Origin of the sequence: Bacillus infantis (genome assembly GCF_020171945.1) — a bacterium.
GTDB classification, from domain to species: domain Bacteria; phylum Bacillota; class Bacilli; order Bacillales; family Cytobacillaceae; genus Bacillus_AB; species Bacillus_AB infantis_A.
In genome coordinates, this window is the sequence record NZ_JAIVAP010000025.1 from 1 (window position 1) to 57671 (window position 57671).

A 57671-nucleotide genomic window follows, 5' to 3' on the forward strand; every position below is an offset into this window, starting at 1 on the left:
GACTTCAGGGAGCAAGCTCCCATCCGTCCGCTCGACTTGCATGTATTAGGCACGCCGCCAGCGTTCGTCCTGAGCCAGGATCAAACTCTCCATATAAGAGTAAGATTTAGCTCTGATAAAAAATTAAGATTAACGTTGACGTTTTTGTTCGTTCAGTTTTCAAAGAACAATCTCCATCGCCCTGAAGCGACTTAACTATAATAACATTTTAACCAGTTGCCGTCAACACTTTTTAAAAGTGTTTTTTCAGCATGCCATCAAATGTGATTTGCTGACTTGATTGATTATAGCAGGATATCAGGTCCTTTACAAGGACTTTTTTGATTTCTATCAATCTTAATTTCCCGGACCCTTTTTATCATTTTCAGTTCAGCCGTTCATTTTCTATCTAAAAACAAAAGCCGGCATATGCCGGCAGCTATAAAATTTCCTCAATATATAGATGTCTGCTGCTTTCCAGGCGGAGGATTTCATCCGTTGCAATGATTTTAATCATCGGCCGCGTCGGATGCTGTTCTTCAATAAAGAGTATTTCAGCTCTTCTTCCATCTGAAAGCCTGACCCTGCTTCCGATAGAGAAGGTGATGAGTCCTGATCCCAATGCATGGATGGCCTGGAGGTCATATTTCCCGAAATCATCCTGCATCATCATTTCAAGCACTTTAAAGGGTGAACGCTTGAGGCGGTACTGCCTTTCAGAGGTCATGGCATGAAAGGTGTCGGCAACTGCGATGATTTTGGCAATCGGGTGAATTTTATCTGATTCCCCGAATGGATATCCGCTGCCATCCAGCCGTTCATGATGCTGGAAGACGGCAACCTTGGTGCTCTCCCTTAAGAGCGGCAGGTTTTGGATCATCTTATAGCTGTAAGCACAGTGATTTTTGATTTCATTGAATTCGCTTTGGGTCAATGAAGTCCTTTTATTGATGATAGCAGGGCTTATTTTTGCCATCCCGCAGTCAGCAAGGCAGCCGGCCAGTGCAATCTGGACAATGTCCCCCTTGCTGTAGTTGAGTTTTTTTCCGATAAAAGCACTTAAAAGTCCCACAGCAATCGGATGCTGATAAAGGTAGTCGGCTTTGGTGGAAAAGTGATAAAGCGAAAACAGCTCTGCCGGATTGGCTTCTGTAGCTTCAATAAGCGGAATCAGGATGCTTCGGATTTTCGAAATGTCTATCTGCATGCCTGACTGCCAGGCAGTGAATTCCTTTTTAAAGCCCTGAACAGACCTTAGGAACAAGTCAGCACCCTTGAGAGAGGTGTTCATCTGGCTCGATGGGCTGCTGTCCTTTTCCTCATCCGCCCCCATTCCATAAGGCTGAAACGGCATGCCATCAGAGAGAGTCTTCTCCACTGCGGCATCATCGATGAAAAATGCCTTCATTACTTCAAGCAATTCTGCTGTCAGGACTGTTTTCTTTTTGATGATCGGACGGTTTGTCAGGCTGAAGATATCCTCAGCCAGTATGCATCCTTCTTGCAGGTCATTTAGATTTACACGCACAAGCTGCACCCCAATTAAGTCTTTTTTACTATTTTACTTTATTTTGCCAAAAAAGAGGAACACAAAATTTGTGTTCCCCTCAATTCTTGCTTATTCAGTTTCATCTTCGGATGGAGCTTCTGCAGTTTCTTCTGCATTTTCTTCTGCATTTTCTGCAGGAGTTTCAGATTCCAGATTTTCTTCTTCTTCAGCCAGGGCCTCTTCAAGCTTTTCTTCTTCTTTTTCGACCTTGGCAACTGTTGCGACATATTCGCCTTCATTGTCATTGATGCGGATCAGCCTTACACCTTGTGTATTCCGGCCCATCGTAGAAATATCTCCGACTGCCATGCGGATGAGCACGCCGCCTGTTGTAATCAGCATGATGTCTTCTTCGCCTGTGACCACTTTGACAGCCACTATTGTTCCGTTCTTATCCGTGATATTGCCTGTCTTGATTCCTTTTCCGCCTCTGCCCTGGACACGGTATTCCATCTCAGGGGTCCTCTTTCCATAGCCTTTCTTTGTGACCATGAGGATCTCTGAGTTTTCCTCGAGCACTTCCATTCCGACCACTTCATCATCGCTGTCCAGGGAGATTCCTTTGACGCCTGTGGCGGTACGGCCCATTGATCTGACATCCGTTTCAGGGAAACGGATCAGCTGGCCGTTTTTCGTGCCTATGATGATTTCCTTGCTGCCATCTGTGAGGCGGACGGAAATCAGTTCATCTCCTTCACGCAGGTTCAATGCGATCAGGCCGTTGTTGCGGATATTGCCGAATGACGTAAGCGGGGAACGCTTGGAGATCCCTTCTTTCGTTGTGAAGAAAAGGAACCATTCGTCCACAAACTCTTCTACCGGAATAACGGCATTTACCCACTCATCTTTATTGATGCCAAGCAGGTTGATGATCGGGATTCCTTTGGCCGTACGGCTGAATTCAGGAATCTCGTATCCTTTGGCACGGTATACCTTCCCTTTGTTCGTGAAGAAAAGGAGGGTATTATGGGTGGATGTTGTGATCAGGTGCTCCACAAAATCATCCTCATTGGTTCCCATGCCCTGGATTCCGCGGCCTCCGCGCTTTTGGGCCCGGTAGGTCGATACAGGCAGGCGCTTGACATACCCGTTATGCGTGAGTGTGATGACGATGTTTTCACGCGGGATCAGGTCTTCGTCCTCTATCTGCTCGATACCCCCGGATACGATTTCAGTGCGGCGCTCATCATTAAAGCGCTCCTTGATTTCTGTAAGCTCTTCGCGGATGATTTCAAGCACCTTTTCCTCGTCAGCAAGGATTGCCTCAAGCTCGGCAATCAATTTAACAAGGCTTTGATACTCATCTTCGATCTTCTCGCGCTCCAGGCCTGTCAGGCGCTGAAGCCGCATATCGAGGATGGCCTGTGCCTGCTTATCGGACAATTCGAATTGAGTCATGAGCCCTTCTCTGGCAATCTCAGTTGTCTGAGAACTGCGGATCAGGCTGATGACCTCATCCAGATGGTCAAGCGCGATGCGCAGGCCTTCAAGGATATGGGCCCTTGCCTGGGCTTTTCTCAGCTCAAATTCTGTCCTGCGGCGGATGACTACCTGCTGGTGGTCCAGATAATATTTCAGGCATTGCTTCAGGTTCAGAACCTTCGGCTGGCCGTCGACAAGTGCGAGCATATTGATGCCGAAGCTCGTCTGGAGGGCAGTCAGCTTATATAAATTGTTAAGGATGACACTTGCATTTGCATCCTTCCTGACCTCAATGACGATCCTCATCCCGTTCCGGTCGGACTCATCCCTTAAGTCAGTGATGCCGTCGACCTTTTTGTCGCGGACAAGCTCGGCGATTTTTTCGATGAGCCTTGCTTTATTGACCTGATAAGGAATTTCATGGACGATGATCGTCTCTTTGCCGTTCGATTTCGTCTCGATATCCACCTTTGCCCGAAGCGTGATGGAGCCGCGGCCTGTTTCGTAAGCCTTGCGGATCCCGCTGCGGCCAAGGATCATACCTGCTGTAGGGAAGTCGGGGCCCGGGATGATTTCCATCAGCTCCTGGATGGTGATATCAGGCTCCTGGCTTAATGCCAGTACGCCGTCAATAATTTCCCCGAGCTGATGCGGAGGGATGTTGGTTGCCATTCCTACGGCAATCCCGGTGGTTCCGTTCACAAGCAGGTTAGGGAACCTGGCAGGAAGCACAACCGGCTCTCTTTCTTCGCCGTCATAGTTATCCTGATAATCGATCGTATCTTTATTGATGTCACGTAGAAGCTCCATGGAAATCTTGGACATCCGGGATTCTGTATAACGCATCGCCGCTGCAGCATCGCCATCGACTGAACCGAAGTTGCCGTGTCCATCGACGAGCATATAGCGGTAGTTGAAGTCCTGCGCCATCCGGACCATTGTTTCGTATACGGCAGAGTCGCCGTGCGGATGGTATTTACCTATAACATCGCCGACGATCCTGGCAGATTTTTTATAAGGCTTGTCTGAGTGCATGCCAAGGTCGTGCATCGCGTATAAAATACGGCGGTGCACCGGCTTCAATCCATCACGGACATCCGGCAGCGCCCTTGAGACAATTACACTCATGGCATAGTCAAGAAACGAAGACCTCATTTCCTGGCTTATATTTATTTCTGTTACACGGGAACTAGGCGTCTCAGCCATAGAAGGTACCTCCTTATAGGAACATCGCAAGGCGTTTCAGCTCAATAGAGCCGACGGCGCCTGGTGCCATAACTTTTATCGAAGTTCATATGCGGCCGCAGATCCCGAAGGAGGACTGGGCTGCATCTTTGGAAAAAAGGACTCCCCGGCATATATCATAATCTGCCGGAAAAAGAGCCAGTATATAAAAAGCAGGATAGAGGGCGTCATTCTATCCTGTACTGAAAACTAGATGTCGAGGTTTTTAACGTAAACCGCGTTGTCCTCGATGAACTGCCTGCGCGGTTCAACTTTGTCGCCCATAAGGATTTCAAATGTTTCATCGGCTTCGATCGCATCTTCAAGGCTGACCTGAAGGAGCGTCCTTGTGCCCGGGTCCATGGTTGTTTCCCACAGCTGCTCAGGATTCATTTCCCCAAGACCTTTGTATCGCTGGATATTCGGTTTCGGAGCTTTCGGAAGCTCTTCGAAGATCTGATCAAGCTGTTTGTCATTATAGGCATATTCCACCCGCTTGCCCTGCTGGACCTTATAGAGCGGCGGCTGGGCAATATAGATATAGCCTGCTTCGATGATCTGCCTCATATAGCGGTAGAAGAACGTCAGCAGCAGTGTGCGGATATGGGCACCGTCGACGTCTGCATCGGTCATGATGACAATTTTATGATAGCGTGCCTTGGAAATTTCAAAGTCATCGCCAATCCCTGTGCCGGCAGCCGTTATGATGGCCCGGACCTCGTTATTGGAGAGGATCTTGTCCAGACGGGCTTTTTCAACATTGAGGATTTTCCCTCTCAAAGGAAGGATGGCCTGGAAGTGGCGGTCACGGCCCTGCTTGGCGGAACCGCCGGCAGAGTCACCCTCAACGATATACAGTTCACTGATGGAAGGGTCCTTTGAAGAGCAGTCTGCCAATTTACCCGGCAGGCTTGATACCTCCAGTGCACTCTTTCTTCTCGTCAGCTCGCGGGCTTTTTTCGCAGCAAGCCTCGCCCTTGCAGCCATCAGCCCTTTTTCTACAACCTTCCGGGCAACCTGCGGGTTTTCCATCAGGAATTTTTCAAAATGGTCTGAGAAGAACGTGTCAGTGACCGTCCTTACTTCAGAGTTGCCAAGCTTCGTTTTTGTCTGTCCCTCGAACTGGGGATCCGGATGCTTGATCGAGACGATGGCGGTAAGCCCTTCACGGACATCCTCGCCGGACAGATTGGCGTCGCTGTCTTTGAAGATGCCATTTTTCCTGGCATAATCATTGATCACCCTGGTCAGGGCCGTCTTGAAGCCTGACTCGTGGGTTCCGCCTTCGTATGTGTGGATGTTGTTGGCATAAGAATAAATATTGCCCGTAAAGCCGTCATTATACTGGATGGCAACCTCGACGGTGATGCCTTCCTTTTCGCCTTCAATATAGATCGGCTCTTCATGGAGGACTTCCTTTGTCCTGTTGAGATGTTCAACATAGGACTTGATGCCGCCCTCATAGAAGTACTCGCTCTTCTTATTTTCTGCGCGCTTGTCTTCAATCGTGATTTTCAGTCCGCGGTTCAGGAAGGCCAGCTCCCGGATCCGGTTTGCCAGTATCTCAAATTCATATTCAAGCGTTTCGGTGAAGATTTCGCCATCCGGCTTGAAGTGGATTGTTGTCCCGGTTTCTTCAGCTTCCCCGATGACTTTCAGATCGGCAGCAGGGACACCGCGTTCGAACTTCTGATAGTGGAGCTTGCCGTCACGGCGGACAAATACCTCAAGCTCTGTTGACAGGGCATTCACGACAGAGGCGCCAACACCGTGCAGACCGCCGGAAACTTTGTATCCGCCGCCGCCGAATTTACCGCCGGCGTGCAGGACGGTCATGATGACCTCGACTGCCGGGCGGCCCATCTTCTCATGGATGCCGACCGGAATTCCGCGCCCGTCATCCACTACCGTGATGCTGTTATCTTTTTCAATGATGACATTGATTTCTGAACAATATCCGGCCAGGGCTTCATCTATACTGTTATCAACGATTTCCCAGACTAGATGGTGCAACCCTTTGCTGCTTGTTGAACCGATATACATCCCCGGACGCTTCCGGACTGCTTCGAGCCCTTCCAGAACCTGTATCTGATTCTCATCATACGATTGCTCCTGAATAGCCTTTTCCTCCATTGACACATCGATCACCTACACTTTCCATTTGCATTACTCGCTTTACAGTGAAAAATTTATAAGAAAACCTGAAATAGCTGCCAGGCACAGTGCCCCGCTTCCAAGTTGATATTTTTAAAATTCCTGAACAGTCAATTTATAAGAGCGTTTCTTCAATGTTCCGGAGGCTAGGGGGGAATAATAGACTTTATCGCCAGTGACTACGATAGACTTGAAGGATCCTTTGGAGAGGTTGACGACCTGGTCATGCTGCTGAAGGAACTCTTCAATGTATTTGGATGAGCTGACGCTTTGTTTGTCAATGATGGCGATAATATCCCTTGTTCTGACAAGAATGTCTTCTCCTATATGGACGTACACACGATCACCTCACTGGATTTTTTTCAGCGTACCTGCCTCTACCTCGAATGCAGCTGCCTCTTTCAGGGTCTGATGGTCGATCCCATCGACGCTTGTTGTCGTCACAAAGGTCTGCACCTTGCCCTGGATCGTGTTCAGCAGATGGGACTGCCTGTAATCATCCAGCTCTGACAGTACATCATCAAGCAGAAGAATAGGGTATTCGCCGATTTCAGAGTGGATCAGCTCGATCTCCGCCAGTTTCAGCGAAAGGGCGGTCGTCCGCTGCTGGCCCTGGGAGCCGAATGTCTGAACATCCCTGCCGTTTACATAAAAAGCAAGATCATCCCGATGTGGGCCAAACATGGTGACTCCCCGGTCGATTTCACGGCCTCTGACTTTTTCAAATTTTTCCTGGTATACCTCTATCATTTTCGACAATTCCATGCCATCTGATACATCGGCAGACGGCTTATACTCAATCTTCAGGGTCTCAAGGCCCCTGGATATGCCTTCATGGATCGGCATTGCCCATTTTTGGAGGAGCTTAAGGAATTCGAAGCGCTTTGCCACGATCCTTGCCGCCATCTCAATGAACTGCTCAGTCAGAATTTCCAGCATCGCCTGATCGGTCTGCTTCCTTGTCTGCAGAAGCTTCAGATAGTGGTTCCGCTGCTGGAGGATTTTATTGTATTGGCCGACATCGTGCAAATAAACCGGCGATACCTGGCCGATTTCCATATCAATAAAGCGGCGTCTGACCTGGGGGCTCCCTTTGACAAGGTGGAGATCCTCAGGGGCAAACATCACTACATTCATATTGCCGACATATTGGCTCAGTCTCTGCTGCTCAATATGATTGCACTTCGCCTTTTTCCCTTTTTTGGAAATGACGAGCTGCATCGGCAAAGGTCCATGATTTTTGCGGACCCTTCCTTCTATTTTAGCATAATCCTCATCCCACCGTATAAGTTCTTTATCATTTGATGTCCGGTGGGACTTCGCCATTGCCAGCACATAGATGGACTCCATGACATTCGTCTTGCCCTGGGCATTCTGGCCGATTATGACATTCACTTTATCTTCAAACTGAACCTCGAGCGATTCATAGTTCCGGTAATTCCTTAAGAGCAACTGCTCAATAAACATAGGCCATACATCCTTTTAGCATCTGCTACTCTGTAACCCGGAAGGCGCCGATGCCCGGTATTTCCACCTTGTCGCCGGAACGGAGCTTCCTTCCCCGCCTTTGATCCTGTTCATCATTAACAAACACTTCATATTCACCCAGGAACCATTTCGCCATTCCGCCGGTCTGGATAAGATCGGCCACCTGGAGGAACTGGCCCAGCGTGATATATTCCGTTGAAATTTGGATATCCGTCATTTGATCCACTCTTTCATTTTTCCAGCCATGCTCCTAAAAGAAGTCCGGAAATTATTTTAAAGCGTGATCCCGGACATAGAGTTCCGGAGAATTCTGAAGGGAAGAATGCCAGTCTGTCCGATTCTTTCCCAATACTTTATTTTACTAAAAAATCGCACCATTTACAAAGAAAAGAGGAAATTTTTATGTGCCAGTTACTGGTGCCCGATTCTCTGCCAAAGCAAAAAAACCGCCGTCAAGGCAGTTTTTTCGCGGGTGCTATGCAGGAAGCGCCGGCTTTAATAGGTTCTTACCGGCAGGATCAGCTGGAGGATTGATTCATCATTCATCGGGCGGATGACGAACGGCCTCATCGCTCCTGTGAAGCTGACCTTGATTTCAGTTCCTTCGAGGGCCTTCAAGGCATCCATCATATATTTCGCACTGAAGGAAATCTTCAAGTCTTCTCCCTCTATGAACTGGCTTTGCACTTCTTCCACTACTTTCCCGATCTCCGGCGTGTTGGAGGAAATTTCAACCACGCCATCCTCGATGGTAGAGAATTTCACGACATTGTTTCTCCCTTCCCTTGCCAGCAGGGATGCACGGTCAATTGCCTGCAGGAATTCCTTCGTCTGCACGCCAATCTCCGTTTTGCTTTCGTTCGGGATCAGTCTTGTAGTGTCAGGATAGTTCCCTTCAAGCAGCCTTGAGAAGAATAAAAGATTTTCAGCTTTGAAGAGCACCTGATTTTCCGTAATAACGATATCGATCAGGTCATTATTGTCATCGAGGATCTTGCTCAGCTCGCTCAGGCTTTTGCCCGGAATGACTACATTATAGGATTCGTTTGCTTCTGTTTCGACCTTCGCTTTCCTTAGAGCAAGCCTGTGGCTGTCTGTTGCAATACAGGTCAGCTCGGCATCTTCCACCTTCCAGTTTACACCTGTCAAGATAGGGCGTGTTTCTGAGGTGGACACTGCGAAGACTGTCTGGCGGACCATCGCCTTCAAGAGGTCGGTCGGGATGCGGAAGATCTTCTCTTCAGACAGCTGCGGCAGATGCGGATATTCCTCAGCATCCAGGCCGTTCAGGTTAAATTCAGATTTGCCCGAGCGGATTACGGTCTGCAGGTGGTTTTGCACATCAATCTCGACCTTGTCTGTCGGCAGCTTTTTTACGATTTCACTGAAAAACTTTGCCTGCAGTACGATGGAGCCGGTTCTTGAGATTTCTACAATTTCATTGCCATCGGATTCTTTCGGGATGAAAGATTCAATGGATATATCGGAGTCGCTCCCTGTTAAGGTAACCCCTTCCTCTGAGGCGACAATTTTTATTCCTGTTAGGATCGGGATCGTCGTTCTGCTTGTCACGGCTTTCATGACATCCTGGACACTTTGGACTAATGAATCGCGCTGAATTTGAAATTTCATTTTTATCCTCCGGATTGGCATATTTTTTTACTGGCTGAATATATATATATTTTGTTTTAAAAGATAGTAATAGTACTAGTAGGGCCTGTTAGTATGTGGATAACCCCATTTTTGAAAGGAAACACAGCCTATCCACATGTGGACAGACTGTGTGCAAAGTATAAAAAGTTATTCACATTTCTTCTAAACTTTCAACAGCTCATTCAATTCCTTCAGCTGCTTCTGGAGCTGCGGATCTGTCTGGAGAAGCTTTGAAATCTTCTCGTGGGCATGGATCACGGTTGTATGGTCGCGCCCGCCGAATTCCTCGCCAATTTTAGGCAGGGAGAAATCAGTCAGCTCCCTGGAGAGGTACATCGCAATCTGCCGCGGGAAAGCCACAGACTTTGTCCTCTTCTTTGCCTTGAAATCCTCAAGTTTTACACTGTAATGCTCCCCGACCGTTTTCTGGATCTCATGAATTGTGATGACCTTCGGCTTGGAGCTTGGGATGATGTCCCTCAATGCTTCTGCTGCCAGATCTGCGTTGATATCCTTATTGATTAAAGAAGAATAAGCTACTACGCGTATAAGTGCACCTTCGAGTTCCCGGATATTTGAATCGATTTGATTGGCAATATAAAGCATGACTTCATTCGGGATATCAAGCCCTTCAGCTTTTGCTTTCTTTCGCAGGATGGCGATCCTTGTTTCCAGATCCGGCGGTGTGATATCCGTGATGAGCCCCCACTCAAACCGGGAGCGGAGACGGTCTTCAAGCGTCGGAATCTCTTTTGGAGGCCGGTCACTGGAAATGACAATCTGCTTGCTTTCTTCATGAAGTGTATTGAATGTATGGAAAAATTCTTCCTGGGTCTGTTCTTTTCCGGCCAGGAACTGAATATCGTCAATTAAGAGAACATCGACATTTCGATATTTATTGCGGAAATCGACAGCTTTGTTATCGCGGATGCTGTTGATGAACTCATTTGTAAATTTCTCGGAAGACAAATAAACCACTTTAGCAGCTGGATTATGATCTTGTACATAATGGCCGATCGCATGCATAAGGTGGGTTTTTCCCAGTCCGACTCCCCCGTAGATGAACAATGGGTTATAAGCTTTGGCGGGCGCTTCGGCTACTGCCAGTGAAGCGGCGTGGGCAAAGCGGTTGCCGGAGCCGATGACAAAGGTATCAAAGGTGTATTTGGGATTGAGCATATTTAAGGGAAGTTCAGGCTGGTCATCATCCTTTTTCCCTTTTTTCGGCGGGACCGGAAGATCAACCTCTTCTTCGCCCTGGTTCTGCGGAATAATGAATTTAACCCCCAGTTCCTCTCCCGTTATATCGTAGAGAATCCCGGAAATCAGCTGCGAATAGCGTTCTTCCAGCCAATCGCGCGCAAACTCATTCGGTGCCGTGATGATGAGCAGGTCTCCCTGGAGAGAATGTGCCTTGGTCGATTTCAGCCATGTGTCAAAGCTTGGCTTGCTGATTTTTTTTTCAATATTGGCCAGAGCATTATTCCAAAGATCCGCAATGTTTTCCAACAGGTATCCCTCCTTTTCTGTTAGTTTCGTCCAGCAGAACGATGGGTTATACAAGTTGTACAACCCTTATGTGATCTATATACGAAACTGTTTGTGTGGATAAATATATAATAAGGAAACAATTCGGGATTTCGACATTTTCCCCGGATTGTGGACAAAGTTCATCAAAGCCCCTGAATAACCTGTCCACATGTTATCCACAATCTGTGGATAAGAAAGTTATGCACAATATTTATTAAGTGTGAAAACACAACTATAATATCAAATAATAGTAAGCCATGCAATGGTTTTTAATGCTTTATCCACAAAGCGGGATTCCTGTGCATATTAATTGTCCACAAGCAGTTAGTCTGTTAAAAACTTGTCATATCCCCTGTGGATAGTGAAAATCTTGTCGAAAATTTATCCACAACAGAAGTTAAAGCAGGTAGAAGGAAAAATTAACAGCAGCCAATTTGAAAAAGGGTCGTGACATTCAGGCAGAAAAAAGGTAAAATTTCAAAGGTAGCAAAATGGACGTCCGGATCTTCTGGGCGGACAATCAAACAGACGATTTGCAGACTTAATGATATAAATGATGCCGGAAGGCTTTTTCGATCATGGAAAACGGAATGAAGAGTTGACAATTATTCGGGTATCTTTGTATAATCAATAAGACTGTCTTTTACTGTTATCCTCAGGGAGGTGTAATATAATGAAAAGAACGTTCCAACCGAACAAGAGAAAAAGAAGCAAAGTTCATGGTTTCCGCTCTCGTATGAGCAGTGCAAACGGACGCAAAGTTTTAGCGCGCCGCCGTCAAAAGGGAAGAAAAGTATTATCTGCTTAGGCCACTGAAACGTCAGTGGTCTTTTTTCCTTTTTGAAAAGATAATGGAGCCGGCTTCTTATAGAAGGGGCCGGTTCTGGTTATAAAGGTAAAGGGATCCTTTTTGGATTGCGGCAGGCTGCCGATCGGCTGCCTGCCCGCTCTTTCCTTAAAGGTTGAATGATAGAGCTTTCTAAGATTGAGGAGTAAATGGCATGAAAAAAGAGTTCAGAGTCAAAAAGAATAAAGAATTTCAGGAAGCCTTTAAAAAAGGAAAGTCATTTGCTAACCGTCAATTTGTTATATATGCATTGAAGAAAACGGGGCAGGAGCACTTTCGCATCGGCCTTTCCGTCAGCAAAAAGATCGGCAATGCAGTGGTCCGGAACCAAATCAAACGATATGTCCGCCAGGCATTCCATGAGCTGGATGCTTCCATACATAATGAGTATGACTATGTAATCATCGCCAGGAAGCCTGTGGCCGATATGGGATTCCATGAGATTAAAAACAGTCTCACCCACGTCCTGAAAGTAGGCAAGGTCCTAGGCCGGCCCGGGCACCAGCGGGACCGGCAAAAGCCTGAATAAAGTTTCGTGAATTTTAAAGCGCTTGCGCCTGAAAAATGGTAGAATATCACCGTAGTGCCTTTATTGTCCTGAAGCCGGGACGGACAGGCCTACAGAGAAAGAAGCATACAGGCAGCCAGGGTTTGGTTCTGCCGCCTAAGGCCGGGAGTAACACCTGGTACTTCTTATAATAAATATGAAAAGCAGCAAGGGAGGATAAACGTTGAAGAAGCGAATATTTCTTGTATTCGGATTGATTTTCCTAATGGCTCTTTTGACGGGATGTACTGAAGTCAATAAGCCGATTACCTCTGAAAGTGAAGGCTTTTGGAATGAGTATATTGTTTACCCGCTTTCTATGTTCATCGTAAAAGTAGCTGAAACGCTCGGCGGCAGCTACGGGCTTGCCATCATCGTGGTGACCCTGATCATCCGCCTTTTGATTCTGCCGCTGATGATCAAGCAGACAAAAAGCTCGAAGGCCATGCAGGCCCTTCAGCCTGAAATGCAGAAGCTGAGAGAGAAATACAGCTCAAAAGACCAGAAGACACAGCAAAAGCTGCAGCAGGAAACCATGGCGCTTTTCCAGCAGCATGGCGTTAATCCGCTGGCAGGCTGTTTCCCGCTCATCATTCAGATGCCGATCCTGATCGGTTTCTATCACGCCATTTCCCGTACGCGCGAAATTGCGAACCATGACTTCCTGTGGTTTGATCTCGGTTCACCGGATCCGATTTACCTGCTTCCGCTGATTGCCGGTGCAACGACTTTCATCCAGCAGAAGATCATGATGGCGGGGACTGCCAACCAGAATCCGCAGATGGCCATGATGCTCTGGATCATGCCGGTCATGATCATCGTGTTTGCGATCAATTTCCCTGCAGCCCTGTCATTATACTGGGTTGTCGGTAACATCTTTATGATTGTCCAGACGTATTTCATCAAAGGTCCGGATCTGAAAAAAGCAGCTGCCGGAAATGCGGGAGGAGCAAAGAAGTGAAAGAAGTGACTGCTACAGGACAATCCGTCGAAGCAGCAGTAGAATCCGCTTTAGCTCAATTGCAGACAACAAGAGACCGCACGGAAATCAGTATCCTTGAAGAAGGAAAGAAAGGTTTGTTCGGGATTTTCGGTTCAAAGCCTGCCGTTGTAAGGGCAGTCCTGAAGCCGGATCCGATTGAAGAAGCCGTCCAATTTTTAAAAAATATCGGCGACAAAATGGGAGCACCCGTTGAAGTGGAAGTGCGCAAGGAAGGGAAAGAGGCAGAGCTTATCCTGTCCGGCGAGAAAATTGCCCTTTTCATCGGCAAGAGGGGCCAGACCCTGAACTCGCTCCAGTATTTGACCCAGCTTGTTGTCAACAAGTCTTCCGATTCTTACCTGAATGTGGTCCTTGATGCCGAGGACTACCGTAAGCGCCGGAATGATACGCTCGTCCAGCTTGCCCAGCGGCTTGCCCAAAAGGCAATCAAAACTGGCAAGGATGTTGCGCTTGAGCCGATGCCTTCCTATGAAAGAAAAGTCATCCATGCGGCACTGGCCGGTACGAGGAAAGTCAAAACGTACTCAAGCGGGGCCGATCCCAACCGCCATATCGTCATATCACCGGTGAAATAGCCGATAGAGCCTTATCCAATTGGATAGGGCTTTTTTTATGGGAAAAAAGAAGATCCGCAAAGTAATGGGATTCTGCAGATTTGGCATTCTTCAAGAGGAACAGCTTCTGCCGCTCCTCTTTTTTGTCCAGGTCCGGGGCTGGAGCCTCGAGCCATAAGCCGCTCCTGGATTAAAGGCAAAGAACAGGTGACGCTCTTCGGAAATTCGTGCTGTGGATAACATGTACGGCGATATTTGCGTCTGGTTTTATTGTTATTCACATGTGGATAAGTTAAAATAGAGCATAATACTGTGTAGAGAATCGGAGAGCTTGTGGATAAGCAGAATTGGCTTGAGCAAATAATCTTTTTAATCAAAGGCTCTTGTGCTATTCTAGTTATTTGGGGCTTAAAATATTTCGTTTTAATTATATAGATAGAAAACAGGAAATGAGGTGGCAGCAGGGTGGAGCTAGATACAATTGCAGCGATATCCACTCCGATGGGGGAAGGCGCAATCGCCATTGTACGGCTGAGCGGCGATGAGGCATTCTCCATTGCAGACAAGCTATACAGGGGAGTTGGAGGGAAACGCATAAGTGATGCCGCTTCCCATACGATCCATTACGGCCATATCATCGATCCGAAAACCAGTGAAGTGGCAGAGGAAGTGATGGTATCAGTGATGAAGGGGCCAAAAACCTTCACAAAGGAAGATGTGGTAGAGATCAACTGCCATGGCGGGATTGTGTCGGTCAACCGGGTGCTGCAGCTCGTGCTGAATCATGGCGCCCGCCTCGCCGAGCCTGGTGAATTCACAAAGAGGGCGTTCCTGAACGGACGGATCGACCTTTCCCAGGCAGAAGCGGTAATGGATTTGATCCGCGCCAAAACAGACCGGGCGATGAATGTGGCGCTGGGCCAGATGGAAGGACGCCTTTCCAATCTGGTAAAAAGGCTGCGGCAGGAAATCCTTGAAACATTAGCCCATATCGAGGTTAATATCGATTATCCGGAGTATGATGATGTCGAAGAAATGACCCATCAGCTTCTGCTCGAGAAGGCCGGCTTCGTCAAAGGAGAGATTGAGAAGCTCCTGAAGACTTCCCAGCAGGGGAAAATTCTTCGTGAAGGACTGTCGACGGTGATCGTCGGGAGGCCAAATGTAGGGAAATCTTCCCTGCTCAATAGCCTTGTGCATGAAAACAAGGCGATCGTAACAGATATACCGGGTACGACTCGTGATGTGATAGAAGAGTATGTAAATGTCAGGGGAGTGCCATTAAGGCTCCTTGATACAGCCGGCATCCGGGAGACAGAGGATATTGTCGAGCGGATCGGTGTGGAAAGATCGCGCCAGGTGCTGAAGGAGGCCGATTTGATTCTGCTTGTTGTCAACTATTCAGATGAGCTGACACAGGAAGATGAGAACCTCTTCAAAGTGGTAGAGGACATGGATGTGATCGTCATTGTCAATAAGACCGACCTTCCGCAGAAAATCGATATGGAGCGGGTGCGGGAGCTTTCGGCAAAGCATAGGCTTGTGACGACATCCCTCCTCGAGGACCAGGGTGTCGATGAACTGGAGGAAAGCATTTCTTCCCTGTTCTTCGCCGGAGGCATTGAAGCGGGCGATATGACTTATGTGTCCAACACCCGCCATATCGCTTTGCTGAACCAGGCCCTGAACAGCATTGAGGAAGCGCTGAACGGAGTAGATTTTGGAACGCCAATTGATATTATTCAAATAGATTTGACAAGAACATGGGAGCTTTTGGGCGAGATCATCGGAGAAAGCGTCCATGACAGCTTGATTGACCAGCTTTTCTCCCAGTTTTGCCTTGGGAAATAATCCGGCAGGCGGGAAAACAGCCTGGAAAGAAGGAGGCAGCAGGAAACATGCAGTATGATGCAGGCAATTATGATGTCATTGTTATTGGAGCAGGACATGCAGGAGTCGAGGCCGGCCTGGCTGCGGGGCGGCTTGGCGCTAAAACACTTATGGTGACCATCAATCTTGATATGGTTGCTTTCATGCCGTGCAACCCTTCAGTCGGAGGTCCGGCAAAAGGGATTGTGGTCAGGGAAATAGATGCCCTCGGCGGTGAAATGGGCAAAAATATCGACAAAACCCATATCCAAATGAGGATGCTGAATACAGGAAAAGGCCCGGCTGTACGTGCGCTCAGGGCACAGGCAGATAAATTCACCTATCAGCATGAAATGAAGAAAACGATCGAAAACGAACCGAATATCACACTTTTGCAGGGCATGGTTGAAAAGCTGATCGTGGAAGACGGCATCTGCAAGGGTGTCGTAACGATGACCGGCGCGGCATACAGCGCGAAGACGGTTGTCATTACCACCGGGACATTCCTGCGCGGGGAAATCATCCTCGGCGAACTGAAATATTCAAGCGGCCCGAACAATCAGCAGCCGTCCATCAAGCTTTCTGAGCATCTGCAGGAGCTTGGCTTCGATATGGTCCGGTTCAAGACCGGTACGCCTCCGCGCGTCAACAGCCATACGATCGACTACAGCAAGACGGAGATACAGCCCGGCGACGATGTGCCGCGGGCGTTCTCTTATGAAACGACAAAATACATTACAGACCAGCTGCCGTGCTGGCTTACCTATACAAATGAAACAACACATCAGCTGATCGACGACAATCTGCACCGTTCGCCGATGTATTCAGGCATGATCAAAGGGACAGGGCCGCGCTATTGCCCATCCATTGAAGATAAGGTGGTCCGCTTCAATGATAAGCCCCGCCATCAGATTTTCCTTGAGCCTGAAGGCCGGAATACGCAGGAAGTGTATGTGCAGGGGCTTTCCACAAGCCTTCCGGAGGATGTGCAGCAGAAGATCCTCCGCACAATCCCGGGCCTTGAAAATGTCCAGATGATGCGTGCCGGATATGCGATTGAGTATGACAGCATCGTTCCGACTCAGCTTTGGCCGACATTGGAAACGAAGAAGGTCAAGAATCTTTATACTGCCGGGCAGATCAACGGAACCTCCGGATATGAGGAAGCAGCAGGCCAGGGGCTTATGGCAGGAATCAATGCCGGCCTAAACGCGCTTGGCAAGGAAGAGCTTATCCTCAGCCGCTCTGATGCCTATATCGGCGTACTGATCGACGATCTTGTCACAAAAGGGACGAATGAGCCTTACCGACTCCTTACTTCCCGTGCGGAATATCGGCTGCTTCTACGCCATGACAATGCCGATCTGCGCCTGACGGATGTAGGCCATAAGATCGGCCTGATCAGCGAAGAAAGATACGGGCGCTTCACAGAGAAAAAGCAGGCAATCGAAACGGAAAAAGAAAGGCTGCGTTCCATTATTATCAAGCCATCTGCCGAAGTCCAGGAAATGATCAAAAACCAGGGCGGAAGCGAGCTGAAGGACGGTATCCGTGCATCAGACCTGCTTAAGCGCCCGGAAATGTCGTATGAGCATATCAAGCTTGCGGCGCCTGCCGACGCAGATTTGGACTTTGACGTGACAGAACAGGTCGAAATCCAGCTGAAATATGAAGGATATATCGAAAAATCCCTGCAGCAGGTCGAGCGCCTGAAGAAGATGGAAAACAAAAAGGTGCCGGAAAATATCGATTATGATGCTATCAACGGACTCGCTTCAGAGGCCCGCCAAAAGCTGAAGGAAGTACGCCCGCTGTCCATTGCACAGGCTTCCCGGATTTCCGGCGTCAATCCTGCCGATATCTCCATCCTGCTTGTCTATCTTGAGCAGGGAAGGGTCGCCAGAGTTTCCAACAACTAATCACAGCTGCAGGAAAGGAATGGGCAATGAATACTGAACAATTCATCAAGATGCTGGGGGAGAAAGGGATCTCCCTTTCTCCCAGGCAGATTGATCAATATAATATCTATTACGAAACATTGGTTGAGTGGAATGAAAAAATGAATCTGACAGCCATAACAGACAAGCCGGAAGTCTATTTGAAGCATTTCTATGACTCTGTTTCCGCTGCCTTTTATTTTGATTTCTCCAAGCCCTTACATATTTGCGATGTAGGTGCAGGAGCGGGTTTCCCGAGCCTTCCGATCAAAATTGCATTCCCGGAGATCAGCGTGACCATCGTTGATTCATTAAATAAACGGATCAATTTCCTGGAGCACCTTGCAGGAAAGCTTGGTCTTGAAAATGTCCGCTTCGTCCATGACCGGGCGGAAACCTTCGGACAGAACAAGGACTACAGGGAAGCATTTGATGTTGTGACAGCGAGGGCTGTCGCCAGAATGTCGGTGCTGGCTGAGCTTTGCCTTCCCCTTGCCAAGGTCGGCGGCCATTTTGTGGCCATGAAAGGGGCCAGCGCCCAGGATGAGCTGGCTGCAGGCAAGAAAGCGATTACGATGCTTGGCGGCAAATTGGAGGATTCCCATTCCTTCCTTTTACCAGAAGAAGAAAGCGAGCGGAATATCTTTGTGATCCGGAAAGAAAAGCCGGCACCGAAGAAATTTCCAAGAAAACCGGGCACCCCGAATAAGAGCCCAATTGAATAATTAGTTACTTTTGTCCCGGATTTATGGCATAATTTTTAATAGCAGCTGTTGTTATATATCCATATTCTCATGGTTGAAAACGCGGCTCCTGTCGGAAGATTGTTTATCGGAGGTGCAGGAGTTCCCGTTTTTTAGGAGAATATGTAATAGGGAGTTTCGTAAAGGTGGTGCAGGGTGATGAAGCATTCTTTCTCACGCTTTTTTGGCCTAGGCGAAAAGGAAGAACAGGAAATCGAAAAAGCTGATGAACAGTTAAATATAGAAGAAGAAGAAGAACCGACTAACAGGGAAGAAGTCAGGAAGATTCCGATCGGACAGATTGTGCCGAACCGTTTTCAGCCGAGAACGGTGTTTGATGACGAGAAAATCGAGGAATTGTCCCGGACGATCCATACGCACGGGATCATCCAGCCGATTGTCGTCAGGGAATTTGAGGACGGAAAATTCGAAATCATTGCCGGTGAGCGCAGATGGCGGGCAATGAATAAACTGGGCTGGGACGAAGTGCCTGCGATTGTTAAGAATCTCAGCGACACCGAGACCGCCTCTGTTGCCCTGATTGAAAATCTCCAGCGCGAGGAGCTTTCGCCGATCGAGGAAGCGGTTGCTTACGGAAAGCTGCTGGAGCTTCATAATCTGACCCAGGAGGCCCTGGCACAGCGGCTTGGTAAAGGACAGTCCACCGTTGCGAATAAGCTCAGGCTCCTCAAGCTTCCGGAGCAGGTCCAGGAAGCATTGCTGGGCAAGCAGATCACAGAGCGCCATGCCCGCTCTCTCATTCCGCTGAAGAATCCGGAAAAGCAGGTCAAGCTTCTGGAAGAAATCATTGAGAAAAGCCTCAATGTCAAACAGACGGAAGAACGAGTCGTCAAGCTGCTCGAGCAGGGCGAAAACAAGCCGAAGCCGAAGCGGAAGGCTTTCAGCAAGGACATGCGGATAGCGGTCAATACCATCCGCCAGTCCCTCAATATGGTTTCAGACAGCGGCATTAATCTGGATTCCGAAGAAGAGGAATTCGAGGAATTCTATCAGTTCACGATCAAGATTCCTAAAAAGAAATGATAGATTGCGAGACACACTGAATATGTAGACAAAACGCACTGTATTTCATACCGGAATCCACAGTGCGTTTTTCATTATTATCACAACACTATTTAAGGGGGAAAAAGCATGAACAAGGACCTGTCTTCAGAGCAAAGGGAAGAATTGCTGGGCACATTGAAGGACCGTTTTGAGAAAAATATGGAGCGCCATCAGAATCTTGATTGGACTCAAGTGGAGGCAAAACTGGCTGACCATACTGACAAGCTCTGGACGCTCAATGAAATGGAAGTGACCGGCGGGGAGCCGGATGTCGTTGCTTATGATGAAAAAAATGATGAATACATATTCTGTGATTGTTCAGCGGAAAGCCCGAAAGGCCGCCGCAGCGTCTGCTATGACCGTGAGGCGCTGGAGTCCAGGAAAAAGCATAAGCCTGAAACAAGTGCAATGGACCTGGCTGCCGATATGGGCATCGAGCTTTTAACAGAAGCGCAGTACCGGGAGCTTCAGAAGCTCGGAAGCTTTGACCTGAAAACATCCTCCTGGGTGCAGACTCCTGCTGAAGTCAGGAAGCTTGGCGGCGCCCTTTTCTGCGACCGGCGCTATAACCAGGTATTCGTCTATCATAATGGCGCGGATTCTTACTATGCTGCGAGAGGCTTCCGGGGCAGGCTGAAAGTCTGAGCCTGCAGCAGGCAAAATATTCATTTCTCTTCAATCTGTGGGAATTTTAAGAAAAAACCTAACATCATATTCCATTCATGATAAAATAGAAGTCGTGACTCTAGTAAGTTTTTTTCTGATTGAATAGATTATGAATAGAATAGATATCATTGTTTAGAGGAATAAGGTAGGTGGCACCGTGGGGAAAATTATTGCGATTGCGAATCAAAAAGGAGGAGTCGGAAAGACGACGACCTCTGTGAATTTGGGAGCCTGCTTGGCATACATAGGCAAGAAAGTGCTGCTGGTCGATATTGATCCGCAGGGCAATGCAACAAGCGGGATCGGTATAGAAAAAGCTGATGTGGACCAGTGCATCTACGATGTTCTTGTTGATGATGTCGAAGCGCTGAAAGTGATCAAGCCGACGGCCGTTGAGAATTTATATGCCATTCCTGCGACCATTCAGCTCGCAGGGGCGGAAATTGAGCTGGTTCCGACTATTTCCCGGGAAGTGAGACTCAAAAGGGCCCTTGAAGAAGTGAAAAAGGACTTCGATTATATCATCATCGACTGCCCTCCTTCCCTCGGCCTTCTGACGATCAACTCTCTGACGGCTTCCGATGCCGTCCTGATACCGGTCCAGTGTGAGTATTATGCACTCGAAGGGCTCAGCCAGCTTTTGAACACGGTCCGCCTTGTCCAGAAGCATCTGAACCATGACCTGAAAATCGAAGGTGTGCTTCTGACGATGCTTGATGCCAGGACCAATCTGGGTATACAGGTAATTGAAGAGGTAAAGAAATACTTCCAGGATAAAGTCTATAAAACGATCATTCCGCGCAATGTCCGTTTAAGTGAAGCACCGAGCCACGGGGAGCCGATCATCATTTATGATGCGAAATCCCGGGGAGCTGAAGTGTACCTAGATTTGGCAAAGGAAGTGATTTCGAATGGCTAAAGGTCTGGGAAAAGGGCTGAATGCTTTCTTCTCGAACGCCGAGGCAGATTCTGAGGAAACAATCCAGGAAATCAGGCTTTCGGAAATCCGTCCGAATCCTTATCAGCCTAGAAAAACATTTGACGAAGCAGCAATTGAAGAACTGAAGCAGTCGATCCAGGAGCATGGCATTCTTCAGCCGGTCATCCTGAGAAAAAGCATTAAAGGCTTTGAAATCGTCGCAGGTGAACGCCGCTGCCGGGCTGCCAGGGAAGCCGGCCTGGAAAAAGTGCCATCCGTCATCAGGGAATTGACCGAAAAGCAGATGATGGAGCTGGCCATACTTGAGAACCTGCAGCGTGAGGATCTCACTCCAATGGAAGAAGCGGCCGCCTATCAGCAGCTGATTGAGAAGCTGAAGATGACACAGGAAGAGCTTGCGAAAAGATTGGGGAAAAGCAGGCCGCATATCGCCAATCATATCAGGCTTCTATCTCTTCCTCCGAAAATTCAGGAGCTGATCTCAAGCGGCAAGATCACGATGGGCCATGGGCGTGCGCTGCTGGGCCTCAGGCAGAAGGAAAAGGTCCAGGCAGTCGCTGACCGAGCGATAAAGGAAGGGCTCAATGTCCGCCAGCTTGAACAGCTGATCCATCACCTGAATGATCTTGTTCCACGTGAAACAAAAAAAGTGAAGACGCCGAAGGATGTATTTATCAAAGCCCAGGAAACCTCGCTGCGGGAACGGTTCGGAACCCCGGTCAGCATCAAACAGAATAAAAATCAGAACAAAGGCAAAATCGAGATCGAATTCTTTTCAAAAGACGATTTGGACCGGATTTTACAAATATTGGACCAGGAACGTTCGTAAGCCATCATGGATGGCTTTTTCTTCTTTTTTCATAAACTACTATACAGATAAAGGTGAATTGCAATGTTTTTATTAGGCACATTAGTGAATGGACTGCTGATTGTGATCGGTACGCTTCTCGGCAAGCTGCTCCACCGCATCCCTGAAAGCATGAAAGGCACCGTCATGTATGCGATTGGACTGGCAGTCATTGTCCTTGGCCTGCAGATGGGCTTCAAAAGTGAAAATTTCCTGATTGTCATCCTGAGTCTTGTGCTTGGGGCTGTGATAGGCGAGTGGCTTGGGCTTGAGGATAAGCTCAATGCAGTCGGCAATTGGCTGGAGAGAAAGATTGGTTCAAATGGACAGGGCAGCATCTCACAGGGCTTTGTGACAGCGACCCTCATTTTTGTGATCGGTGCTATGGCAATCATCGGGGCATTGGACAGCGGCATCCGCGGAGACCATGATGTTCTGTACACCAAATCAATCATCGACGGCTTTACGGCGCTGATTTTGACCACTACCCTTGGGATCGGCGTCATCTTTTCAGCAATACCAGTCGTCCTTTATGAAGGGCTGATTGCCCTTTTTGCGACCCAGATAGACCGGTTTGTCCCCCAGGCACTGATGGACCAGTTCATTCTTGAAATGACAGCAGCGGGCGGGGTAATGATCTTTGCAATCGGGCTGAATCTGACAGGATTGACGAAAATCAGGGTGGCTAATCTTCTGCCCGGCATCCTTGTGACGGCTGTTATCGTCACATCGATCTATTTTTACCATCAGCTTGTTTGACAGAGGGTGGACGGCAGTTGTCTGTCCATCCTCTTCTCTATTGATTCAGCTTAGCCTGTTCCACTGCTCCCAGATCCCAGCTGATGCGCGGCCATGCCTGCTTAAATCTTGCGTTCAGGCTCGCTTCATGGATTCCGGCAGCAATGGTCTTCGCCATCCTCAGCACAAGATTCAGCCTCGTATTCTGCAGAACGAAGAATTCCATAAATCCGCTCACATTCACAATTCCGGTGATATGCATATCGCCTACCTCAGGGAGCTCTTTGTTCACACCCGCTCCCGGCTTGACCGGACCGGATCCGACCTGGATGACGCCCACGCTCTTCAGGCGGCCAAGGCATGCGTCAATTCCGATGATATAGGGACGTACATGCGATTCCTTAATTTCCTTCAGCTTTTCTTCCAGATTCACGGCATGGATCGGATCATCCAGCGTTCCGTATACATGAAAAGGCGCCACGGCCTTTTCCTCCAGAAGTGTGCCGACGAGCGGGCCCAATGAATCTCCGGTAGAGCGGTCAGTGCCGATGCAGACAAAAACGACAGGGCGTACACCGATGCCTGGGGGCATGAAATTTAAGAGCTCAGCAGCCAGCTTGTTTGCAGCTTCCTGTTCATCATGGGCAACGCGGGCACTGCTGGCCTTTTTTTCAAATAAATTCGTTCTTAAGTTCATTGGTTCCACTCCCTCATTATGGTAGTAACAGTATACGGAAAAATTTTGTAATCTATACATACCTGCATCAGTAAAAAGATAAACAGAGAATCATAACTTGGTATGCTTTCCTTTAATGGGTTAAAGGCGCTTGTGCAGGCGGGGATGGTTTTATAGGAATTGAAAAAGAATTTTCAGGGAAGGCATCACATGTCAGACTGTAAAAAAATCCTGCAAATTGTTAAAATGGATTTAATTTTATAAGATAAGAAAGTATAATTCTGAACTTCGGCTGCTGAGTGGCAGCTGCGCCTATGGCCTCGGGGAACAGGCTTGGGGCAGAATCCTGCAGATGCTTTTTGCACGCCGCGCAATACTGATTAGAGTCCATTGATAAGGCGCTGGCGATTTTCTTATATAATTCACTAAAAGTAAGCGGGTGAAACCATGACTTCTACAGAAAAAATGCTTCAGGGAATTAAGGATCAGCTGTCCGATGAGAATATGTGGAGTGCCATTGGCCTTGGATTTTTGAAGATCATTGCCATTCTGATTGTATCAAGCCTGATCATCAGGATCGGCCGGGCGGCCATCCGCAAGGTTTTTGCCGTGCGGAGCCATTCGCCGCTCCGGATCAGCCACCGCCGGGAGGCAACGCTGGTCAAGCTGCTTGAAAATGTCCTGACGTATGTGGTGTCGTTCATCATGATCATGATGATTCTCTCGACCTTGACGATTGATGTGGGGGCTCTCCTTGCCGGTGCCGGGATTGTGGGGCTTGCAGTCGGCTTTGGTGCCCAGAACCTTGTGAAGGATATCATCACCGGCTTTTTCATCATATTTGAAGACCAATTCTCTGTCGGGGATTATATCAGGGTCGACCAATTCGAAGGAACCGTAGAGGAAATCGGCCTCCGTACAACAAAGATTAAGAGCTGGACAGGTGAGCTTCACATCCTGCCGAATGGAAGCATCGTCCAGGTGACCAATTTCTCACTTCATAACAGTGTGGCTTTTGTGGATGTGAGCATTGCGTATGAAGGGGATATCCAGAAGGCTGAGCAGGTGCTTAAAGACCTCCTGGAAACCTTGCCTGAAAAATATGAAGATATGGTCAAGACGCCTGAAATATTAGGTATCCAGAACCTGGCCGCATCAGATGTGGTCATCCGGGTGACGGCGGAGACAATGCCGATGAAGCATTTCTTTATCGCCAGACAGCTAAGGAAGGAAATCAAGATGGCCCTTGATGCACATGGCATCGAAATTCCGTTCCCGCGCCTGGTCATGTACTCGCGCCAGGAAGACAAGCCTGAAAAAAGCACGGGAAAAGCATAGGAGGAAAAAGCATGGAACCAAAAGAATATGGCCTGAATGATGTAGTAGAGATGAAAAAAGCCCATCCGTGCGGGGCCAACCGGTGGAAAATCATCCGCCTCGGCATGGATATCCGCATCAAATGCGAGGGCTGCTCGCATAGCGTCATGATCCCGCGAAAAGAATTCAGCCGGAAAATAAAGAAAATCCTCGTGAAGCATGAAGAATAGTCATGCTTCTTTTTTCTGGAAAGTGATGCACTTGTCTTTTCCCCGGCAAATCTCTATAATTGTGGGAGGCTTGTCCAATTTTATGAGATGAAAAACAGCCTTATGAAAATAGATTTCACAGTTTTTGAAATAGATGCTGAAATAAAAGTTGAGGAGTGACTGGCATGGCATTAACAGCTGGGATTGTAGGCTTGCCGAACGTTGGTAAATCTACATTATTTAATGCAATAACACAGGCAGGTGCGGAATCTGCCAACTATCCGTTTTGTACGATTGACCCGAATGTGGGAATTGTTGAGGTACCTGACCACCGTCTGAACAAGCTGACAGAGCTTGTTCAGCCGAAGAAAACTGTACCGACAACATTCGAATTCACAGACATCGCCGGAATTGTAAAAGGCGCCAGCAAAGGGGAAGGCCTCGGGAATAAATTCCTTTCACATATCCGTGAAGTGGATGCAATCTGCCAGGTTGTCCGCTGCTTTGCTGATGATAATATCACGCACGTATCCGGGAAGGTCGATCCGATTTCCGATATCGAAACCATCAATCTGGAGCTGATCCTTGCTGACCTTGAATCTGTTGAGAAGCGCATTGCCCGCGTCGGCAAAATGGCAAAGCAGAAGGACAAAGAAGCTGTCGCTGAACTTGAAGTCCTTGAATTGCTGAAGGATGCGTTCGAATCGGACAAGCCTGCCCGCACTGTGGAGTTCACAGAAGAGCAGCATAAAATCGCCAAGAACCTTCACCTCCTGACTATCAAGCCTGTCCTGTATGTCGCCAATGTCGGGGAAGACGATGTGGCAGATCCTTCATCAAACGAATATGTCCAGAGCGTCAGGGACTTTGCGGAGAAGGACAATGCCGAAGTAATCGTGGTCTGTGCGAAAATTGAATCTGAAATTGCTGAGCTGGAAGGCGAAGAAAAGCAGATGTTCCTTGAAGAGCTTGGCATCGAGGAATCAGGCCTTGACCAGCTGATCCGCTCAGCTTACCACCTCCTTGACCTTGCCACTTATTTCACGGCAGGTGTGCAGGAAGTCCGCGCCTGGACATTCCGCAAGGGCATGAAGGCACCTCAGTGTGCCGGCATCATCCATACAGACTTTGAAAGAGGCTTCATCAGGGCAGAAACTGTCCATTACGATGACCTGCTGGAAGCCAAAACAATGGCAGCTGCGAAAGAAGCAGGGAAAGTACGTCTGGAAGGTAAAGAATATATCGTTAAAGACGGAGATATCATCCATTTCCGCTTTAATGTTTAATAAGTATGATGAGAGGCTCCCTTTTTTGGGGGCTTTTTTTGTTTGGCTGGGGATGCAGGGGTGGTAGTTGGATTTTGAGGCACTTTGTATGGGCTTGAGCAGTGTCAGAATACCTTATGAGAGCATCTAGAGATACTCTGACATAATCAAATGTGGAAAAGAGTGCCTCATAGTTTGTCGTGGCTGAACACCCCCTCCGTCTTTCAATGGTCCAGCTCCGGGCGCTAGCCCCTCGACTCAAAAGCCTCTTTGAACCTGAAGGCAAAGAACGCCTTATACAGCAGCCGATTTGCTTGTCTTCCCCTCCCCTGCTGAAACCTTTGGAAACGTGGTCCTTGGAGCCCTCTCATCAGGCACTCCTGCTGTTGTGGCAGACAAAGGCGGCCCGGCGGAAATCATCTCGGACGGCAGGACTGCCGGATATGACCGGCAGGCAGCAGCGAATCATTTGCAAATATCATACAGGAGCTGCTTGGAAATCCCGCCAAGCTCGCAGGCATGTCCAGGGAAGCGGGAAAGTATGCTGAGCGGCAGTCGTGGGAAGCGAACATGGACCAGCTGCTGGCGAATATAAAGAGATTGCATTTGAGGATGAATACTGCTTCCGGAATTTGGGATAAAAGAATGGAAATTGTCCAATAAAATATGATATGATGAATATACCTCGAAATGAGGTTTTTTCTTTTTGGGGAGGAAGATTGCTTTCCTTCCGTATATATGCTATAATTTCAACTTGTGAGTAATGAATAGTTACTCCTTGCCCGAATGGGCCGCTTAGACCAAAAGGAGGTGTAATGAGATGAGAAAGTACGAAATCATGTACGTCATCCGTCCAAACATTGAAGATGAGGCTAAAAAGGCTCTAGTTGAGCGTTTTAACTCTATCCTGACTGATAATGGTGCGGAACTGACTGAATCAAAAGACTGGGGCAAACGCCGCCTGGCTTACGAAATCAACGATTTCCGCGATGGCTACTACCAGTTGATCCACCTGAACGCGGAAGCTGCTGCAGTGGACGAGTTCACTCGCCTTGCTAAAATCAGCGAAGATATCATCCGCCACATGGTTGTTAAAGACGAAAAGTAAGACTTGAAATAGACCAGTTTTAAATAAGGAAGGAGTTGATTCTGATGATGAACCGCGTTGTTCTTGTCGGACGTTTAACGAAAGATCCTGAGTTAAGGTACACGCCAAATGGAGTGCCCGTTGCTTCCTTCACACTTGCTGTTAACCGTACTTTTACGAATCAGCAGGGAGAAAGGGAAGCTGACTTCATCAACTGTGTGATTTGGCGCCGTCCAGCTGAAAACGTAGCAAACTTCCTCAAAAAAGGAAGCCTTGCCGGCGTTGATGGACGCCTCCAGACCCGCAGCTATGAGGGACAGGACGGCAAACGCGTCTACGTTACAGAAGTAATGGCAGACAGCGTTCAGTTCCTGGAGCCGAGAAATGCTTCAGGCGGTGCCCCTAGCGGCGGCCGTAATGACGGAAACTATGGCGGTCCTTCAAGAGAACAGGATTTCCCATATGGAAATAATGATCAGAATCAGCGACAAAACAATAACCGCAATCAAGGATATACGCGAGTGGATGAAGATCCATTCGCTAATGATGGCCAAATCGACATCTCTGATGACGATCTGCCATTCTGATCTCCTTGTTTGGACGGGTACACGATACTAAAACCAAAAGGAGGGAAATGACATGGCATTTGGAGGAGGACGCAGAGGCGGACGTGCAAAGCGCCGTAAAGTTTGCTACTTCACAGCAAACGGAATCACTCACATCGACTACAAAGATGTAGATCTTCTGAAAAAATTCATCTCTGAGCGCGGTAAAATTTTACCTCGCCGTGTAACTGGTACAAACGCTAAATACCAACGTAAATTGACTGTTGCTATCAAGCGTGCGCGTATCATGGCATTACTGCCTTACGTTTCAGGTGAATAATAGATGATAAAGAAGGGCGCCTTATGGGTGTCCTTCTTTTTTTGATGCATAGATGGGTGTCATGGAAGACTGCCGGAGCTGGGCAAGCACCCTCCGCATTTCGATTGTCCAGCTGCGGGTGCTAGCCCCTCGAGGTCTTAAGCCACCTAAGAACCGAAGGCAAAGCAAAGAACGCCTTTTATTCTGCCGCGTCTTATGCTTGTCGGCTCTGGGCAAGCCGCTTCCGCATTTCGATTGTCCAGCTGCGGGTGCTAGCCCCTCGAGGTCTTAAGCTACCTAAGAACCGAAGGCAAAGAACGCCTTCAATTCTTAGGCGTCTTAAGCTTGTCGGGGCTGAACAAGCACCCTCCGCATTTCGATTGTCCAGCTTCAGCGGCTAGAGCCTCGAGTCATAAGCCACACCAGAATTAAAGGCAAAGAACGCCTTTTATTCTGCCGCGTCTTATGCTTGTCGGCTCTGGGCAAGCCGCTTCCGCATTTCGAAAGGTTGAACCAAGCCTTCATACCCGATAAAATAGTAATAGGAATATGTCTTTAACCTGCTGCTGACTGCAGCGTTGTATAAAGAAATTTGAGAGGTGAAGCAGTGAAGAACGTCCATAAGTTGACTTCGGGTGCCGTCATGCTGGCAGTGTTTGCTGTCCTGATGCTGCTTACCCTTTACGTCCCTGTACTGGGGGTCGTCACGAATCTGTTTTTGGCAGCGCCGTTTATATTATTTGCTGCAACGAATGACCGTAAAAGCTCGCTGGTCTTTTTGACAGGCGGCATCCTCATTTCACTGATTGTCGGGACGATCCTGGCGATTCCGCTCGCGCTGACCTATGGAATAACAGGTACGGTAATTGGGGACTTTATCCGGGAGAAAAAGTCACGGTTCAGCACGTATATGGCAAGCTCTCTTGCCTTCCTGATCCTGCTTGTTGCCCAGTACGGGATAGCGGTCCAGTTTTTTGAGATGAATGTGATAAAAGAATCATTTGATCTCTTAAAGCAGTCTGTCGACAAAGCCGTTTCTTTGATGGAGAACTTCGGGCAGCCGCTCGATGAAAAGATGACAGAACAGCTGTACAGCGGCATTGAAATGACCGAGACGCTGATTCCCAGCTTATTGATCATGGCATCCTTTATCAATGTCCTGATTCTCCAGGCGGTATCCCTGCCGATTGTAAAGCGGTTTGGCGTGAATATGAAAAAATGGGGCCAGTTCAGAAATCTGTCTCTGCCTAAGAGCGTACTCTGGTATTATCTGATCACCATCATTGCGGCTCTCCTTCTGAAGCCGGAGGAAGGGACAGTCCTTTTTGATGCATTTATAAACCTGAGCTTTATCCTGCAGCTGCTTATGATTGTGCAGGGGCTCTCGCTCATCTTTTATTTCTGCCACATGAAAGGCTATCCAAAGGCCGTGCCGGTCATAGCTGCCGTCCTGAGCTTCATACTGCCTTTTCTCCTTTATATTATCAGGATATTAGGTATAATTGACTTAGGATTTAATTTGAAAAAATGGTTAAAAGAAAAAGTCTGACACTACTGTAGGAGCTGAAAACATGCCATCGTATTTAGAAAAGCGATCCATCCGCTATCCGCTTTATTGGCTGATGGGTATAACAGTGGTGGTCCTTGGGATATTGGCATATTACAACTGGATCCTTGGCCTGGCAGGCGTGCTGCTGATTGTGCTGCCATTCTATTTCATTTTTATGATAGATTATCGCCAGCGCCGGGAAACAGAAGAGTATATATCAACACTCTCATACCGTGTCAAAAAAGTAGGCGAAGAAGCCTTGATGGAAATGCCGATCGGCATCATGCTCTTCAATGAAGAGCTGTATATCGAATGGACCAATCCGTTCCTTGCTTCCTGCTTTGATGAAGATACACTGGTCGGAAGATCGCTTTATGATGCAGCAGAAACACTCGTCCCTTTGATCAAGCAAGAGGTGGAGTCGGAGATCATCACCCTCCACGAACGGAAATTCAGGGTCATACATAAGCCGGATGAACGGCTCCTGTATTTCTTTGACGTAACCGAGCAGACGGAAATTGAAAAGCTGTATGAAGATGAAAGGACCGTGCTGGCCATCATCTTCTTAGATAACTATGATGAGCTGACACAGGGGATGGACGACCAGACGAGGAGCAGCCTCAACAATCTTGTCACCTCCCTCCTGAATAAGTGGGCGACGGACAATGGTGTTTTCTTGAAAAGGATTTCGTCTGAGCGCTTCATCGCGGTGTTCAATGAAAACATCCTCCAGCTGCTTGAAAGAGGAAAGTTCACGATTCTCGATGATGTACGGGAAACAAGTTCGACCCAAAATGTCCCGCTCACCTTGAGCATTGGTGTCGGCTCCGGTGTCTCTTCCCTGCCTGAACTCGGGTCGCTGGCACAGTCAAGCCTTGACCTTGCCCTCGGCAGGGGCGGCGACCAGGTGGCCATCAAGCAGCCGAATGGGAAAGTCAAATTCTTCGGCGGCAAGACCAATCCTGTTGAAAAAAGGACGAGGGTCCGCGCTAGGGTGATTTCCCACGCGCTGAAGGAATTGGTAACCGAAAGTGATAAAGTCATCATCATGGGCCATAAAAGCCCGGATATGGACGCTGTAGGCGCTTCAATCGGTATCCTGAAGGTAGCTGAGATGAACCAGTGCGAAGGCTATGTGGTCATGAACTTCCAGGATATCGATACAGGCGTCCAGCGGATGATGAAGGAAATCCGCAAGAACGATTCCCTCTTTTCACGCTTTATCAGCCCTGAGGAGGCACTTGAAATTGCGACAGATGACACACTGCTGGTTGTGGTGGATACCCATAAGCCTTCGCTTGTCATCGAGGAGCGCCTGCTCAGCAAGATCGACCATGTTGTGGTCATTGACCATCACAGGCGCGGGGAGGAATTCATCAAGAATCCGCTGCTCGTTTATATGGAGCCTTATGCATCCTCGACAGCGGAGCTGGTCACCGAGCTGCTTGAATACCAGCCAAAGAAAGGCAGGATTGAAATGCTCGAAGCGACCGCCCTGCTTGCCGGTATCATCGTCGATACGAAAAGCTTTACGCTCAGGACCGGCGCCCGAACCTTTGATGCCGCCTCCTATCTGCGCGGCCAGGGAGCGGATACCGTCCTTGTCCAGAAGTTCCTCAAAGAGGATGTCGACACCTATGTGAAGCGGGCCAAGCTGATTGAAACAGTATCCCTCTACAGGGAGGGACTGGCGATTGCAAAGGGAAATCCTGACCAGTCGTTCGATCAGGTGCTGATCGCCCAGACAGCCGATACACTCCTGACAATGGATGGGATCGATGCTTCTTTCGTCATCTCCAAACGGGCAGATAATCTGGTCGGGATCAGCGCCCGCTCGCTCGGCGATGTGAATGTCCAGATTATCATGGAAAGCCTTGAGGGCGGAGGGCATCTTACCAATGCAGCAACACAGCTGACAGACATAACAGTCGATGAGGCGGAAGATCGCCTTCATCAGGCTATAGATGATTACTTTGAAGGGAGACGGAAAGAATGAAAGTCATTTTCTTAAAAGATGTAAAAGGAAAAGGAAAAAAAGGGGAAGTTAAAAACGTGGCTGACGGCTATGCCCACAACTTCCTGCTGAAGCAGGGGCTTGCGATTGAAGCAAACCAGGCGAATATCAGCACATTGAGCGCACAGAAAAAGAAAGAAGAAAAAGTTGCGGCCAATGAATTGGAAGAAGCGAAAGAGCTTAAAGAAAAGCTCGAAAAGATCACTGTCGAATTTTCAGCAAAATCAGGTGAAGGCGGAAGATTGTTCGGCTCAATCACAAGCAAGCAGATTGCTGAAGAGCTTAATAAAAAGAACGGCATCAAGATCGACAAGCGCAAAATCGAGCTCAGCGATGCGATCCGCACGCTCGGCTATACAAAGGTTCCTGTAAAGCTTCATACTGAAGTAACAGCCACTTTGAATGTCCATGTTAAAGAAGTAAACTAATTTTGGAAGTTCCATTTACAGATAAACATGTTAAAATATAAGAGTTGAGAGAAATGTGGTCGGTGCCAAGCTGATCACATTTTTCCTGCTTAATCGGCCTTTTTAACAAATTCAATGGGATTTTGCATAGATTTTTAATAGATAAAAAGATAGATAGGCATTAAGAGGGAGTTGGAATAGATGAGTGATCTGTTTGCAGACAGGCTGCCCCCGCAGAACATAGAAGCGGAGCAGGCTGTGCTCGGTGCCATTTTCCTGGAGCCGGCATCTCTGACGCTGGCATCTGAGATGCTGATCCCGGAAGATTTCTACCGGGCAGCCCACCAGAAGATTTACAATGTGATGCTCAAGCTGAATGACGAAGGAAAGGCTGTTGACCTTGTTACTGTAACCGAGGAGCTGGCTGCTGCCAAGCTGCTGGAGGATACAGGAGGAGTCAGCTACCTGAGTGAATTGGCAGGCTCAGTGCCGACAGCGGCCAATATTGAATATTATGCGCGGATCGTCGAGGAGAAATCGCTTCTCAGAAGATTGATCCGGACCGCGACAGGCATCGCCCAGGATGGCTATTCCCGTGAGGATGAGGTCGAAGTCCTGCTCGGCGAGGCGGAAAAGAACATCCTTGAGGTGGCTCAGCGCAAAAATGCCGGTGCCTTCCATAATATTAAAGATGTGCTTGTGCGCACCTACGATAATATTGAAGTCATGCACAACCGCAAAGGGGATATCACGGGGATTCCGACGGGATTTGCCGAGCTGGATAAAATGACGGCCGGCTTCCAGCGCAATGACCTGATCATTGTAGGGGCCCGTCCTTCGGTCGGTAAAACGGCCTTTGCCCTGAATATCGCACAGAATGTTGCTACCAAGACAAATGAAAACATTGCGATCTTCAGTCTTGAGATGGGTGCAGAGCAGCTTGTCATGCGTATGCTCTGCGCTGAAGGCAATATTGACGCACAAAGGCTCAGGACCGGATCCCTGACAGATGATGACTGGGGCAAGCTGACGATGGCGATGGGAAGCCTCTCCAATGCCGGAATCTTCATCGATGACACGCCGGGTGTAAGGATCACAGAAATCCGTTCCAAGTGCCGCCGCCTGAAGCAGGAGCACGGCCTTGGCATGATCCTGATTGACTATCTGCAGCTGATATTAGGAAGCGGACGCTCCGGCGAGAACCGCCAGCAGGAAGTATCGGAAATTTCCCGTTCCCTGAAGGCACTAGCGCGTGAGCTCCAGGTTCCCGTCATCGCCCTGTCCCAGCTCTCCCGTGGAGTGGAGCAGCGCCAGGACAAGCGCCCGATGATGTCCGACATCCGTGAATCGGGAAGCATCGAGCAGGATGCCGATATCGTGGCATTCCTGTACCGTGACGATTATTATGATAAAGAGTCAGAAGACAAGAACATCATCGAAATCATTATCGCCAAGCAGCGTAACGGCCCGGTCGGTACCGTCCAGCTTGCGTTCGTGAAGGAATATAATAAATTCGTCAATCTCGAGAAGAGGTTCGACGACTCAGGCATGCCGCCTGGTGCATAAAGCCGCAGTCCTGTACTGCGGCTTTTTTTCTGTGGAAAAAAGAATAGGACCTTCCTCATACGCAAAAACTAAAGAATAGCTCAATTAAACTTTTTACGAACGTATTTTTATGTTTTCTTTTAAAATGTTCGTGTTTTATTGACTTTTATCACTTTCCCTTGGTAAAATTAGAGTTGTTTGAAGAACGGATACATATTTAACACTCTTTGGAGGTGCTTTATAAATGTCATCAGTCGTTGTAGTTGGAACTCAATGGGGAGACGAAGGAAAAGGAAAGATTACAGACTTCCTTTCAGAAAATGCTGAAGTGATTGCCCGCTACCAGGGAGGAAATAATGCCGGCCATACAATCAAATTTGGCGGTGAGACTTATAAGCTTCATTTGATTCCATCCGGAATTTTTTATAAAGAAAAAGATTGTGTCATCGGAAACGGCATGGTTGTGGATCCGAAGGCCCTGCTCAAGGAGCTTGCCTATCTGCATGAAAGAAATGTCACAACTGATAATTTGCGCATCTCAAACCGCGCCCATGTGATCCTGCCTTATCACCTGAAGCTTGATGAAGTGGAAGAGGAGAGAAAAGGCGCCAACAAGATCGGTACCACAAAGAAGGGGATTGGCCCTGCGTACATGGATAAAGCTGCCCGTAACGGCATCCGCATCGCCGACCTTCTTGACCGTGAGGTATTCGAAGAAAAGCTGCAGCGCAATCTTGAAGAAAAGAACCGCCTGCTGGAGCGCTTCTACGAAACAGAAGGCTTCAAGCTTGAGGATATTCTTGAAGAGTATTATGAGTATGGCCAGCAGATCAAGCAGTATGTGTGCGACACGTCTGTTGTGCTGAATGATGCCCTTGATGAAGGCCGCCGTGTCCTGTTTGAAGGTGCACAGGGCGTTATGCTCGACATCGACCAGGGGACATACCCGTTTGTTACCTCTTCCAACCCGGTTGCGGGCGGCGTAACGATCGGTTCAGGAGTCGGCCCTACAAAGATCAAGCATGTTGTCGGCGTATCCAAAGCCTATACAACACGTGTCGGCGACGGCCCGTTCCCAACTGAGCTTGATAATGAAATCGGCAATCAGATCCGTGAAGTCGGCCGCGAGTATGGTACAACTACAGGCCGTGCGCGCCGTGTCGGCTGGTTTGACAGCGTTGTTGTCCGCCATGCCCGCAGGGTCAGCGGCATCACTGACCTGTCCCTGAACTCTATCGATGTTCTGACAGGCATTGAAACGCTGAAAATCTGTGTTGCTTACCGCTATAAAGGTGAAGTGATCGAAGAGTTCCCGGCGAGCCTGAAGGTGCTTGCTGAATGTGAGCCTGTGTATGAAGAACTCCCAGGCTGGACTGAGGACATCACTGGCTGCAAGTCACTGGATGAGCTTCCGGCCAATGCCCGCCACTACCTTGAAAGAGTTGCACAGCTGACAGGCATTCCATTGTCCATCTTCTCTGTCGGTCCGGACCGCTCACAGACAAATGTTGTCATGAGCCCTTGGCGCCAGAATTAATAGTTGAAGCCCCCGTTATGGGGGCTTTTTTTATTTGTGAAATTTCACAAGGGTTGGGCGACATTATGGGCTGTTAATTTCCGTTCCAGGCACTTCGCTTTCCGCGGGGCGACGCTGAGCCTCCTCAGAGCAAGCTCTTGCGGGGTCTCAGCATTGCCGCTGCAATCCCGCAGGAGTCTGCGTGCCTTGCACTCCAATTAACAGGGTTTTTAAACTTTGAGGGGTTTGGGATGAGTCAAAAAACTTGAGTATAGACCATTTCGGCGCACTCCAGTTATATTGGCTTTTTATTAACAAAATACTTTAAAGAAGATTAGGGAAGTGATGGGGCTGTTAATTTCCGTTCCAGGCACTTCGCTTTCCGCGGGGCGACGCTGAGCCTCCTCAGAGCAAGCTCTTGCGGGGTCTCAGCATTGCCGCTTCATTCCCGCAGGAGTCTGCGTGCCTTGCACTCCAATTAACAGGGTTTTTTATACTTTGTGTGAGTTTAACATCGGTTGTAAATCTATCCCATTGCCCCAAGAAGCTCCATTCATTTTGACGAACCAATCCATTTTCACCTATGATTAGCATACATAAGGAGATTTTTGTCAGGGGGGATAGTATGAACATTCTGGTTGTGGAGGATGATCGGACGATAGCGGCGGGGCTGGAGTATTCTTTGCAGAATGAGAAGTATGGCACTTTTGTATGCCATGATGCTGCGGGGGCTCGGGAATTGATCCGGACGAAGCTGGATGAGATTGATCTTTGCCTGTTTGATCTGGGGCTGCCGGATGGAAGCGGGTATGATTTGTGCTCGCTTGTGAAGAAGCAGAGTGATCTGCCTGTCATTTTTCTGACGGCGATGGATGAAGAAGTTAATGTTGTGATGGGACTGGACATGGGGGCTGATGATTATATCACGAAGCCTTTCCGGGTCCGTGAGCTGCTGTCGCGCATCAGGTCGGTGCTGCGCCGCTATGATAAGCAGGACCGGCAGACTGTCACTTTCCAGGCCATTACGGTCCATACCGGCGAAGGAAAGGTCTATAAGCACGGTGAAGACCTCCAGCTGACGGCCCTGGAATACCGCCTCCTCCTGATCTTTGCGAACCATAAGGGGCAGGTGCTGACGAGGAGCCAGCTGCTTGATAAAATCTGGGACGTTGCCGGCGATTTTGTGAACGATAATACACTCACGGTCTACATAAAGCGGCTAAGGGAAAAGCTCGAGGACGATCCGCAGAAGCCTTCCATCATCAAGACTGTCCGCGGCCTTGGCTATAAGGCAGGCGACTAAAGATGCTGCGGAATAAAGAATACAGGAACTTTTTATTCATAGCCATTGGCCTCGCCGTTCTATGCGTGCTTCTCTCCTCCCTTATATCCTGGCAGGCAGCCCTGGCAGCAGGGACATCCTCTCTCCTCCTTTTAGCTGCCTTTTTAATTTTCACCTCCTGGCGCTATCGTGAGATTGACAAGCTCTCGCGCTATCTAAGGAGGATCAGCAGCGGAGATTATATGCTCGATGTCCGGGATAACCATGAGGGCGAACTCAGCATCCTGAAATCGGAGATCTATAAGGTCACCATCAGGCTCTCCGAACAGAGTGCCCTCCTGCAGGAAGATAAAACGAAGCTGACAGACGCCATCTCAGATATTTCCCACCAATTGAAGACACCTCTTACATCCATGATGGTCATGTCAGACCTGCTGAGTGATATGTCACTTGAGGATGGCAAACGAAAAGAGTTTACGCGCCGCATCCAGGTGCAGCTTGAAAGGATTGAATGGCTGGTTTCCTCCCTTTTGAAGCTCTCAAAAATTGACGCGGGCACTGCTTTTTTTAAAACAGAAAGGGTGGATGTCCCGCAGCTGGTTAAGGAGGCTGTGGAGCCTCTCTTGATTCCTATGGAACTTAAAGAGCAGGAGCTCAGGATCAGTGGCAGGGCGGGTGTTTTTTTCACCGGGGACCATAATTGGACGAAGGAAGCGTTGATCAATATCATCAAAAACAGCATTGAACATTCCCGTGAAAAAGGGAGTATCAGCATCAGCTACAGCCAAAATCCGCTCCTCACCGAAATTATCATTGAGGATGATGGCGGGGGGATCCTTAAAGAAGACCTCCCCTATATTTTCAAGCGCTTTTACCGTGGGAAAAATGCCACGGAGGATAGTGTCGGGATTGGACTGGCCATGGCATACGGAATCATGAAAAGGCAGGGCGGAGATATTGAAGTGGCCAGTAAACAGGGATTCGGGACAAGATTTACGCTGAAGTTCTATCATCAGGTCATTTAACAGATGACTAAATTGTCACTTTGGAGTCACGCTAGAGTCATTTTTGCCAGATATACTGAACCTATCAAATCAATGGAGGCTCTAGCATGGAAATCTTGAAAATCCAGAATCTGTCTAAAGTGTACGGAAGCGGAGATACTGCTGTTAAGGCATTGGATGACGTATCTTTTACTGTCAATAAAGGCGAATTTGTCGCCATCATCGGCCCATCGGGATCAGGGAAATCGACCCTCCTGCATATGCTCGGCGGGGTTGACCGCCCTACAGGAGGCCGTGTGCTGGTCGATAACACTGATATTTACAAACTGAATGAAACACAGCTGGCCATCTTCAGAAGAAGGCAAATCGGCCTGATCTACCAATTTTACAATCTGATCCCGATCTTGAGCGTAGAGGAAAATATCACACTCCCAATGCTGCTTGACGGTCAAAAGGTCGACAAGGGGCAGCTTGAAGAAATTGTCGGGATCCTTGGACTGCAGAACCGCCTGTCCCATCTTCCGAACCAGCTGTCCGGCGGGCAGCAGCAACGTGTATCCATCGGCCGTGCCCTCATCAGCCGCCCTGCCATCATGCTTGCAGATGAGCCGACCGGTAACCTGGACAGCCGCAACAGCGGTGAGATCATGGAGCTTTTAAAAATGTTCAATAAAACCTATAAGCAGACACTGATTGTTATCACCCATGATGAACGGATCGCGATGCAGGCTGACCGGGTCATTTCCATCGAGGACGGTAAGGTTGCTAAAAATGAGGTCATCCGGCCATGAATATCATGAACAGGCTGACATTGCGGCACTTGAAGAAGAACAGGAGAAGGACACTTGTCACGATTATCGGCGTTATCATCTCGGTCGCCATGGTTTCAGCGGTTTCCACCCTGTTTGTCTCATTCCTTGGGATGATGAAACAGGAAGCCATCCAGAATTCCGGTGATTGGCATGTCATCTACCGTGATGTGTCAGAAAGCCAGATGGAAGCGATACGAAAGGACGAGCAGACGGAAAAGCTGTTTATCACCAAGGACAGGGGATATGCGCCTCTTGAAAGCCCCTCCAATAAAAACAGGCCATATCTGTTCATCAAGGAATTCGATTCACAGGGAATGGAGCATTATCCTGTTGAATTGAGCGAAGGGCGACTTCCGAAAAAGGAGAATGAAGTCCTTTTTCCAAAAGAAATAATGGAAAAGCAGAATTATCAAATAGGCGATGAAATCACCCTTGAAATTGGGGAGCGGCATATTCCCAATAATGATCGCTCTTTTGGCCAGGGGGATTATCTGCAGTACGATGAAACAGAAGTAATTGAAACATTAAACAAAAAAGAGGAAGACATCTTTACAATTGCCGGTACGATAGAGCGTCCGGAATGGGAGCCATACTCCGCACCCGGCTACACGATTGTGAGCTATATGGAGCAGGATGCCTTTAAGGGCGGAGCAGCTGATATCGGTGTGACGTTGAAAAAGGTGAACCGGTCGCTCTACGCGCATGCCAAAGAGCTGGCCGAAAAAAATGGAATCACTAAAGTCAGCTTCAATAAAGAACTGCTTCGTTATTATGGGGTGACCGATAATGATAATCTGGCTATCACGCTTTATTCTCTTGCAGCCATCATCATATTAATCATTATCATCGGTTCGGTATCCCTGATCTATAATTCATTTGCCATCAGCGTCTCCGAGAGGGCCCGCCATCTCGGAATGTTATCCAGTGTCGGTGCGACCAAAACACAAAAACGGAATTCTGTCTTCTTTGAAGGAGCGGTAATCGGGGTAATATCCATCCCGCTTGGACTGCTGGCAGGGATCGGCGGCATCCTTGCAACCTTTCTGGTGATGAATCGTTCCTTTGGCGATACCCTGGGGATAGACGATGGTCTAACCTTAACCGTGACACCCATGTCCATCCTGCTTTCTTGCCTGATCTCGATTCTGACGATTTTCATCTCCACCTATATGCCGGCCAGGAAGGCTTCAAAGGTCTCTGCCATCGATGCCATCAGGCAAAGCCAGGATGTGAAGCTGACCGGCAAGGCGGTAAAAACGTCCAGATTCGTCAGGAAAATCTTCGGCCTTGAAGCAGAAATCGGTTTGAAGAATCTGAAACGGAATAAAAGAAGATATCAAGTGACAGTGTTCTCGCTGGTTATCACGATTGTTCTTTTCCTGGCGGTTTCCTATTTTACTGCAAACCTGAAGCAGTCGATTACGATGACACAGGTGAACTATAATTATGATGTACAGATATACAGTTCTGAAGATCAGGCAGCCCTTGAGCCTTATATGAACCTAAATTATGTGAGTGATGCTTCCTTAATGGAGGAGGCCTATTTTTCAACATGGATCAATGAGTCAAAGCTGCCTGATGAAGTGAAGGCACAGGATTATTATGAGGATATGCTCCAGGATGGGAAATATCCTTATTCTCTCGTGCTGCATGGAATAGATGAGAAGAGCTTTAAAACATATGCTGATAAGATCGGAGCCGATGTGAATGAGCTCCAGGATAAAGTAATCATCCTTAATAAATTTGTGTACGAAGAAGAGCAGACGGGGAAAAAGATTGAAACTGACGGAATCAACGGAAAGCCTGGAGATAAGATGGATCTGTATCTCCCAGAGGAGAACAGATCATTTCAATCCCTTGAAATTGGCTTTGCTGCTGTAGAGGCGCCGATGGGCATCCTGCCGCTAGGCAATTATGAAGTTCATCTCCTGATGCCTCAGAAGCAGTTCGAACAGCTGAAGCAGGATGGGGTGGAAACGGCATACAACCTTTTCCTGGACAGCTCAAAGCCTGAAGAAATGCAGGATCAGCTTGATCAAATTGAGTCAGAAAATCTTATGATCCAAAATGTCTATCAAAACCGGGAACGGGATGAACAGATGGTAACGTTCATGTCAGTTTTCACCTATGGCTTCATCACGCTGATTTCCGCCATTTCAATCGCGAATATCTTTAACACCATTTCAACCAGCATTGCACTCAGGGGCAGGGAGTTTGCCATGCTGAGATCAATCGGGATGACACCGAAGGGTTTTAATAAGATGATCAACTATGAAAGCATCTTTTATGGACTCAAGGCCTTGCTGTACGGGCTTCCGATCTCACTCGGTGTTATGCTGCTCATGTATTGGTCATTGCAGAATACATTCCAATACTCATTCGCCGTACCATGGATGAGCGTTCTGATCGCCATCGCTGCGATATTCATCATCGTGAGTGCCGCCATGCTTTATTCCATTCAAAAGGTGAAAAAGCAGAACATCATTGATGGCCTTAAGCAGGAAAATATCTAAAAAATATATGCCTCTCCAGTGCAAAAAGGAGAGGCATATGTTTGCTTTCAGCTGAGGATGGTATACAGATAGAGTCAGTATTTAAGCTTGCAAAATATTTTTTGAAAAATAAGTTGCAATAGTTTTAGATTCTGTGATATTATAAAAAGCGTCGTCACAAGAGACAACATATTGAGAGCCATTAGCTCAGTCGGTAGAGCATCTGACTTTTAATCAGAGGGTCGAAGGTTCGAGTCCTTCATGGCTCACCATTTTACTCCAATGGCCCCTTGGTCAAGCGGTTAAGACACCGCCCTTTCACGGCGGTAACACGGGTTCGAATCCCGTAGGGGTCATCGGCATTTGGCTGGTCGGCAAGTAGCTGGCAAGGACGGCTTCCTTGCTGACTGCCATATACATAATTTTGGTTTTCTTTTAAAAAAGTAATTTCTTTTTAAGAGTGGTCCCGTGGTGTAGCGGTTAACATGCCTGCCTGTCACGCAGGAGATCGCGGGTTCGATTCCCGTCGGGACCGCCATTTATATAGATTCTTTTTTATAACAGTTTAATATGGCTCAGTAGCTCAGTCGGTAGAGCAGATTGCTACCTTCCCTGAAAAAGCTTCTGCGGCAATCTGCGAGGAAGTTCACAAGAACCTTCCGAGCAAAGGACTTAAGCAATGCATTTTTTAGGAATTAAATATTATTATGGCTCAGTAGCTCAGTCGGTAGAGCAAAGGACTGAAAATCCTTGTGTCGGCGGTTCGATTCCGTCCTGAGCCATCCCGGGAAGAGAGAGTATACCTTGTATGCTCTCTCTTCTTTTTTGTTACGGCTTTGTAATATACCCCGCCCCCTTTTATAGCAGGATAAAGACAAACAGCAGACAGAAAGCTTGAAAATATAGGGATTTCTGCTCATGTGCGAAAAGAAGCTGCTTTTGTAATATAATGTAAGATTTTATACAGTTTTATTACAATGCTGAGACAAATCCAGGCCCCGGCGTGTTTTATGGTACATTATAGTGGCGTCAAAATAGTACAAAACGAACAATGGTAGATACATAGAACTATGAATATAGATTTGTTTGTTTCCGAAGTCTAGGGGGATCCATTTTACAATGAAGAACTGGGGAAATAGGTTAACAGCATTATCAGGTGCTATGAAAGCCAAAGTGAATAAAGGCAGGAAGTCAGCGATTGCATTGACAGCAGCAGCTGTTTTGGCAGCAGGAGGCACACATACTGCCGCTGCAGACAATGAGCAGCTGACAACGGTCTATTATGTTTATATCGACGGGAACTACACCGGTACGGTCCTGGATAAGGAGAGTATCCAATCCAAGGTCGCTCAGCAGGTGGAGAAAGCCCAGGAATCTTATGACTATGAATTGTCTGCAGGGGCTGATATTAGTTACATCCCTGAGCAGGTGTTCAATACAGATATCAAGACAGAAGAAAGCCAGGTGCTTGAGGAAGTGGCGGAAGTCGGCGTCAGCACAGAGGCAGCGGGCATTGTGATTGATGGAGAGACAGCCGTTTATCTGGAAACGATGGAAGAGGCAGAAGATGTCCTTGAGAAATTTAAACTTCAATATGCCAGCGAGAAAGAGCTGGCTGGATTAGAGGCTTATAAACAAGCTGAAGAAAGCAAAGAAACCCTTCCGCCGCTTGAGAAGAATGAAGAGCGGCTGACAAAGGCCGGCATGGCTGAAGAAGTGAAGGCAGAGGAAATGAAGGCTGATCCGAAGCTGATCCTGTCAGAGGAAGAGGCATTAAAGCTTTTAAATAAAGGAACATTGGAAGAAAAGAAATATACGGTCCAGGAAGGAGATGTGCTCGGCAAGATTGCCGCTAAGCATGATTTGGATCTTAATAAGCTCCTTGCTCTCAATCCTGGGATGAAGGAAGACAGCATCGTAAAGGTCGGCCAGGAAGTCAATGTAACAGTCCTGGAGCCGATGATCCACGCGGTTATTGAGAAAGAGCTATATAAGAAGGAAAAAATCGCTTTTGAAAAAGAGGTCATTGAAGACAGCAGCATGTTCAAGGGCGATACGAAGGTGAAGCAGGAAGGCAAGGACGGCGTTAAAGGGGTCACATACAAGATTACTGAACAAAATGGTGTGCCTGTCCAAAAGGCGGCTGTTTCTGAAAAAGTGCTTGAAGAACCTGTTAAAGAGATCGTCATTAAGGGTACGAAGGTGATTCCATCCCGCGGCGACGGCAGCTTTGCCTGGCCTGCAGACGGCGGCTACATTTCCAGCAAGCTTGGCTACCGCTGGGGCAAAATGCACAAAGGAATCGACATCGCACGGCCCAGCAGTCTGACAATCAGTGCTGCTGACAACGGCAAGGTCGTTTCAGCCGGAAATACCGGAGATGGTTATGGAAACAAAGTCATCATCGATCACCAGAATGGATACAGGACGCTATACGCTCACATGGCTTCGCTTAATGTAAGTGCAGGGCAGACTGTCCCTAAAGGAACAAAGATCGGCGTGATGGGGTCAACTGGCGATTCTACCGGCGTACATCTTCATTTTGAAGTGTATAAGAACGGAAGCATGCAGGATCCATTGAAGTATGTGAATCGATAGGAGGAAGTCTCTAGTGTGGATGCTAGAGACTTTTTCTATAGGATGGGAGACAACAGGGCTGTGGCCTTGAAAGTGATAGCACCAGGCTGCATTCCCTCTTGGCCTTAAAAAGCTGGGCAGGGCAGCAGCACCTGTTTTACTACTTCCAAAAATTTCATAACTTAGGAACAACCCGCCCATCGCTATTAGATGAATTCCGGCGCATAACATGGTAAAGTAAAATAGAGAACTTATGTTTTGATGAACAGAGAAAAATAATTGATATATGATAGATAATCTGCTTTTTAAAGGAGAATGGGTATGGATAAGAAGATATTGGTTGTAGACGATGAAAAGCCGATTGCGGATATACTGCAGTTCAATTTGAAAAAGGAAGGCTATGAGGTGCATTGCGCTTATGACGGAAATGAGGCGCTCGAGAAGGTGGAAGAGGTCAAGCCTGATTTAATCCTGCTTGATATCATGCTGCCGCAGCGCGACGGCATGGAGGTATGCCGCGAGGTGCGGAAGAAGTATGAAATGCCGATCATCATGCTGACGGCTAAGGACTCAGAAATCGATAAGGTGCTCGGCCTTGAGCTTGGCGCTGACGATTATGTGACAAAGCCGTTCTCAAACCGGGAGCTTATCGCCCGTGTGAAGGCGAATTTGAGAAGGCACCAGCAGATTGCTGCAAAAGCCGATGAAGAGGAAGAGACGAATGAGATTGCGATCGGTTCCCTTGTCATCCACCCGGATGCCTATGTGGTCTCCAAACGCGGTGAGACAATCGAGCTGACGCACCGTGAGTTTGAACTGCTGCACTACCTGGCCAAGCATATCGGACAGGTCATGACACGTGAGCATCTGCTCCAGACCGTATGGGGCTATGACTACTATGGAGATGTCCGTACCGTCGACGTTACGGTAAGGCGTCTGCGCGAAAAGATTGAAGACAACCCGAGCCATCCGACCTGGATAGTGACCAGAAGGGGAGTAGGCTATTATTTGAGGAATCCGGAACAGGAGTAAAGAGCCATCATGAAAAAAGTCGGTTTTTTCCGTTCGATCCATCTGAAGTTTGTTTTAATTTATGTGCTGCTGATCATCATTGCCATGCAGATCATCGGAGTGTATTTTGTCGGCCAGCTTGAGAAGACGCTGCGTAGCAATTTCCAGACAGCGATCGAGGAAAGAGTCGACCTGCTATCAGTCTATTTGGAAGAAATCATCACCAAGGATCGTCCTGCCGGCGAGGATTTGCCTACGAAGGAAGAGGAGGTCCAGCGTATTCTGCGTGACTACACTTCCAAGGATATCATCGAGCTCCGGGTTATTGACGGTGAAACGCAGAAAGTCCTTGGTTCCAATAAAGATGGTTACGTAAATCAGAAGGCTGTAGATGCACTCACGACTTCAGCCTTGGCCACACGGACCCCAATAAGTGATGAGTATACAGATCAGAGCCTTGGGAACCGAAGGGTCTGGGTCCTTGCTTCACCGGTAAAATCGGCCAATGAAGAAGTAGTCGGTGTAGTATATGTAAAGGCAGACATTGAAAATGTCTTTGAACAGAAGAACCAGATCAACAGCATTTTTGCATCCGGCATTATCATCGCCCTTGCAATCACGGCCTTGCTCGGCATCCTGCTCGCACAGACGATCACGCGGCCGCTGTCTGATATGAGGCGGCAGGCGCTGGCAATGGCAAAGGGGAATTTCTCCCGGAAAGTAAAAGTGTATGGCTATGATGAGATTGGCCAGCTGGCCATCACGTTCAACAGCCTGACGAAGAAGCTGCAGGAAGCCCAGGCCACTACAGAAGGCGAGCGCCGCAAACTGTCTTCAGTCCTGTCCTATATGACTGACGGCGTAATTGCGACCGACAGGCGCGGACGGGTCATACTCATCAACGAACCGGCTGCAAAGATGCTGAATGTTCCACGTGAAACAGTGCTGTCGAGCCCGATTGTGAATTTGCTCGGCCTTGAGGAAGATTATACATTTGAAGAGCTGCTTGCTGAAAGGGAGTCCGTCATCCTGGATTATAGTACAGAGACAACTCCATATGTGCTCCGCGCCAATTTTTCTGTTATTCAAAAAGAGACAGGCTTTGTTAATGGACTTATTACTGTATTGCATGATATTACCGAACAGGAAAAAATTGATTTGGAGCGCCGGGAGTTTGTGGCGAACGTATCCCATGAATTGCGGACACCGCTGACGACGATGAGGAGCTATCTTGAAGCGCTGGCAGAAGGGGCTATGTATGATGAAGACATTGCACCCCAGTTCCTTAATGTGACAAGGACAGAAACAGAGCGGATGATCCGGATGGTCAACGATCTTCTTCAGCTTTCAAAGCTGGACAGCAAGGATTACCGGATGAAGAAGGAATGGGTCAATTTTGTCGACTTCTTCAACCGGATCATTGACCGGTTCGATTTTTCCAAAGAGCAGAATGTGACCTTCCAGCGCAATCTGCCGGAGCATGCGGCGTTTGTGGAAATTGATGAGGACAAGCTTACACAGGTTGTTGATAATATCATTTCGAACGCGCTGAAATATTCACCTGAAGGCGGACAGGTCTCTTTTGACATCGTCGAGCAGGAGGAGCAGCTGCTCATCAGGATTTCCGATCAGGGCGTCGGGATTCCGAAGGACAATCTTGATAAAGTGTTCGAACGTTTTTACAGAGTGGATAAAGCTAGAACGAGAAAGCTTGGCGGCACCGGCCTCGGGCTTGCCATTGCCAAAGAGGTGGTGGAAGCCCATGACGGCAAGATATGGGCAGAAAGTACAGAAGGAAAAGGCACGACCATTTCCTTTACGCTTCCTTTCGTTCGTTCTGATGAGGATGATTGGGAATGACCTATGAAGATATTAAATCAATAATATTGGCTGTTCTTGTGTCAGGGAGCATACTGCTGACATGGAGCCTCTGGACATATCAGCCTACTTCCGAGCAGCTTGGCGAGGAAAATACCGTCCAGGAAGTTGAGCTGGAGGCAAAGAAGGATGTCGGGGATCTTATCGAGCCGAATATGGCCCTGTTCCATTATGATGACAACCAGCATCTTGGGACGTCTTCTACCGAGGAAACAGAAAGGATTCTTACTGATATTAAAAAGTGGAGCTTTGATGATTTTTCGGATATAACAGAGGAAGTCGGGAATATTGATCTCTTTGTTCAGGAAGCGGGCCATGCTGAAATTATGTACCCGGGAATCACGCCGATGAATCTCTATAAAGAGATCCTTCAGATTAAGGATAGACGGCTGGAGAACATCTACTTTAATAAGATGGTCATAGACATGCAAATTGAACAAAAAAGCGGAATCGTCTACTTTGTCGACACAGAAAGAGGAAGGGTGTATAAAACGAGTGTCGGGCTTTCGAATATCCAGAATTTCAACAGCAGGTTCTACAGGCTTGCGATTGCTTCAACCAATCCTGAATTTGCCCGCTATGCTTCTTTCGACACCGGGAAGAAATTGATTTTCATACCGGAAAACAAAGTGGCGATGCCGAGATACAGCTTTTTATCGGAAGAATATGATTCTGAAAGGTTTAAAGAAGCATTATTCGATGATCTGGATTCTGTCCAGAAAAGCTATCTCGGGACCGGGGAGGAGTTCACGAATGAATCCAGCCTGCTGAGGATCGACCAGAACAAGGTTGAGTTCAAGAATCCTACCCCTGAGGATAATGAAAGCCTCAGCCCTGACAATCTTCTGAAGAAAAGCATTACTTATGTGAATGCCCATGGCGGCTGGACTGATAATTACCGCTACGTCCGGATGGATGAGAATAAGCACCAGGTATTTTTCCGGATCTACCGCAATAATTATCCGGTATTCAGTGAGGATCTCAATCTGTCAGAGATACAGCTCCGCTGGGGCGGGAGTGAAATCCTTGCCTATTTCCGGAACAACTTCAAACTGGCAAACCTGATAAGTTCTGCTGATGTTACGCTGAGATCCGGCCCGGAAATCCTCGGCTATCTGCAGAAGAAAGAGGGTTTTGAACCCGGAAAGCTGGAGGATATCACGCTCGGCTATCAGCTTGATAAGAAGCCAAAAACAGAGCTGATTCAGCTTGAGCCTTCCTGGTATTATAAATACGAAGGCAATTGGCAGCAGATCAGCACTTTTGAACCGGGAGGGAACGATTATGGATTGGAGCAGAATTAAAACGATCTTTATCCTGACCTTCCTCATCCTGGATATTTACCTGGTCTATGAATACTCCCAGCTTCGCATGGATGGCAGCCAGGCGCTTCCGCAGGAGAAGCTGGAGAACAGCTTTAAGAGCGCCAACATCAAGGTGGAAGCTGACATACCAAAAGGTGAAGTACGGGACGGAAACCTGACCGCAGTTTCAAAGAATTTTGCAGAAGTGGACCTGGAAGAGCTGAAAGAAACGACCTTGAAGGACCAGGAAATTTCCACCCTCGAGGAAAATGCCCTGAGTGCCACCTTGAACAAGCCCTTTAAGGTGGGCAAGGATTTCAATCAGGCCGAGCTTGATAAGTTTGTCAGGCAGAACATCTATGAAGGCGACAAATACGGTTTCTGGGAAAAAAGCGATGACAGCAATAAGATTACCTATTATCAGAAGTTTGAGGGTAAATTCCTCTACAAGAATGTGAATGGGGAGCTTACCTTTTACTTGAATGCTGATCAGGAAATCGTTACCTACAGACAGACGCTGTTTGAAGAAGTACAGTATCTGAAGGGCGATAAAAAGAAGCTGATAGAACCGACAGTGGCGATAGAAGCCCTCTATAGAAATGAAAGTTTAAAAGAAGGCAGCAGGATTACAGACGTGGAACAAGGATATTATTCCAATATACAGGATGACTCTTCCACCTGGGTGCTGAGCCCTGCCTGGAGAGTCGTCGTGGATGGCAAGGAGAACTTGTTCGTCAATGCCTTTAAAGGCCAGGTCCTCAGTCTCGAAAGCGAGAAGAAAGGCCTGGGAGAAGATTCGGAAGAAAAAACTGAAATAGTGGAGTGATTATATGTCTTTGCATTTTAGTGTTCTCGCCAGTGGGAGTACGGGAAATGCGATTTATGTCGAAGCGGACGGGCAGTCCTTTATCGTGGATGCAGGCCTGAGCGGCAAGCAGATGGAGGCGCTGATCAAGCAGATCGACCGCAGCCTCGGCAATCTGTCCGGAATATTGGTCACCCATGAGCACAGCGACCATATCAAGGGCGTCGGCATCGTTGCCCGCAAATACGGCCTTCCCATCTATGCAAATGAAAAAACATGGCAGGCGATGAACGGCCTGATCGGTGAAGTGCCGCTCGATCAGAAATTCACCTTTGATATGGAAACCGTGAAAAGCTTTGGTTCGCTTGATATAGAATCTTTCGGCGTATCCCATGATGCGGCCGAGCCGATGTTCTATATCTTCCATCATGAAGGGAAGAAGCTTGCGCTCATTACCGACACAGGCTATGTGAGCGACCGGATGAAGGGGATCATCAAGAATGCCGACGCGTTTGTATTCGAAAGCAATCATGATGTCCAGATGCTCCGCATGGGGCGGTATCCGTGGAATATCAAACGAAGGATCCTCGGCGACTTTGGGCACGTATCCAATGAAGATGCGGCGCTTGCAATGAGCGAGGTGGCCGGCGACAATACCAAGAGCATTTACCTGGCCCACTTAAGCCAGGATAACAATATAAAAGATCTGGCGCGGATGTCTGTCAGCCAGACGCTGGAATCGCGCGGAATCCTTGTCGGGGAACAGTTCAGCCTGTATGACACCGACCCGAAGGCTCCGACCCCGCTGACAGCGGTTTAAGGTTTACCAGTGTAATAAATAGGAAAAAAGAATGGTACAAGCTATGCCATTCTTTTTTTATGCCTTTTTCTAGCTCAAACGCGCCCCTGATCTCACTTTTTGATCAGTCTCGGACGAAAGTATGAACAAAATCGTAAGATTCCCGCAGGCAGTTTGTTTTGCTTAGAAATTCCCGGCCCGGAGAGTATAATATTGGATAGAAGGAAGAATAATTCTTAGCAGCTTTGTAAGAAAGGATTGGTCGAACTTGGGTTATTATGATCAGGATTATGAAAACCGCTATAAAAAGCAAAAAGGAAACAAGGGCGGCTATTTCTTGGCCAGCCTCATCGGCGTCATTCTTGGCGCCATACTGGTTATTGTCGCGGTCCCTAAGCTGATTGACTATAATGTGCTCCCATACTCAGCGAATGAGGATGCAGGGCAGGCGAATACAGGCGGCAGCAATAATGATGTAGTCACCCGCAATGTCTCGCTGGATGTCCAGTCGGATGTCACGAAGGCAGTTGATAAAGCAGGTGATGCGGTTGTAGGCATTGATAACATTCAGAATGCGAGTATGTGGTCAGGAGGCGGCGGAGAAGAAGGGGACGGCCAGACAGCCGGCACAGGCTCCGGCGTTATTTATAAAAAAGAAGGCGGCAAAGCCTATGTCGTAACCAACCACCATGTGGTCGAAGGAGCTTCAAGGCTTGAAGTAACGCTCGCAGACGGAACGAAAATCCCGGCCAAGCTGCGCGGCAGCGATATTTGGACCGACCTTGCCGTCTTGGAGGTCGAAGGGGAGAAAATTGAAAAGGTTGCTGAATTCGGTGATTCGGACGCCCTCAAGATCGGCGAACCGGTCATCGCCATCGGGAATCCGCTCGGGCCTACCTTCTCAGGGTCAGTTACCCAGGGAATCGTCTCAGGCCTTGAGCGTGCCATCCCGGTTGATATCAACCAGGACGGGACAGTAGACTGGCAGGCAGAAGTCCTGCAGACAGATGCAGCCATCAATCCGGGGAACAGCGGCGGTGCACTCATCAATATCAATGGCCAGGTCATCGGCATCAACTCGATGAAGATCGCCCAGGATACGGTTGAGGGAATTGGCCTATCGATCCCAATCAATTCCGCCCAGCCGGTCATCAGCGATTTGGAAAAGTTCGGAGAAGTGAAAAGGCCGTATATGGGTGTCGAGCTGCGCTCTGTTAATGAAATCCCTGCCTACTATCAGCAGGAGGCTCTGAAGCTGCCGGAGGATGTGACAAACGGTGTTGCAGTCATCCGCGTATCTCCTAACTCACCGGCCGACCAGGCAGGATTGCAGGAATTTGACGTGATCGTCGAAATGGACGGTGAACAGATCAATGATGTCATCGATCTAAGGAAACATCTGTACAATAATAAACAGGTCGGAGATCAGATGAAAGTGAAATTCTACCGCGGCGGCAAGGCACAGGAAACGACCTTGAAGCTGTCAGGTGAAACAATCTAAACAGAAGAATCCAACAGGAAGGCCAAGAGGCTTTCCTGTTTTTTCTTTTGGTGTTACGATGGGATGTGGATAAGTATTTCGACAAATGCAAGAATGAAATTTATCCACAATTCTTATAATAAAAAGAAAAACTGATAGGAGTGCCAAAATGATCTACAGCTGCGAAGAACACATTGATATAGCCATTGATACCGTGGTGGACGAGTATGAAACGTTCCCGGTTATGAATAAAATTGAAGACAGCGAGTTATCAACAACCTGTGAATATTGTCGAAATAAGGCGGTATATATGGTGGCGAACAAGTGATTCCATACAAGATGTGGATATAAAATGTGGATATGTGGATAACTTTTGTGGATATCTTGTTTGTAAGCTGTTTGTAATTAAATTGTAAAGGATTGTGAATAGTGAATATCTCAATCATCACCGTCGGAAAGCTGAAGGAAAAGTACCTGAAACAGGGAATAGACGAATACCTTAAGCGCCTGTCAGCTTATGCCAAAATGGACATCATCGAAGTCCCGGACGAAAAAGCCCCCGAAGAACTGAGTGACATCGAAATGATCCAGGTCAAACAAAAAGAAGGCGAAAGAATCCTCGCCAAAATTCACCCGGATGCCCATGTCATTGCTCTTGCCATCGAAGGAAAGATGAAATCGTCAGAAGAGCTTGCCGACACTATTGATAAATTGGCTACATACGGAAAAAGCAAAATTGCCTTTGTAATCGGCGGATCGCTCGGATTGAGCCAGGAAGTCTTGCAGCGGGCGGATGAGAAGCTTTCATTTTCAAAGATGACCTTTCCGCATCAGCTGATGAAACTGGTTTTGCTGGAACAGGTCTATCGGGCGTTTCGGATTAACCGGGGGGAACCGTATCATAAGTAAATGAGGTTTTTAGCAAATAGTACAGCACGTTCTCTATAGTGGGAGAGGTGCTGTTTGTTGTTTGTATAATTAGATGAACATTTGTTACATTAAGGCTTGTTTTGGTGTTGTAGTTGCAATAGTCTACCTTCATTTAATTGAATTTTTTTATTAATTGCATTGAAAAAATTTGCCATCTTTAGTTATTCTTTAAAATATGGCACTTTATGTTGCGTTTCAAAGAATTCTGATACATTAACATTTAATAAACTATGATTTCTAGCACCTTCTACGCAAATAAAAGAACTTCTTTATGCCACTTCACAGAAGCAAAGTAGTGAACTAGAAAATCACTGATAATATTATCTTTTGGAACAAAGCAAATATAAAGTGTAGAAAGTGCCCCATTTTAATAACTATCAAGTTGCTTTATAGCACCTAATGGGTAACCGGTAGAATAACTTTTGTTATAAGCGAATTCTCCTAGTGTGTAATACTTCCATTCTGGAAATTCTCGCCCACATTCTTCATTAAAACGAAACTCTTGCTTAAAAATCTTCGTATAAAGCCTTTTTCTGTTCTATTAGCAAATAAATTTTTTTCTTGTTGAAGTTGGATCTTGTTATCTGAAATTCGAAAGAAATCAGCTATTTTATTTTGTTCACTTTTAGTGGGGGCATAAATAATGTATTCTAATAATTCTTTAACTGTTATATTTAATTGATTTCACTGAAGTTAGTAAAAGAATCAAGTATACTTATACAAAGAACGAACAGTTAGGTCTCCAGAAGATGGATATTAACTTTCAAAGCTATTTTTAGAAGGAAAAAACCGTGAGCATTTCATTGTCCCTTCACTTGATACGAAGGATCAACCAGTACCAATTAATGTCTGTCACATTGGGAGATTAAATGCCAGCATAGTACACTTACACCCCTAGGGAGGTAATGAAGTCAGCCATTCTTTCTAATGCTGCCTCAATAATCGTAGGACATAATCCATCGGGGAAAGCAGAACCAAGTAAAGAATATATAGAGGTGACTAAAAGGCTAGTAGAAGCAGCAAAATCATTGGCATAGACTTACTATTATCCTCATGTAAATGAAGAAGCAAAAAGATAAAGTTTTAAGGAATTGAATATCCTTATTGTCGCTCTTTATATAGAGGCACAAAACAAAATGTTTTATCATTATACATGTACACTAGAATCCTACTAAAGCTCTATTAAAATATAAAAGGGAAGATAAAAATGATTAAAGAAGATATTTTAGACATCTTACAAAAAGATGAATCTTTATTAAATCCAGAAAAGGTAGAATCGCTTAAATCATTAAAAGAGTTTAGTCAAGAAGAAATTACATCTATGTTTGATACTTTATACAGAGAAGAACCTGAGGAAACTGGCGGTCAAAATGCAATGACCGGTTATTACTTCCAATTACTCACTTCACTGTATTACCTTGCTGAAGTATTGGAAGGGAAATGGGACTTCATTGCTTTAGAGCTGCATCAGGATATTATTGTTGGAAATCAAGATACCATTCGATTTATTCAAGTAAAATCAAAGGTACTAGAAGAAAGAGTGTATGTTGAAAAAGTAACTAAAATTAATTTATATAGAGGTTGGTTACAAAAGCTTTTACCCATGGCTAGGTTCTTCCCTAAAGATAGTGGAAAAGAGACACAATTTGAATTAATAACTAACTTCTTAATATGTAATTCTGATAGCGTAAATATGGAACATTACTTATTTAATAATAGTAACTTCAATTTACCGATAGATGATAGTGATGATTTAGTTAAGAAAGTAAAGGAAAACCCTAGTAAGGTTGATGGGAAACAATTTAATTATTATAACGAGTGTGGAGAAAGTGAGGCAGAACTATTATCAAGGTTCTCTGTAACTCCTATTACAACAAATGCAGATATAAAAGACTTTGTTCATACTGTATCTTCTAAATTCGGGGGATTAGTTACAGAATCAGCCCGTTTAACTTTTGAGGACATAAATTTTTTAATAGGAGAGTTATTTTACCTATGTACACATAACAATGAAAAAGGGGCTTTATTTATTGACCGAACTAAAGCTGAAGAATACTTAAGCATCCTTAAGAAACGGGTAAGTGATAAACTTCAACCGTTTTTTAATGCAATGAGCAGCGATAAGATTATAGATGGTGTAATTTCCTCAGTACATAAAGAACTAAATCATATGAAATTAAATGAGAGTTTATTGGATCAACTAATAGGTGAGCTTGAGTGTCTAAGGAATGAATTAAAGGCTTGGGCTCGTAAAGAACGTTATGCTCTTGAATTACTAAACCGTTACATTGAAGCAAAGGAGTATTCTTTGTTAGTAGTTGATCTTGATGATATAAGTAGAACTACTCGTTATTTAGAGCTTTTTAAGACTTTGTATATCTTAAAGTTAACCTTTAATAAAGAGATTATCTTTTCAACAAAGTTTCAGAGTTTATTGATAAAAGAAATAGATGATTATTTCATTTCTACCTTAGGTTTAGATATGGGGGATACCAAAGAAGACGGTATTGAAAAACTTATTTCTGCGATAATAAAAACTCCTCGTGACCAACAATTGCAAATGATTGTTAAGAATCATTTTACTATATTTCAAGGGGAGTATGACGATGAATTTGTGGAAGGCGATTTCCTTCGAATAGATGAATTTTTTGAACCTCAAATACCACAATTTGGAACTGAAGAGGGTTTATTAGAGGTGGATAACGAGTGGGTGGTATTACCAGGTTTAAGAATTCTTTCAGGGATGAAAAAAGCTAAAGGGTTCAAAAACTTAGAGGATTATCAAACGACTTTAATAGATTTATGGGGAAAAATACAACCAACAAAGTAGGTGAGTGTATGGATAAGAACGAAGTGCTTAAATTGCTTTTACTAGAAGGATTTGCAGTAGAACAATCAGCTCAATTTCATCCGAATATTTTTTTGGAAAAAGAGCATATAAATATAGTTGTTAAAGAATATAAAGAAGATCCTAATGAGGAAATGATTGTAAATGATGTAATGGATATTAGACTAATGCTAAAAAAAATGCATAAAAACTCTTGGAACTCATATTTTTTGATCTTATTACCACCAGAAAGTGACCTAAGCCCTTATGTGATAGAAAAAGACCCCAGAGGCATTAGGAAGTATGTAATAAAAGATTCCCAAGATTTTACTAGAATCCCTTTTCTAGATCCATCAGTTAATCTAGAAGATGAAAATAAAATCAACAATTCAATCCTTATAGGGACCTATGACGATGCGAATATAAAACATATTATTGATTTTATTATTCAAAATGGGGGTAGTTCAAGATCTCTGACAAATCAAGAAGTAAATTCTGCATTTTATATACTTTTAGATTCGGAGGAAGTCGAAAATGAGGATTAAAAAAGTTACAATGGAAAATTTCAGGTGTTATTATGGAGTACATAATTTCACTTTAGATAGTGAAATCATTATTCTGTTCGGAGAAAATGGCTTTGGTAAGAGTTCTTTTTTTGATGCAATTGAATGGTGTCTTACAGGTACAATAAATAGATTTATTAGCAATGACAAAAAAATCCTATATAATTTTTTAGCTAAATCAGGTGAAATTTGCTCTGTGTCTATTGAATTTGATACAGGAAATTCTTTAATTAGAAGTTTCAAAATTCAAGAGAAGATGAGAGAAACTGTAAAATTGATTTCATCAGAAGGAGTCACTATTAGCACTGGGCAAAAATGTCTAGAAACATTAATTGAAGGAGAAGTACAGTCGAACAAGAAAGATTTGATGGATACAACTTCACTTTTAAAACAAGCACTAATATTATCTCAGGATCAAGTTACTGACTTTATTTTAAGGGATGAACCACAAGAAAGATTTAGTGCTCTAGCTGACATCATGGGCTATAAAAAGTGGACAATGACTCTGAATAATCTTAAAAAAATTAATGATAAAATAAGATCAAATATAAGGAATGAACAATCACAGTTAACAACTTATAAGAAACTAATATCTGAAAAAGAACAAGAAATGCAGGAAGCTGATGTATTTACTATTGATGATTTATTGAGAAAGTTTAATTTGAAATTAAATTCTAGTACTTATACTCGCTTAAATGAAATAAAAGAAGCAATTAACAAAGATGTAGTATTACATAAAAATAGTTTTAACGATTTAAAGAAACTTATACATGTTGAGCAGTTTAGCTATACTGACTTTGTCGATTATGTTGAAGGTTTAAAAAAGGAGTTGCATAAATCATTTGCTGCGAGAGAAAAAGGATTAAGATTGTTAACTAAGATAAATAATAAAAAAGAAGATGTTAGTAGAATTCTAAAAACAATTTCAATAGAAGAAAATCTATTAGATGAAAAGAAAAAATTAGAAGATCAGATTAAAATTATAAGTGAAAAAGTTGGTGTAGAACTTGCGAATAATAAGGATTATTTTCATCAGATAAATGGAGAAATAAAATCTATTGAAAATAAAAAAAAGAAAATTATTTTTGCAATAAATTCCTACCAACACTATAAAAGACACAAAAATAATGTTAAAGTGTTGCCGAAAAGTATATTAGAAGAAGAGAATAAAATTAAGATAATAGAGAACGATATAAATTTGTTAAAGAAAAAAGTAACTAAATTTGATCAAATAATAAATGGTAAACAAGGTAATGAAGAATTTAATTCATTAAACTCTTCAATACAGAATATTTATAAATACGTTGTTGATAATTCAATAAGTGATAAATGTCCAGTATGTATGTCCGAAAACAATGGAAATTTACAAGAACATATTTTTAGTACAATACAAAATAATTTAAAACAGATCGCAAAAGATTCCTCATTTGTGAATAAGGCTTTAAGAAGAAGGAATGAATTAAAAGAAGAATATGAAAATAAGGAAAAGATACTTAGGAATGTTACAAAAGTGGTAACAAGCAATCGCGAAGAATTATTTTACTCTGAAAGACAGTTGATTGAACTTCGCGAAGACAGTCTCTTTTCATTAGAATTTATTGAATTGGATGAAAGTATATTACAGAAAAGAAAAAAAGAAACAGATGAAAAAATAGCAGATCTGCATCAAAGGTTATTAATGCTACTAGACTTAGAAGATACTAGATCTAAGTATTCAAATTTTATTAATGTAAAGAACACAAACACTAATAAGAAAAGCGTAATACAAGAGAAGCAACGATTAGAAAAGTATGCACAAAAAGTCGAAAATATTATAAATAAAATAAAAGAAAATATTAATTCTTTGGATAGTAACTATGACCGGAATAATCAACTTGTAGTAGTATGGCGTAATACTATCGAAAAAAGTGAAAGAAAGATTCCATTGGGGGAGATCTTAAGGAACCGGGAAGAGTTTGTAAACCAGGCCAAAAAATCTCTTAGTGAAATTCATAAATTGGAAGATTTCTTAGAAATTATAAAAGGGAATGAAAATATCAATATTTTAATAAATAAGTATAAAAAAGATAGGGAAGAGCTAAAAAATAGACTTAAAAAACTTTCAAACAAACATAAAGAACTTAATAATTTTATTGAGAATGCCTATACTAAAATAGGTTCTCAAGCTCTTGATTATTTTAATAAGCAAGATTCAAGTATACAAAAGTATTTTAGATATTTAAATCCAATGCCTACAAGTAATAGGGTGATCTTTAAATCAGAGAAAGAAGATGAACTTGAATTAATTATGTCTGTAGAGGGAAAAGACGGAGACTTTACTGATTTGTCTAATGTACAGTATTCAATGAGTTCTGGACAACTTAATGTACTAGCAATTTCGTTATTTTTAGCGATAAATGAAGGGCAAACATTGAGCAAATTAGATTTAATTGGAATTGATGATCCGATTCAAAATATGGATGATGTAAATCAATTCTCAATCTGTGATGTTTTTTCTAATATAAAGAAACAATTAATATTGTCCACACATGATTATGATTTTCTAAAGTTGTTTATTAAGAAAAATGATTATAGGATAAATGATGTTAAAGTCTTTATGTTAGAAAGTGATCGTTTTGCAAATACTCAAGTAAAAGAAGTTACCTTTTAAAGGCCTGAAAGTTTAGTATATAAGGGATATTATCTTAAAAATAACTACTTTAT

General features: G+C 46.0%; 51 protein-coding genes, 4 tRNA genes and 1 rRNA gene. 46 read left to right on the forward strand and 10 right to left on the reverse strand.

The features are described 5' to 3' along the window. The 7 genes from LCM00_RS22070 to yaaA form a co-directional block, all read right to left on the reverse strand. Positions 1-96: ribosomal RNA gene (locus LCM00_RS22070) — 16S ribosomal RNA — on the reverse strand; the annotation flags it as partial. A gap of 322 nt (positions 97-418) precedes the next feature. After that, positions 419-1507 carry an HD-GYP domain-containing protein gene (locus LCM00_RS22075; RefSeq protein ID WP_318247646.1) on the reverse strand — a complete coding sequence of 363 codons (1089 nt, stop codon included), beginning with the start codon at positions 1505-1507 and terminating at the stop codon, positions 419-421. Positions 1508-1597: 90 nt separating this feature from the next. Next, positions 1598-4156 carry a DNA gyrase subunit A gene (gene gyrA / locus LCM00_RS22080; RefSeq protein ID WP_224906056.1) on the reverse strand — a complete coding sequence of 853 codons (2559 nt, stop codon included), beginning with the start codon at positions 4154-4156 and terminating at the stop codon, positions 1598-1600. 228 nt (positions 4157-4384) lie between these two features. Beyond that, the gene (gene gyrB / locus LCM00_RS22085; RefSeq protein ID WP_101548478.1) at positions 4385-6307 is read right to left on the reverse strand and encodes a DNA topoisomerase (ATP-hydrolyzing) subunit B; all 1923 of its coding nucleotides are present in this window, start codon (positions 6305-6307) and stop codon (positions 4385-4387) included. A gap of 114 nt (positions 6308-6421) precedes the next feature. After that, entirely contained in the window at positions 6422-6667 is a 246-nt protein-coding gene (gene remB / locus LCM00_RS22090; RefSeq protein ID WP_009791668.1) for an extracellular matrix regulator RemB, read from the reverse strand. A 9-nt stretch (positions 6668-6676) separates the two neighbouring features. After that, the gene (recF, locus tag LCM00_RS22095; RefSeq protein ID WP_101548480.1) at positions 6677-7795 is read right to left on the reverse strand and encodes a DNA replication/repair protein RecF; all 1119 of its coding nucleotides are present in this window, start codon (positions 7793-7795) and stop codon (positions 6677-6679) included. 25 nt (positions 7796-7820) lie between these two features. Continuing rightward, positions 7821-8033: a S4 domain-containing protein YaaA gene (yaaA, locus tag LCM00_RS22100; RefSeq protein ID WP_009791670.1), complete on the reverse strand. Its 213-nt coding sequence runs from the start codon at positions 8031-8033 to the stop codon at positions 7821-7823. Here yaaA and LCM00_RS22105 point away from each other — a divergent pair. After that, the gene (locus LCM00_RS22105) at positions 8012-8350 is read left to right on the forward strand and encodes a hypothetical protein (protein WP_224906058.1); all 339 of its coding nucleotides are present in this window, start codon (positions 8012-8014) and stop codon (positions 8348-8350) included. The genes yaaA and LCM00_RS22105 overlap by 22 nt on opposite strands. Here the strand turns inward: LCM00_RS22105 and dnaN are convergent. Both dnaN and dnaA read right to left on the reverse strand, forming a co-directional pair. After that, positions 8312-9448, reverse strand: coding sequence for a DNA polymerase III subunit beta (gene dnaN, locus LCM00_RS22110; protein WP_094767786.1), 1137 nt, complete (start codon positions 9446-9448; stop codon positions 8312-8314). The two genes, LCM00_RS22105 and dnaN, sit on opposite strands and share 39 nt — an antisense overlap. Positions 9449-9631: 183 nt before the next feature. Beyond that, positions 9632-10978 (reverse strand): chromosomal replication initiator protein DnaA, encoded by a 1347-nt coding sequence (dnaA, locus tag LCM00_RS22115; protein ID WP_022543190.1) that lies wholly within the window; start codon positions 10976-10978, stop codon positions 9632-9634. 694 nt (positions 10979-11672) lie between these two features. Here dnaA and rpmH point away from each other — a divergent pair. The 12 genes from rpmH to LCM00_RS22175 all read left to right on the forward strand — a co-directional run bounded on the left by rpmH (position 11673) and on the right by LCM00_RS22175 (position 22776). After that, positions 11673-11807, forward strand: coding sequence for a 50S ribosomal protein L34 (rpmH, locus tag LCM00_RS22120; RefSeq protein ID WP_009796313.1), 135 nt, complete (start codon positions 11673-11675; stop codon positions 11805-11807). Between the two features lie 193 nt (positions 11808-12000). Next, the gene (gene rnpA / locus LCM00_RS22125; RefSeq protein ID WP_224906059.1) at positions 12001-12375 is read left to right on the forward strand and encodes a ribonuclease P protein component; all 375 of its coding nucleotides are present in this window, start codon (positions 12001-12003) and stop codon (positions 12373-12375) included. Between the two features lie 202 nt (positions 12376-12577). Then, complete coding sequence (gene spoIIIJ / locus LCM00_RS22130) at positions 12578-13354, forward strand: YidC family membrane integrase SpoIIIJ (protein WP_224906062.1); 777 nt, start codon at positions 12578-12580, stop codon at positions 13352-13354. Continuing rightward, positions 13351-13971, forward strand: a complete 621-nt coding sequence (jag, locus tag LCM00_RS22135; RefSeq protein ID WP_224906063.1) for an RNA-binding cell elongation regulator Jag/EloR — start codon at positions 13351-13353, stop codon at positions 13969-13971. The genes spoIIIJ and jag overlap by 4 nt, the downstream gene beginning before the upstream one ends. A 444-nt stretch (positions 13972-14415) precedes the next feature. Then, a complete protein-coding gene (gene mnmE, locus LCM00_RS22140; protein ID WP_224906065.1) occupies positions 14416-15801 on the forward strand; it encodes a tRNA uridine-5-carboxymethylaminomethyl(34) synthesis GTPase MnmE in 1386 nt (461 codons plus the stop codon). 47 nt (positions 15802-15848) lie between these two features. Then, on the forward strand, positions 15849-17738 hold the full coding sequence (mnmG, locus tag LCM00_RS22145; protein ID WP_224906067.1) for a tRNA uridine-5-carboxymethylaminomethyl(34) synthesis enzyme MnmG: 1890 nt from the start codon (positions 15849-15851) through the stop codon (positions 17736-17738). 26 nt (positions 17739-17764) lie between these two features. Continuing rightward, the gene (gene rsmG / locus LCM00_RS22150) at positions 17765-18481 is read left to right on the forward strand and encodes a 16S rRNA (guanine(527)-N(7))-methyltransferase RsmG (protein ID WP_224906069.1); all 717 of its coding nucleotides are present in this window, start codon (positions 17765-17767) and stop codon (positions 18479-18481) included. Between the two features lie 177 nt (positions 18482-18658). Further along, positions 18659-19543 carry a nucleoid occlusion protein gene (gene noc, locus LCM00_RS22155; RefSeq protein ID WP_224906071.1) on the forward strand — a complete coding sequence of 295 codons (885 nt, stop codon included), beginning with the start codon at positions 18659-18661 and terminating at the stop codon, positions 19541-19543. A gap of 108 nt (positions 19544-19651) precedes the next feature. Next, positions 19652-20209: a DUF4256 domain-containing protein gene (locus tag LCM00_RS22160; protein WP_224906074.1), complete on the forward strand. Its 558-nt coding sequence runs from the start codon at positions 19652-19654 to the stop codon at positions 20207-20209. Between the two features lie 178 nt (positions 20210-20387). After that, positions 20388-21149, forward strand: coding sequence for a ParA family protein (locus LCM00_RS22165; RefSeq protein WP_009796303.1), 762 nt, complete (start codon positions 20388-20390; stop codon positions 21147-21149). Continuing rightward, on the forward strand, positions 21142-21999 hold the full coding sequence (locus LCM00_RS22170) for a ParB/RepB/Spo0J family partition protein (RefSeq protein ID WP_224906076.1): 858 nt from the start codon (positions 21142-21144) through the stop codon (positions 21997-21999). Before LCM00_RS22165 ends, LCM00_RS22170 begins: the two co-directional genes overlap by 8 nt. A 63-nt stretch (positions 22000-22062) precedes the next feature. Beyond that, complete coding sequence (locus LCM00_RS22175) at positions 22063-22776, forward strand: DUF554 domain-containing protein (protein WP_224906078.1); 714 nt, start codon at positions 22063-22065, stop codon at positions 22774-22776. A 37-nt stretch (positions 22777-22813) separates the two neighbouring features. Here LCM00_RS22175 and yyaC read toward each other — a convergent pair whose 3' ends face one another. Next, a complete protein-coding gene (yyaC, locus tag LCM00_RS22180; RefSeq protein ID WP_224906080.1) occupies positions 22814-23452 on the reverse strand; it encodes a spore protease YyaC in 639 nt (212 codons plus the stop codon). A gap of 426 nt (positions 23453-23878) precedes the next feature. Between yyaC and LCM00_RS22185 the strand changes: the two genes are divergently transcribed. From LCM00_RS22185 to LCM00_RS22355, 33 genes are all read left to right on the forward strand, one after another. Next, positions 23879-24769, forward strand: a complete 891-nt coding sequence (locus LCM00_RS22185; RefSeq protein WP_224906082.1) for a mechanosensitive ion channel family protein — start codon at positions 23879-23881, stop codon at positions 24767-24769. A gap of 11 nt (positions 24770-24780) precedes the next feature. After that, on the forward strand, positions 24781-24978 hold the full coding sequence (locus LCM00_RS22190; protein ID WP_224906084.1) for a DUF951 domain-containing protein: 198 nt from the start codon (positions 24781-24783) through the stop codon (positions 24976-24978). Between the two features lie 164 nt (positions 24979-25142). Next, a complete protein-coding gene (gene ychF / locus LCM00_RS22195; protein WP_009796296.1) occupies positions 25143-26243 on the forward strand; it encodes a redox-regulated ATPase YchF in 1101 nt (366 codons plus the stop codon). A 498-nt stretch (positions 26244-26741) separates the two neighbouring features. Continuing rightward, entirely contained in the window at positions 26742-26885 is a 144-nt protein-coding gene (locus LCM00_RS22205; RefSeq protein ID WP_224906124.1) for a hypothetical protein, read from the forward strand. A 157-nt stretch (positions 26886-27042) separates the two neighbouring features. Beyond that, positions 27043-27330: a 30S ribosomal protein S6 gene (gene rpsF, locus LCM00_RS22210; RefSeq protein ID WP_009796293.1), complete on the forward strand. Its 288-nt coding sequence runs from the start codon at positions 27043-27045 to the stop codon at positions 27328-27330. A gap of 44 nt (positions 27331-27374) precedes the next feature. Further along, positions 27375-27896, forward strand: coding sequence for a single-stranded DNA-binding protein (gene ssb, locus LCM00_RS22215; RefSeq protein WP_022544627.1), 522 nt, complete (start codon positions 27375-27377; stop codon positions 27894-27896). A gap of 52 nt (positions 27897-27948) precedes the next feature. Beyond that, positions 27949-28194 carry a 30S ribosomal protein S18 gene (rpsR, locus tag LCM00_RS22220; protein WP_009796290.1) on the forward strand — a complete coding sequence of 82 codons (246 nt, stop codon included), beginning with the start codon at positions 27949-27951 and terminating at the stop codon, positions 28192-28194. 586 nt (positions 28195-28780) lie between these two features. After that, positions 28781-29722 (forward strand): YybS family protein, encoded by a 942-nt coding sequence (locus tag LCM00_RS22225; protein ID WP_224906086.1) that lies wholly within the window; start codon positions 28781-28783, stop codon positions 29720-29722. 22 nt (positions 29723-29744) lie between these two features. After that, the gene (locus LCM00_RS22230) at positions 29745-31718 is read left to right on the forward strand and encodes a DHH family phosphoesterase (protein ID WP_224906088.1); all 1974 of its coding nucleotides are present in this window, start codon (positions 29745-29747) and stop codon (positions 31716-31718) included. Further along, complete coding sequence (gene rplI / locus LCM00_RS22235) at positions 31715-32164, forward strand: 50S ribosomal protein L9 (protein ID WP_009791713.1); 450 nt, start codon at positions 31715-31717, stop codon at positions 32162-32164. Before LCM00_RS22230 ends, rplI begins: the two co-directional genes overlap by 4 nt. Positions 32165-32344: 180 nt before the next feature. Then, complete coding sequence (gene dnaB, locus LCM00_RS22240) at positions 32345-33709, forward strand: replicative DNA helicase (protein WP_224906090.1); 1365 nt, start codon at positions 32345-32347, stop codon at positions 33707-33709. 223 nt (positions 33710-33932) lie between these two features. Then, positions 33933-35225: an adenylosuccinate synthase gene (locus tag LCM00_RS22245; RefSeq protein ID WP_224906092.1), complete on the forward strand. Its 1293-nt coding sequence runs from the start codon at positions 33933-33935 to the stop codon at positions 35223-35225. A 604-nt stretch (positions 35226-35829) separates the two neighbouring features. After that, positions 35830-36507: a response regulator transcription factor gene (locus LCM00_RS22250; protein WP_224906094.1), complete on the forward strand. Its 678-nt coding sequence runs from the start codon at positions 35830-35832 to the stop codon at positions 36505-36507. 2 nt (positions 36508-36509) lie between these two features. Continuing rightward, a complete protein-coding gene (locus LCM00_RS22255) occupies positions 36510-37511 on the forward strand; it encodes a sensor histidine kinase (protein WP_224906096.1) in 1002 nt (333 codons plus the stop codon). An 86-nt stretch (positions 37512-37597) separates the two neighbouring features. Continuing rightward, on the forward strand, positions 37598-38281 hold the full coding sequence (locus LCM00_RS22260; protein WP_224906098.1) for an ABC transporter ATP-binding protein: 684 nt from the start codon (positions 37598-37600) through the stop codon (positions 38279-38281). Then, positions 38278-40815, forward strand: a complete 2538-nt coding sequence (locus tag LCM00_RS22265; RefSeq protein ID WP_224906100.1) for an ABC transporter permease — start codon at positions 38278-38280, stop codon at positions 40813-40815. Before LCM00_RS22260 ends, LCM00_RS22265 begins: the two co-directional genes overlap by 4 nt. Before the next feature lie 175 nt (positions 40816-40990). Then, positions 40991-41066, forward strand: a tRNA-Lys gene (locus LCM00_RS22270). Positions 41067-41078: 12 nt separating this feature from the next. Next, positions 41079-41150, forward strand: a tRNA-Glu gene (locus tag LCM00_RS22275). Positions 41151-41256: 106 nt separating this feature from the next. Then, positions 41257-41332 (forward strand) — tRNA-Asp (locus LCM00_RS22280). Between the two features lie 171 nt (positions 41333-41503). Continuing rightward, positions 41504-41576: transfer RNA gene (locus LCM00_RS22285), tRNA-Phe, on the forward strand. A gap of 379 nt (positions 41577-41955) precedes the next feature. Continuing rightward, positions 41956-43392 carry a peptidoglycan DD-metalloendopeptidase family protein gene (locus tag LCM00_RS22290; protein ID WP_224906102.1) on the forward strand — a complete coding sequence of 479 codons (1437 nt, stop codon included), beginning with the start codon at positions 41956-41958 and terminating at the stop codon, positions 43390-43392. A gap of 300 nt (positions 43393-43692) precedes the next feature. Further along, positions 43693-44403 (forward strand): response regulator YycF, encoded by a 711-nt coding sequence (gene yycF, locus LCM00_RS22295; RefSeq protein WP_224906104.1) that lies wholly within the window; start codon positions 43693-43695, stop codon positions 44401-44403. A 9-nt stretch (positions 44404-44412) separates the two neighbouring features. Beyond that, positions 44413-46242 carry a cell wall metabolism sensor histidine kinase WalK gene (walK, locus tag LCM00_RS22300; protein WP_224906107.1) on the forward strand — a complete coding sequence of 610 codons (1830 nt, stop codon included), beginning with the start codon at positions 44413-44415 and terminating at the stop codon, positions 46240-46242. Next, a complete protein-coding gene (locus LCM00_RS22305; RefSeq protein ID WP_224906115.1) occupies positions 46239-47564 on the forward strand; it encodes a YycH family regulatory protein in 1326 nt (441 codons plus the stop codon). The genes walK and LCM00_RS22305 overlap by 4 nt, the downstream gene beginning before the upstream one ends. Then, entirely contained in the window at positions 47545-48390 is an 846-nt protein-coding gene (locus LCM00_RS22310) for a two-component system regulatory protein YycI (protein ID WP_224906116.1), read from the forward strand. Before LCM00_RS22305 ends, LCM00_RS22310 begins: the two co-directional genes overlap by 20 nt. A gap of 4 nt (positions 48391-48394) precedes the next feature. After that, the gene (locus LCM00_RS22315; protein ID WP_148976158.1) at positions 48395-49189 is read left to right on the forward strand and encodes an MBL fold metallo-hydrolase; all 795 of its coding nucleotides are present in this window, start codon (positions 48395-48397) and stop codon (positions 49187-49189) included. A 247-nt stretch (positions 49190-49436) separates the two neighbouring features. Beyond that, a complete protein-coding gene (locus LCM00_RS22320) occupies positions 49437-50669 on the forward strand; it encodes a S1C family serine protease (RefSeq protein WP_224906117.1) in 1233 nt (410 codons plus the stop codon). A 148-nt stretch (positions 50670-50817) separates the two neighbouring features. Further along, the gene (locus LCM00_RS22325; RefSeq protein WP_224906118.1) at positions 50818-50976 is read left to right on the forward strand and encodes a CxxH/CxxC protein; all 159 of its coding nucleotides are present in this window, start codon (positions 50818-50820) and stop codon (positions 50974-50976) included. A 101-nt stretch (positions 50977-51077) separates the two neighbouring features. Then, positions 51078-51557 (forward strand): 23S rRNA (pseudouridine(1915)-N(3))-methyltransferase RlmH, encoded by a 480-nt coding sequence (rlmH, locus tag LCM00_RS22330; RefSeq protein ID WP_129613052.1) that lies wholly within the window; start codon positions 51078-51080, stop codon positions 51555-51557. Between the two features lie 926 nt (positions 51558-52483). Beyond that, positions 52484-52615, forward strand: a complete 132-nt coding sequence (locus LCM00_RS24960) for a JAB domain-containing protein (protein WP_404802186.1) — start codon at positions 52484-52486, stop codon at positions 52613-52615. A 170-nt stretch (positions 52616-52785) separates the two neighbouring features. Next, complete coding sequence (locus LCM00_RS22345) at positions 52786-54408, forward strand: dsDNA nuclease domain-containing protein (protein ID WP_224906119.1); 1623 nt, start codon at positions 52786-52788, stop codon at positions 54406-54408. Between the two features lie 8 nt (positions 54409-54416). Further along, positions 54417-54950, forward strand: a complete 534-nt coding sequence (locus LCM00_RS22350) for an ABC-three component system middle component 1 (RefSeq protein WP_224906120.1) — start codon at positions 54417-54419, stop codon at positions 54948-54950. Then, positions 54940-57618 carry an AAA family ATPase gene (locus tag LCM00_RS22355; protein WP_224906122.1) on the forward strand — a complete coding sequence of 893 codons (2679 nt, stop codon included), beginning with the start codon at positions 54940-54942 and terminating at the stop codon, positions 57616-57618. Before LCM00_RS22350 ends, LCM00_RS22355 begins: the two co-directional genes overlap by 11 nt. The last annotated feature ends 53 nt before the right edge of the window (positions 57619-57671 follow it).

Bases quoted from the DNA above. Each gene is read 5' to 3' on its own strand.
- LCM00_RS22260 (WP_224906098.1), top strand. From the start codon at position 37,598: ATGGAAATCTTGAAAATCCAGAATCTGTCTAAAGTGTACGGAAGCGGA.
- LCM00_RS22175 (WP_224906078.1), top strand. From the start codon at position 22,063: ATGTTTTTATTAGGCACATTAGTGAATGGACTGCTGATTGTGATCGGT.
- noc (WP_224906071.1), top strand. From the start codon at position 18,659: ATGAAGCATTCTTTCTCACGCTTTTTTGGCCTAGGCGAAAAGGAAGAA.
- LCM00_RS22290 (WP_224906102.1), top strand. From the start codon at position 41,956: ATGAAAGCCAAAGTGAATAAAGGCAGGAAGTCAGCGATTGCATTGACA.
- LCM00_RS22355 (WP_224906122.1), top strand. From the start codon at position 54,940: ATGAGGATTAAAAAAGTTACAATGGAAAATTTCAGGTGTTATTATGGA.
- rnpA (WP_224906059.1), top strand. From the start codon at position 12,001: ATGAAAAAAGAGTTCAGAGTCAAAAAGAATAAAGAATTTCAGGAAGCC.
- LCM00_RS22315 (WP_148976158.1), top strand. From the start codon at position 48,395: ATGTCTTTGCATTTTAGTGTTCTCGCCAGTGGGAGTACGGGAAATGCG.
- LCM00_RS22305 (WP_224906115.1), top strand. From the start codon at position 46,239: ATGACCTATGAAGATATTAAATCAATAATATTGGCTGTTCTTGTGTCA.
- rplI (WP_009791713.1), top strand. From the start codon at position 31,715: ATGAAAGTCATTTTCTTAAAAGATGTAAAAGGAAAAGGAAAAAAAGGG.
- gyrA (WP_224906056.1), bottom strand. From the start codon at position 4,156: ATGGCTGAGACGCCTAGTTCCCGTGTAACAGAAATAAATATAAGCCAG.
- rpsF (WP_009796293.1), top strand. From the start codon at position 27,043: ATGAGAAAGTACGAAATCATGTACGTCATCCGTCCAAACATTGAAGAT.
- walK (WP_224906107.1), top strand. From the start codon at position 44,413: ATGAAAAAAGTCGGTTTTTTCCGTTCGATCCATCTGAAGTTTGTTTTA.
- yyaC (WP_224906080.1), bottom strand. From the start codon at position 23,452: ATGAACTTAAGAACGAATTTATTTGAAAAAAAGGCCAGCAGTGCCCGC.
- yaaA (WP_009791670.1), bottom strand. From the start codon at position 8,033: ATGACGGATATCCAAATTTCAACGGAATATATCACGCTGGGCCAGTTC.
- LCM00_RS22185 (WP_224906082.1), top strand. From the start codon at position 23,879: ATGACTTCTACAGAAAAAATGCTTCAGGGAATTAAGGATCAGCTGTCC.
- LCM00_RS22245 (WP_224906092.1), top strand. From the start codon at position 33,933: ATGTCATCAGTCGTTGTAGTTGGAACTCAATGGGGAGACGAAGGAAAA.
- rsmG (WP_224906069.1), top strand. From the start codon at position 17,765: ATGAATACTGAACAATTCATCAAGATGCTGGGGGAGAAAGGGATCTCC.
- dnaB (WP_224906090.1), top strand. From the start codon at position 32,345: ATGAGTGATCTGTTTGCAGACAGGCTGCCCCCGCAGAACATAGAAGCG.
- LCM00_RS22350 (WP_224906120.1), top strand. From the start codon at position 54,417: ATGGATAAGAACGAAGTGCTTAAATTGCTTTTACTAGAAGGATTTGCA.
- yycF (WP_224906104.1), top strand. From the start codon at position 43,693: ATGGATAAGAAGATATTGGTTGTAGACGATGAAAAGCCGATTGCGGAT.
- LCM00_RS22325 (WP_224906118.1), top strand. From the start codon at position 50,818: ATGATCTACAGCTGCGAAGAACACATTGATATAGCCATTGATACCGTG.
- LCM00_RS22230 (WP_224906088.1), top strand. From the start codon at position 29,745: ATGCCATCGTATTTAGAAAAGCGATCCATCCGCTATCCGCTTTATTGG.
- LCM00_RS22250 (WP_224906094.1), top strand. From the start codon at position 35,830: ATGAACATTCTGGTTGTGGAGGATGATCGGACGATAGCGGCGGGGCTG.
- gyrB (WP_101548478.1), bottom strand. From the start codon at position 6,307: ATGGAGGAAAAGGCTATTCAGGAGCAATCGTATGATGAGAATCAGATA.
- LCM00_RS22255 (WP_224906096.1), top strand. From the start codon at position 36,510: ATGCTGCGGAATAAAGAATACAGGAACTTTTTATTCATAGCCATTGGC.
- dnaN (WP_094767786.1), bottom strand. From the start codon at position 9,448: ATGAAATTTCAAATTCAGCGCGATTCATTAGTCCAAAGTGTCCAGGAT.
- recF (WP_101548480.1), bottom strand. From the start codon at position 7,795: ATGTTTATTGAGCAGTTGCTCTTAAGGAATTACCGGAACTATGAATCG.
- LCM00_RS22160 (WP_224906074.1), top strand. From the start codon at position 19,652: ATGAACAAGGACCTGTCTTCAGAGCAAAGGGAAGAATTGCTGGGCACA.
- rpmH (WP_009796313.1), top strand. From the start codon at position 11,673: ATGAAAAGAACGTTCCAACCGAACAAGAGAAAAAGAAGCAAAGTTCAT.
- LCM00_RS22345 (WP_224906119.1), top strand. From the start codon at position 52,786: ATGATTAAAGAAGATATTTTAGACATCTTACAAAAAGATGAATCTTTA.
- mnmG (WP_224906067.1), top strand. From the start codon at position 15,849: ATGCAGTATGATGCAGGCAATTATGATGTCATTGTTATTGGAGCAGGA.
- LCM00_RS22265 (WP_224906100.1), top strand. From the start codon at position 38,278: ATGAATATCATGAACAGGCTGACATTGCGGCACTTGAAGAAGAACAGG.
- LCM00_RS24960 (WP_404802186.1), top strand. From the start codon at position 52,484: ATGAAGTCAGCCATTCTTTCTAATGCTGCCTCAATAATCGTAGGACAT.
- ssb (WP_022544627.1), top strand. From the start codon at position 27,375: ATGATGAACCGCGTTGTTCTTGTCGGACGTTTAACGAAAGATCCTGAG.
- LCM00_RS22170 (WP_224906076.1), top strand. From the start codon at position 21,142: ATGGCTAAAGGTCTGGGAAAAGGGCTGAATGCTTTCTTCTCGAACGCC.
- LCM00_RS22190 (WP_224906084.1), top strand. From the start codon at position 24,781: ATGGAACCAAAAGAATATGGCCTGAATGATGTAGTAGAGATGAAAAAA.
- ychF (WP_009796296.1), top strand. From the start codon at position 25,143: ATGGCATTAACAGCTGGGATTGTAGGCTTGCCGAACGTTGGTAAATCT.
- LCM00_RS22205 (WP_224906124.1), top strand. From the start codon at position 26,742: ATGTCCAGGGAAGCGGGAAAGTATGCTGAGCGGCAGTCGTGGGAAGCG.
- LCM00_RS22310 (WP_224906116.1), top strand. From the start codon at position 47,545: ATGGATTGGAGCAGAATTAAAACGATCTTTATCCTGACCTTCCTCATC.
- rpsR (WP_009796290.1), top strand. From the start codon at position 27,949: ATGGCATTTGGAGGAGGACGCAGAGGCGGACGTGCAAAGCGCCGTAAA.